Here is a 55,723-nt window from a genome sequence, read left to right as displayed (position 1 = left end):
AGATTTTCAGCTGGTAGCCGCTGCCACGCTGGTGGATCAGGTGAGCGCCGTGGGTGGCAATCAGTTCGTTGAGGGTCGCCACATCGGTGCGCACCGTGCGGGTGGAGACATTGAGGCGGCGAGCCAGCTCCTCCTGTGGCAGCGGTTCGGCGTGGAGCTGGATCAGCAGTTGATGGAGCCTGGGGTGTGGCAGCTTGATCATAGGGGGTATGCAAGACTCCTGTTGCGAGATAAAGGGTCGATGTTAACAAGTGGGTCATCAACAAGCCAGGCACCGGTCAGTGATTAAACCGGCGCCCGTGACTGCCATCAGTCCAACAGTCGTTTCACTATGGCCAGCAGAGTGCGAACATCCTCGGGGCGAGTGTGCCCGCTCGCGCTGTCGATGATGGAGCTGTAGACGTGGGGGATCACCTTCTCGACCCCGGCATCCAGCGCGATTCGTACAATCTCTTCAAAGTTGTCCAGATCGATACCGCCGGTGGGCTCCAGCCAGAAGCCGTGGCGGGCACAAGCCTCGGCCACCGCCTGATACTCGTCGCGGCAGGCCAGCCCGCCCATGGGGAAGAACTTGACCGAGCTGCCGCCCATGTCCTTGAGCAAGGCAATGGCGGTATCGATGGGGACGATGCCATCCGACTGCCCGGCGCTGAGTGGACCGGTGGAGATCTTCACCATGCCCGGCCTGCCGGTAGGGGAGATCAACCCATTCACCAGCGTTTGTGATTGGCCGAGCAGCGCCCGGCTGGCGCCGACACCGGTGAACACCTGATTGACGTGCTGGGGCTGCAGCTGGCAGGCCAGTTCGGCCACCATGGCGGATTGACGCGGATCACCGGCCCCCAGACCGACGGAGAGGGCGTTATCGATAAGCTTGGCGTATTCCTTCATATCGGCAACTGCGGAGGGAATATCCGGGTAGTTTTTGGAGAGCACGCCGACCAGCACGTGGCCTTCGGCTGCGTCGTACACCTCGACGGCATTCTCCTTGGAACCTGCCAGCACGTTGAGACAGACCCGATCACGGTAGTAGTTGGGGGTAAGGGACATCAGCGATTCTCCTGAACGAGGTTGGCAATGGCGGAGTGGATTTGGTCGAGCTGGGGCACGGTGACGCTGCGCACATCGATCTCGATGTGCCCCTCGTTGGCCTTGTAGCCGCGGCAGTAGATGGCAGGCGTGCCCTGTTGCAGACGGCTGACGACCTGCACTGTGGTCATGCAGATCTTTTGGTGGTCAAAAGCGATATCGGTGCGGGCGATGTCGCGTCCTGCGCTGTCCCATGCCACCTTGGCGGTGACGCCGGGCAGCTGGTTGAGGCGCTCGATGAAGGGGCCCATCTTGGCGACCATGGCGGCGCCGCTCTCTTTCTCTTTGGCCAGATAGCGCTCGATGGCGTGGGTCAGGCCTAGGATACCCTCCTTGCCCACCTTCATGGCGCGACCGATGCCATTGGCCTGCTGTTTGACCCACTCCACGTACTGACGCTTGCCGAGCACCAGCCCGCTGGTGGGCCCTTCAATGGCCTTGGCACCGCTGTAGATGACCAAGTCCGCACCCTGGTTGTAGTAGAGGCGCAGATCCTCTTCGGCAGCCGCATCGACGATGAGCGGGAGCCCGTGGGTCTTGGCGACCTCGGCGGCCTCTGCCACCGACAGAATGCTCTTCTGTACGCAGTGGTGGGATTTGATGTAGAGGATGGCAGCTGTGTTGGCATTGATGGCAGCGGCCAGCTGGGAAGGGGAGCACTCGTTGGCGTAACCGGCTTCCACTACTTTGCCGCCACCCAGATTGACCATGGTACCGACCGGGGCGCCGAAGTTGACGTTATGCCCCTTGGGCAGCACGATTTCACTCGGCACCTCATGGTGATTGGCATGCAGGTGCTCAAGACGATAGGGATCGCCACGCACTATCATGGCGGCGACTGACTGGGCGATGCCAGCGCTGGCACAGGAGACCACCACAGCATCTTCCACATCCAGTAAACCAGCCAGATAGGCGCCGGTCTTGTTGACCAGATCCTTGACCTCGAAGTAGTGGCCCAGGCCAAAATTGACCGCATCGACCACCTCCTGCTCGGGGGTGGAGACGCCGAGAATGGTCATGCGCCCGGAGGCGTTGATCACAGGTTTGAGCTGATATTTCTCATAAACAGAAGGCATGGTGTGATTTCCCATAGTGAGTCAGAACCAGTTCGCCACCGACCAGGGCGGCGAGAGGCTGCAGTTGTTGGTCACCGCTGCGGGACTGGGCTTCGGTATCCATAAACAGGGTCGGGCCGCTGGTGACCTCGAACAGGGTCAGATCGGCATCGGCTCCCACCTCGAGCCGCCCCTTGCCGGAAAGGCGCAGGGCATCAGCGGCCTGATGGGTGACGCAGGCGAGCACCTGTTCCAGCATCATGCCGATGGCGAGAAACTTCGACATCACGTGAGCCAGACTGTAGACCGGCCCCTTGATGCGGTTCTTGCAGTAGATGTCGGAGCTGATGGTGCGGGGCAGGATCCCCTGTCGGATAGCCAGCTCCGCCACCTCGAAGCTGAAGCTGGCGCCGCCGTGGCCGATGTCGAGCAACAGGCCCCGTTTCATCGCCTCGCGCACCGCGACCCGCAGCTCGCCAGCCGGAGTCAGGATGCGGTTCGGTTTGCCGTTGAAGCAGTGGGTCAGCAGATCGCCATCCCCCAGCAGGGCGACGATCTCGTCCAGATCCGGCGGTGTGTTACCCACGTGCACCATCAGCGGTAGCTGGCCGTGGGTCTGTTGCAGCGCCTTGGCCATGCGCAGCGGTTGTAGACCGTTTTCTCCGACCACGCTGCCGCTCATCCGCGCCTTGATGCCGACAATAAAGTCGGGGTGGCGGCGAATGGCTGCCGAGGCGAGATCCATATCGAGGTCCCGGCTATCCGCCAGCTCGTTCTGGCGCAGCAGACCGATGCGGGAGATGTTGAGCAGGGCATGCACCCGGGTCTTGCAGCCCGCAGCGATCTGCTGGAAGTCATCCACATCGTCGGCACCGGTACTGCCGGCGTCGATGACGGTGGTGACGCCGGACTCTACGCCCACCTTGTCCGGCTCATCGTGATAGATGGGGGAGGCGGGGTAGCAGTGGGTGTGGCCATCGATCCAGCCAGCGCTCACATGCACCCGGCCGCTGAGATCCAGTGTCTGCCGCGCCGTTGCCATCTCCGGCAGGGAGCCGATGGCGGCGATTTTGCCCTCCCTGATGGCGATATCGACGAGCTGGCCATCTCCCTGGCGCCCCGCTTTGATGATGATGTCGTACATGCAGATGACCTCTGGCGAGCCGCCCCGCAGGGCGGCTGGTACTTACACAAGGGCGACCGGGAAGAAGGTGCCCAGCAGCATGGCTCCCAGGATGGCACCGCCGGTGATGGGCTTGCCCCACACGTAGAAAAGCAGTGCACCCAGCAGGGAACCGATACCGATGGGGATGGAAGCGCCCATGGCGGAGAGGATGATGAGGGGGCCGAGGAAGCGGCCAGAGCTGTTGCCTGCGCCCATCATCACGTCAGCACCGTAAGTGGAGTTGCTCTGGTTGATGGTGAACTTGCGCGCCAGAATGATGACGTAGCCGATGGCCAGACCAATCCCCATGCCGGTTGCCAGCGAGGCGCCGAAGTTTTCCACCGGATAGACGATGCCGGCTCCCAGCAGCAGGGCTGGCACTCCGAGGCCGACCCCGGTCTGGATGGCACCGCCGATATCCAGGATCCCCACCAGGGATCCCTCAATGATGCGGGCGAACAGGAAGCTGGCACCGAAAGCGGCTACTGCACCGTAGGCACCCGTGTCCATTCCGGCTTTCAGCATGGCGACGAAGGCTACCTCGTTGAAGGCACCGACCCCGTACAGATAGAACATGTGGGTACCGGCAAAGACCCCGGCCGAGAGCAGACCGACGAAGATGGGGAATGACCAGTCGGCATACCAGAAGTTGTTTTTCAATTTCTCATCCATGGTGTGACCCCTTATTTGCCGCTCAGCAGGTTATGGACACTTTCCAGCCACAGGGGGACTCCCATATGGAAGGATTCAATCAGTTTCATGTCGAAGCCGCGGAAGAAGCCGCTCAGCACGAACAGCAGCACGATGGCCGCCATCATCACCTTGGTGACATGGTTCCAGCCGCTCTCTTCCACACCCTTGCCGATCAGGATGCCGAGTACCAGACCCGGTACCGCGTTGCCCATGATGAGCTGGGCCAGACCGCCGAAGATGGTGGCCCAGAAACCGGATTTCTTGCCCGCTTCGATGGCGGCCAGCCAGAAGATCACCGGCATGACGGTATTGACCAGCAGGTTGGCGGCCGGTACCAGCACCTTGACCGCAGTGACCTGCAGGGCGGCTGGGACGGCAGCTGCCGTGCTGTTGAGGAAGGCGACCACGATGGCACCTATGATGCCGCCAGCGATGGCCATCTTTTTCGGGTCGTGCAGAGTGGTGGCAAGATCCCGATTTTTGAACAGCAGTGCCGCCGTGGCCCAGTGCGGGATGATGCGGTGATCCACATCCTGGGTGAAGGCGCCTGCCGCCACGGTCGAGGCCCAGGCGTTGAAGAAGAAGCCCAGACCAAACGAGAAGTGAGAAGCGGGATCCCCCTCGCAGGAGTTAAGTTCGCCCAGGGTGCGGAAGGCACCCATGCCCTGTACGGTCGGGGCGTGGAACATCCGCGCCGCGCCGGCCCCCACCCCGACGCCAACCAGGCCGCCAATGATGAGTGACTTGATAAAAATGATTAGAAACATCCAACGTATCCTTCTTGTGGGGTTGTGCCTGCGCAGGCATCACACCTGGGTGAATGTCACCTTGGCGACATCCAGACAGGTGACCTGAACCTTGATCTCCAGCTGGACGCGGTATTCGCAGCGCTGGCGCGGCAGGAAGAAGAACAGGAACTTCTCCACCCGGACCGACTCCTCGGCTTTGAGCACCTGTACATCGACCGGCTCAATACGCAGCAGTACCTGCTGGTTGTCCTTGAGCAGTGTGGGTTGCACCTGGCTGAGGGCGGAGGCAAACGCCTGCTGGCGTGTCGTCCCCTTGCCGTTGACGATGACCTGGGTGGTGAAGTTCTCTTTCATCAGGCGCGTCCGTGCTTCTTGGCGAAGGCTTCGACCAGCTTCTGGCCCAGCTCTTCCTTGTCCATGAAACCGAAGCCCAGCACCACGCACCCTTCGTTGATGGCGGTGACGCCCTCTTCAACAGAGCGCATGCCGTAGCGGCACTTGTAGCCGTATTTGGTCTGGGCGGTGATCGCCCCGGCGCCGCCGCTGCCGCAGAAGGAGATGCCGAGATCCGCCTGCTCCTTGTTCATCACGTCGCCGAGCTTCATGTCAGCGGCCATGCCGGGGATGATGGTCACGTTGGCCCCGGCAGCTTCCGCGCCTGCGCCCACTTTCTGACCCTTGCCGAGACGGTCTCCAATCACGAGTTTGATGGCTGTCATATCGATTTCTCCTTGAGTTACGGGTTCTGCACCGAGCTGAGTTCGTTTTCTTTGGCGACTTCAAAATGGACGGACAAGAGGTGTGCCTCCTCATAAGCAAGCTGGTCCAGCCAGCTGACGACCTGTTCGGCGAGACGCAGTGAGAGGGGGGAGATCTCTTCAAACAGGCTGAGGTCAACCTCCGGCAGGGGCTCGCCACTGTGGGAGCGCCACACCATGGCTTTGACATGGGAGGCCAGCATCTGCCGTTGCACCTCGTTGGGGATGATGCCCTGTTCGGCCAGCAGGGGATAAATGCGCGCGAGGATATGATCGGTCTGGCGCAGCAACTCCGGGCTGTTCGGGGTCAGGGTCTGGTCGTGAGTCTCTGTTTGCAATGTCTGCTCTCCAAGGCTGGCAGAAGGTATGGCGTTACCCTAAGCCTGCGCGTCGATGTGGAGGAGGCAGTGTTTTTCCGATTCGAAGCGGAAATTCCTGAGGAAATGGCCCCGAAGTGAGCGTTTGGATACTAAAAAGACAAAAAGAGTGCTTATTGGGACCGGTTTTGTGTGATCGGTAGCGCACAAATCGGGGGGCGGGGGCAGGGCAAGCGTTGCGGGAAACTGTGAGTCATCTCACGGTAGAGACGTTGCCGAGAGGGCAGATATGGAAAAGGGCGGTTTCCCGCCCTTCTCATAACAAGGAGTGACGCTAGCTGGCCGATGCTGCGCTCGAGCTGGCCGTTCTCTGCTGATAGCGCAGGTCTTCCTCTATGGTGACCACCACTTCCAGCGGCTTGCCGGAGCGGAATACCGAGATGGTCAGCTTGGTGCCGGGGCGGCTCTCGACAATCTTGTCCATGGCGCTGCGTACGCCACTGATGGCCTCTCCGTTGATCTTGAGCAGCACATCCCCTCGCTGCAGGCCGCCTTTGGCCGCCGGTCCGTTGGGATCCAGACTCTCCACCACCAGACCACGCAGGTCGCCGAGGTTCATCATCCGCGCGACTATGGGGTTGATCTCGACACTGGAGATCCCGAGGTAGCCGCGGATCACCCGGCCGTTGGCGATCAGCTCATCCATGATCCGTTTGGCCAGCCGGTAGGGGATGGCGAAGCTGATGCCGTAGCTCTCCTGATTGCCGTTGAGGTGATAGGTGGCGGTGTTGATACCCACCAGATCGCCACGGCCGTTGACCAGCGCGCCGCCCGAGTTGCCCTCGTTGATGGCGGCATCGGTCTGCAGCAGATCCTGACGGCCATTGCTGTCGGGCCCCATGCTGGAGAGGCCGGTACGGCCGGTGGCACTGATGATGCCCTGGGTGATGGTCTGGCCGACGTTGTAGGGGTTGCCGATGGCTAGCACCACATCCCCCACTTCTGGCAGTCGCTCGGGATCCTGCGGGATCACCGGCAGGTTGTCTGACTCGATATAGAGCACGGCGAGGTCGGTGAGCTGATCGGTACCGACCAGCTCGGCACTGAAGACCCGGCCATCCTGCAACGCGACGATGATCTGGTCGGCATCGGCGATGACGTGGTAGTTGGTCAGTACATAGCCGCGCTGATTCATGATGACGCCAGAACCCAGCCCTTGCGGGCGAAGTTCCCCCTGATTGCCCTGATTGGGGGCAAAGCTGCGGGTGTAGATGTTGACGACGGCAGGGCCTGCCCGATGGGCGGCATAGGAGAAACTGAGTTCACGGGCATTGGTGATGATGCCGGGCAGTTGGGCACCACCGCGAAAATGGGGAAACAGCAGCAACAGCAGCGCCGCGACGGTCAATCCAAAACCGACAGACTTGCCCAAGTAACTGACTAAAGGGGGGATTTTCATGTCATTCTCATCCGTACAGGCTGCGCGCAGAGAATAACACTATCGATGGATAAAAATCACCCGCGGTGAAGGCCGCGGGTGATAGAGGGGTTGGCGAACAACTTGAGCGTTAGCGGATCACCAGATAGAGCGAGGAGTCGCCGCGCTGGATGTTGAGCGCCAGCACGTCAGGCTTGTTCTTGAGTGCCTTGGTCAGCTCGCCCAGGGTGTTGATGCGCAGGCGGTTGACCCCGATGATGATGTCACCCTTCTGCAGGCCGGAAGCGGCTGCCGGAGAGCGAGGATCAATATCGGCCACCGCGACACCGGAGACCGGGTCGGTAGTGGTGCTCAGCTTGGCCCCTTCCAGTGCCGGATGCAGCGCGCTGGCGCGTACTTCGCTGTCATCGGCCTGCTTCAGGGTCACTTTGGCAGTTTGTGACTTGCCATCGCGGATCAGCCCCAGTTCGACCTGCTTGCCAGCGCCCATGGTGGCAATCTTGGCGCGCAGCTCGCCGAAGGAGCGAACCGGTTTGCCATCGATGCTGACGATGATATCGCCGGCCTTGATGCCCGCCTTGTCGGCCGCCGAATCAGGCATGACCTGATTGACGAAGGCACCATCCTTCTTGTTGTAACCGAAGGTCTTGGCGATGTCGGAGGTGAGCTCGGTGCCGGTAATACCCAGCTGGCCGCGACGCACTTCACCGTACTTGACGATCTGCTCGGTCAGATCCCGCACCATGTTGGAGGGGATGGCAAAGCCGATGCCGATGTTGCCGCCGTTCGGGCCCAGAATCGCGGTGTTGATACCGATCAGCTCGCCACGTAGGTTGAGCAGGGCGCCGCCGGAGTTACCGGAGTTGATGGCCGCATCGGTCTGGATGAAGTTCTCCAGATTCTCGATGTTGAGGCCGCTGCGACCCAGCGCACTGACGATACCGGAGGTGACGGTCTGGCCCAGACCAAACGGGTTGCCGATGGCCAGCGCATAGTCACCCACCCGCAGCTCGTCGGAGTCGGCGAACTTGATCTGTACCAGATCCTCGGCCTTGATTTGCAGCAGGGCGATGTCGGACTGCTTGTCTTCACCAATCTTCTTGGCCGCGTACTCACGACCATCCTTCAGATTGACCTTGATCTCGTCCGCCTCGTGCACCACGTGGGCGTTGGTGATCACGTAACCCTTCTTGGCATCGACGATGACACCGGAGCCGAGCGCCTGGAACGGCTGCTCGCTCACCTGTTCATCGGGCATGTTGGGGCCGAAGAAGAACTTGAACTGTTCCGGCAGACGCTGACGGGTAATTTTTTTGCCAGAAACCGAGATATTGACCACCGCCGGTGTGACCTGTTCGAGAACAGGCGCCAGGCTTGGCATCTCCTGATTTGAACCTAACAGGGAAGGCAGTGCAGCCTGAGCAGGGGCCGCAGACATGGCGATACCGACACTGAGGGCTAGCACACTGAGCATGGAAAGAGGTTTACGCATATGAAAAACAGCTCCCAGAAAAAGTTGCATTGCAATCGTCAAGGTCAGACCACGGGACTGGCCAATTAGTTCCGCGAGGAACTAGTTTGGTTGCTTGAGCAGCCCGGAAGAGGCGCCAGCATAGTCGCGAGGCGGAACGCCCGGCTCTTCTGCCACATTGGCAGGGGCTTCTTCTACCAATGACTCGCGGAACAGCGGTTCCTGCGCCTTGGCCAGGAATTTGCTCTGCTCGGCCATGTGGCGATAGAGGGTCTGATACTGCTCGGCCAGTTGCTCCATCAGGGCGGCGCTGTCGGCGAAGTGGGTGTTGATCTGGCCCTGATAACTCTCGAGCTCCTTGTGGGCCTTCTTCAGTTCCTGTTCCAGACGGCCAGCATCGCGGCTACGTACCGAAAAACGGCCGAGAACGACACCGATAATCAAGGCCGCGACAGCCAGCAGGATCCCAGTTAACAGACTCATAGATGCTCCTTGTTACAGCTAAAACAGAGTGGGTTTATGCGGTCGTCATAACCGCTATGCCTTGATGGCACTATACCGTGCGTCCTGAGGCCGTGATACCATTTTGTCCTCGATTCAGGGACTTGGAGAGGCGCTCAAGGATGACACCGCAGCAAAAATACCAGCAGGATCTGCTGCGCCCCGGCTTTGTGGCCGACCCCGCACAGGGGATGGCCATTAGCAGGCTGGAGCGACTGTATCAGGATTTGCTACGGCGCCCGACTCCGACCAGATCTCGAGGGCTGCTGGGGTGGCTACAAAAGCCCAAGTCGCCGGAGCCCGTCCTCGGTATCTATATGTGGGGCGGAGTGGGCCGAGGCAAGACCTGGCTGATGGATACTTTTTTCGACAGCCTGCCGGGGACGCGCAAGATGCGCAGCCATTTCCACCGCTTCATGCACCGCATTCACGATGAACTGCAGGGGCTGAGCGGGCAATCCGATCCCCTCAAGCTGGTGGCCAGCAAGCTTGCCAGCGAGACAGACATCATCTGTTTCGACGAATTTTTTGTCTCCGACATCACCGATGCCATGTTGCTGGGCACGCTGTTTCAGGAGCTGTTTGGTCACGGTGTTGTGCTGGTCGCCACTTCAAATATTCCGCCGCAGGATCTTTATCGCAACGGGCTGCAGCGAGCCCGTTTTCTGCCAGCTATCGAGCTGATCGAGCGTCATTGCGAGGTACTTAACGTAGATGGCGGTATCGACTATCGCCTGCGTACGCTGGAACAAGCGGAGATTTATCACTGCCCGCTGGACTTGCAGGCAAAAGCCAATCTTGACCACTATTTTCAGCAATTAACCGGTGGGCACACGGCTTGCGAGGGGGCGTTCGAGGTCAATCATCGTCAGCTGAGGTCGCTCGGGATGGGGGAAGGGGTGCTCTATATGGAATTTGAGCAACTTTGTTGTACTCCCCGCTCCCAGAACGACTATATCGAGCTGGCCAGGCTGTTCCATACCGTTCTGCTGGCCAATGTGCAACCAATGGGCACAGGCACAGATGACGCGGCTCGCCGCTTCATTGCCATGGTTGATGAGTTCTACGAACGGCACGTCAAGCTCATCATGTCGGCAGCTGTTCCCATGGCAGAACTCTACGGCGAAGGGCTGCTGAATTTCGAATTCCAACGCTGTCTTTCACGGCTTCAGGAAATGCAATCGCACGAATACCTTGCCAGAGTGCACCTTCCTTAGTCACAATACCGCGCCTGCCAGTCGGATGGGCATCTGCGGCAGGTAGGGCCGGGCGACATTTGCTGGTTTCATGGCAGTGAAATTAGCAGGTGATATTTAAGGCAACTTCACTTATAATCGCCCGGCCCACGTTACAGCTGTCGATAAGACAGCAACACTTTAAGCTTTACTTGTATTCGAAGGGGTACAGGTAGGCCATCGTTTGTTGTTTGTGGGAGAGCCCCCATAAGCAATTGGGTCTGTAACAGGTAATTGGGTTTAACTTAATGAAAACTTTCGTTGCCAAGCCAGAAACCGTAAAACGTGACTGGTACATTGTGGACGCAGAAGGTAAAACTCTGGGTCGTATCGCAACCGAGATCGCTGCTCGTCTGCGTGGTAAGCACAAAGCTGAGTACACTCCGCACGTTGACACCGGTGATTACATCATCGTTGTAAACGCTGAGAAGGTACACGTAACCGGTAAGAAATTTACCGACAAAATGTACCACGCTCACTCCGGTTTCCCGGGTGGTATCAAGTCAATCAGCTTCGACAAGCTGATTCAGCGTAAACCGGAAATGGTAATCGAAGCAGCCGTCAAAGGCATGCTGCCGAAAGGTCCTCTGGGCCGTGCCATGTTCCGTAAACTGAAAGTTTACGCAGGCGCCGAGCATGCTCATGCTGCTCAGCAACCTCAAGTACTGGATATCTAATCGGGAACTGGCAACATGGCAGAAAATCAATACTACGGTACCGGCCGTCGCAAAAGCTCCACTGCTCGCGTATTTATCAAAGCGGGTAGCGGCAAGATCGTAATCAACCAGCGCTCCCTGGAGCAGTACTTCGGCCGTCCGACTGCCCGCATGGTAGTTCGTCAGCCGCTGGAACTGGTTGAGATGACCGAGAAACTGGACCTGTACATCACCGTTAACGGTGGTGGCATCTCCGGTCAAGCTGGTGCGATCCGCCACGGTATCACTCGTGCTCTGATGCAGTACGACGAAACCCTGCGTTCCGAACTGCGTAAAGCTGGCTTTGTTACTCGTGATGCCCGTAAGGTTGAGCGTAAGAAAGTTGGTCTGCACAAAGCTCGTAAGCGTCCGCAGTACTCCAAGCGTTAATTCGCTTTTGGTACTCACTCTTTCGAGTGTCAAAAAAGCCTGGCAACTGCCAGGCTTTTTTTATTGGTAATATTACCGACATCAATGCTAACCACGCGTCACAAAAGACAAAAAATTGTTTCTTTATTGTTTTCATTGCTCACCGCTCTTTCTTGTCAAGTTGTTATCTTTTCTTTAAAATTTCCCCTGTTTTCTGTGGCAATTGTAAATCCAGCTTCCGCCGCTGTTGTCACGGGAAAAATGGGGAACAGGGACACTATAAGAATGTGCGGAGTCCACATGGGAGAGTTTTTGGATGAGCAATGCGCCAGTTGATACCGGTCGCCGCAGATTTCTTACCTGGTCAACGGTTGCCGTTGGTGGGGTAGGAGCTGCGTTTACCGCAGTGCCGTTTATAAAGTCATGGAATCCGAGCGCCAAGGCCAAAGCAGCCGGTGCGCCGGTTGAAGTCGATATCAGCAAGTTGGAACCGGGTCAGCTCATCCGTGTCGAGTGGCGAGGCAAGCCTGTCTGGGTGGTGAAACGCACCAAACAGACGCTGGATGCCTTGGCCGCGCATGATGACAAGCTGCGGGATCCCTCATCTGAAGAGCCGCAGCAGCCTGACTATGCCCATAACGGGTACAGATCGATCAAGCCCGAAATTTTTGTCGCGGTCGGTATTTGCACCCACTTGGGGTGTTCACCTTCCTATCTGCCTGACAGCTTTGGCGAGCAGGTGCAGGGCGTTACGTCCGGCTTCTTCTGCCCGTGTCATGGCTCCAAGTTCGACATGGCCGGCCGTGTGTTCCAGGGGGTGCCTGCACCGCTGAACCTGGTCATTCCGCCCTATCAATTCATTAATGACACCACCATCCAGGTCGGTGCCGATGGCAAGGAGGCCTGACCATGTTGAGTAAACTGATGGGCTGGATCGATTATCGATTCCCGCTCACGGCCATGTACAACGACCACATGGCCAAGTATCCGGCACCGAAGAACCTGAACTTCTGGTACTTCTTCGGCTCGCTGGCCATGCTGGTGCTGGTTAACCAGATCATCACCGGTATCTGGCTGACCATGAACTACAACCCCTCCGCGGAAGGTGCGTTTGCCTCCGTGGAGTACATCATGCGCGATGTGGAGTACGGCTGGCTGCTGCGTTACATGCACTCAACCGGCGCGTCTGCATTCTTCATCGTGGTTTACATGCACATGTTCCGCGGCATGATCTATGGCTCTTATCAGAAGCCTCGTGAGCTGCTGTGGATCTTCGGCATGCTGATCTTCCTGGTGCTGATGGCGGAAGCCTTTATGGGCTACTTGCTGCCCTGGGGTCAGATGTCATTCTGGGGTGCCCAGGTCATCATCTCGCTGTTTGGCGCCATTCCGGTCATCGGTGACGATCTGACCCTGTGGATCCGTGGTGACTACGTGATCTCCGGTGCGACCCTGAACCGCTTCTTCGCGCTGCATGTCATCGCGTTGCCGCTGGTGCTGGTGATGCTGGTTGCCATGCACATTCTGGCGCTGCACGAAGTGGGCTCCAACAACCCGGACGGTATCGACATCAAGAAGCACAAGGACGAAAACGGCTGGCCGCTGGATGCGGTGGCGTTCCACCCTTACTTCACCGTCAAGGATATGATCGGTGTCGCTGGTTTCCTGTTCTTCTTCTGCGCCATCATCTTCTTCAAACCGGATATGTGGGGTTACTTCCTCGAGAAGCCGAACTTTGAAGTGGCCAACGGCCTGAAAACCCCGGAGCACATTGCGCCTGTGTGGTACTTCACGCCGTTTTACGCCATTTTGCGGGCGGTGCCTGACAAGCTGCTTGGCGTCATCATGATGGGTCTCTCCATCGTGGTACTGTTCCTGCTGCCGTGGCTGGATCGCTGCAAGGTGCGCTCGGTGCGTTATCGCAGCATGCTGCACAAGCTGAACATTGCCCAGTTTGTGGTCTGCTTTATCATCCTGGGGGTGTTGGGGGTGTTGCCATCGACGCCGACGTTGACGCTGGTTGCCCAGATCTGTTCACTGGGATATTTCGGGTTCTTCGTCCTGCTGTTCTTCTATAGCAAGAATGAAAGCACCAAGCCGCTGCCGGAGAGGGTGACATTTAAATGAAAAGAATAATATTTGCAGTGCTGACCCTGCTGCCATCTCTGGTATTTGCAAGTGGCGGAGCTGTTCATCTGGACAAAGCCAATTACGATCTGAGTGACAAGGCATCGCTGCAACGCGGCGCGGCCACCTTCATGAACTATTGCGCCGGATGCCACTCCACCCAGTATCAGCGCTATAACCGGGTCGCAGAAGATCTCGGGATCCCCGAAGATTTGATGAAAGAGAACCTGATTTTCACCGGCGCAAAGGTCGGTGATCTGATGAAGAGTGCCATGTCAGAGAAGGATGCCGCCAAGTGGTTTGGTGCGCCGCCCCCCGATCTGACTCTGGTTGCCCGGGTGCGCGGTGCAGACTGGATCTACACCTATCTGCGTTCCTTCTACGTGGATGAGACCCGTCCGTTCGGGGTGAACAACGCCGTGTTCCCGTCCGTGGGCATGCCCCATGTGCTGGAGCCGTTGCAGGGAACCCCCCGTGCCGAGTTCGCTACTCACACGGTCGACGGAGTGGAAACCCAACAGGTTGTCAGCATCAAATCTGACGGTAATGGTGAAATGGATGACGAAGAGTATGATCAGACGGTACTGGATCTGGTAAACTTCTTGGTCTACTCGGCTGAACCGGTACAACAGGAGCGTGAACGTATGGGCTTCTGGGTGCTTGGTTTCATCGTGATCTTCTTCATCTTCACTGTGCTGTTGAAGAAGGAATTCTGGCGCGACGTTCACTAAGCGACCAGATCCGGGTAATATAATGCACGGCAATGAAGACCAAGATGCTTCATTGCCGTTTCTGCTTTTTAATGACGGGAGGGTTCAATGGCTGTAGCTGCCAATAAGCGTTCGGTAATGACGCTGTTTTCCGGTGCCAACGATATGTTCAGCCATCAGGTGCGTATTGTCCTGGCGGAGAAGGGTGTTAGCGTAGATATCTGCCAGGTTGATCCAGCCAATCTGCCGGATGAGCTGGCCGAGCTGAACCCGTACAACTCTGTACCGACCCTGGTTGATCGTGAGCTGGCACTCTACACCTCGCGCATCATCATGGAGTATCTGGACGAGCGCTTCCCGCATCCGCCCCTGATGCCTGTTTACCCGGTTGCCCGTGGTAACAGCCGTCTGATGATGCACCGCATCGAGCTGGACTGGTACTCCCTGGCCGACAAGATCATGGCTGGTACCGATGCTGAAGCGGCACGCAACGAACTGCGTGACAACCTGCTGGCCATCGCGCCGATCTTCGGTGAAATGCCCTATTTCATGAGCGAAGAGTTCGGTCTGGTGGATTGCTACATGGCACCGCTGCTGTGGCGTCTGCCGAGTCTTGGTATCGACCTGACCGGTCGTGGTGCCAAAGAGCTGAAGGCCTACATGGTTCGTCTGTTCGAGCGTGAGTCCTTCCAGGCTTCCCTGACCGAAGCCGAACGCGAGATCCGTGCTGGCGTATGAGCATGGAACCGACAATGACACCGAGCCGCCCGTACTTGTTACGGGCGTTCTTTGACTGGTTGCTGGACAACGATCTGACCCCTCATTTGGTGGTCAACGTCAACATTCCCCATGTGATGGTGCCGATGCAGTTTGCTCAGGACGGGCAAATTGTACTGAATATCGCGCCCCGAGCCGTGATGCAATTTCACATGGATAACGAGGCTATCAGCTTCAGTGCCCGCTTTGGCGGGGTCTCCCAGCAGGTTTACATCCCGATGGCGGCCGTACTGGCTATTCATGCCCGGGAGAACGGCGTGGGCACCATGTTCCCGCCTGAGCCGGGTTACGATATCTGGCTGGAGCAGGCCGAAGCGCCGGTGGAGCCTGAGCCGGAACCGCCGCGTCCAAGCGGTCGTCCGACCCTGAAGGTGATCAAATAAAAAACGCAGCCGATTGGCTGCGTTTTTTTATGTGCGGTCGAGCTTAGTTCTGGGCGAACTCGAAGGCCTTGATCACGCGCTTCACGCCGGTGACATGGCGGGCGATGTTGACTGCCTGCTCTCCCTCTTGGCGAGTCACCAGACCAATCAGGAACACCTCGCCGTTCTCGGTGACCACCTTGACCTTGGTGCTGTCGAAATTCTTGGTGCCGAACATGTCGGCTTTCACCTTGGAGGTGATCCAGGAGTCATTGCTGCGAGTGGTGAAACTGGCAGGTTGGCCGATGCGCAATTCGTTGTAGACGTGGCGAACCCCTTCGATGCGACTGACAATTTTGCCCGCCTCAATCTTGTAAACGTCAGAAGGTGTCTGTCCGACCAGCAGGACGCGGCCATTGTTGCTGTAGACGCTGATCTTGCTGGCTGCGCTGAGTGGTTTGTTGTCGGCCAGCAGATTGGCCGCTTTCAGCTCGATGGTCTGGTCATCCCACTGCGCGCCCAGCGTCCGGCGATCGCCAGAGGCCTTGGCAGTCCCTGCGGCGCCGCCAACAACCAGGGCTGCGCAGCCTTGCAGCAGCAGGGTGCTAACCAGCAGACCGAGCAGGATAGTGTGCTTTTTCATGGTTTCAATCTTCCTGTTGCGGGAAAAGTGTCTGGTCGATGAGATCACACAGGCAGTGCAGGGTCAACAGGTTCACTTCCAGAATGCGAGGGCGACGGGCGGAGGGAACACGGATCTCCACATCGTTCGGGCCGAGCAGACCTGCCATTTCGCCACCGTCCCCCCCGCTCAGCACCACTATGGTCATGTCGCGGGAGAGGGCAGCCTCGGCGGCCTTGATCAGGCTGCGGCTGTGGCCAGAGGTGGTGATGACCACCAAAATGTCGCCAGGCTGGCCCAGCGCGCGGATCTGCTTGGCGTAGACCTCTTCAAAACCGTGGTCGGTGGCGATGGCGCTGATGGTCGCCATGTCCGGGGTCAGGGCCATGCCGGGCAGGGAGGGGCGCTGGGTCTCGTAGCAGTTGACCAGCTCGGAGATGAACAGTTGCGCCAGTGCGGCAGAAGGACCGTTACCGCATGCCAGCACCTTGTGGCCATTGAGCAGGCAGATGGTGATCATCTGGGCTGCAGTATGGATGGCATCCGGCAGCGCCTCGGCGGCGGCTATCTTGGTCTGGATGCTTTCGGTGTAGTTCTCTTTGATGCGGTCAGTCATAGGGTCCTCTTAAAATGCGTTCTGGATCCAGGCTGGCTGGTCGCCCTCGAACGCAATCACATCGAATCGGCAGGCCTGATTGGCCTCGTTGATGGCATGTTGCTTCAAATAGTGGCGCGCTGCCAGCATGATCTTGTGCTGTTTGCTGCGGGTGACCGAGCTGGCGGCCCCGCCATGGCTGCCGGTGGCCCGGTAGCGCACCTCAACAAACACCAGGGTCTGGCCCTGGTGCATGATGAGATCTATTTCACCGCCACGACAGCGGTAGTTGCGAGCTACCGGTTGCAGGCCCCGAGCCTGCAACCAGCGTTCAGCGACTTGTTCAAAGTGCTGTCCCTTGCTCGTTGGTGAGGGGAACAGGCTCGGCAACTGCTGGCGCATCCGTTTCCATAGTTCCTTCATTGGAGGGCTCCTCCAGTTGCTGAACGGCGTTCTCGTCGACCAGCTTGCCGTTCTGGTAAGTACCCCAGCTCAGCATCCGCACGATATTGCCCTGAGCATCCACGCTCAGCTGACCGCTCATGCCGGCCTGCTGCATGCCGCCTACCTTGCGCATCTGCTGTAGGTTCTCTGCCAGACTGACGGCATCGTAGCCCATGGCAAACAGACGCAGCAGGTCGCCATGGGTCTGCGGCCAGAGCAGGGCGATCTGCTCGCGCTGTTTCTCGTAGCCGCCCAGCAGCAGCGGCATATCGGCGATATGCATGCCGTTGAGCTCGGAGGCGACCTCGGTGGCTGCGCTGTCGTAGCCACGGGAGCTGGTGTAGATGGGCAGGCTGCCCATCGGATTGACCGAGACATCCACGTAGGGCTTGATCATCCGGGTTTCCAGGCTGTTGGCCACCACATAAACGGCATCGATGCTGCGCGGTGCGGCATCAGAGAGTTGCACTACCTCGCCAGCACGGGCGGTAGAGCGGCCGCTCAGGGCATTCTTGACCATCCCCTGCACTTCGTTGCGGGCACCGAAGGTGGCTACGACCGGCTTATCCTGGCTCAGGGTGGCCCAGCTCTGCTCGAACGCCTTGATACTGCTGTAACCGATCCGTCCCTGGGCGGCGATCAGCAGCGGTTTGCGGTAGCCTTGGGTGTAAAGGTACTGGGCTGCCTGGGCGGCATCTGCGGCGGCAGATAGGGAGAAGTAGTAGGTGGTGTCGTTGACGACCGGCTTGTCCAGCTCGTTGAGCGCCAGTACCGGCACGGTCGGATTGGCCTTGAGCAGCTCCTCGACCCTGTCTTTCAGCAGCGGGCCGATGATCATGTCTGCCCCTTCCTGAATCGCCTGCTTATAAAGGTCGCCGGTCGACTTGCTCTGGGTGTCGTAGAAGTTCAGGGTGAATTGCCCCTGATTTTCCTTATAAGACATCAGCATACCGTTACGGATGGCGGCGCCCTGCGGCTCCAGATTGCCGGAGAGGGGCAGCAGCACAGCGATCTGTTGCACCGAGGTGCTGGCAGTGGCAGCCAGATCGCCCAATCCTGCCGGCATATCCTTCTGGGCCGGATGGTTGGGGAAGTCGCGCTTCCAGCCTGCCAGTTGGCGGGCCAGCAGGTTCGGCTGGGCGCCAAACTCGTTGACCAGTGCCGCCAGTCGTAGCCAGCCGGTGGTCACATCAGGGGCCGGAGCCTCTTCCAGCGCTTGCAGGGTGGAAGGGGTCATACTTTTGAGCAACGACCAGATTTGCTGATGGTTGGTCGCCTGCTCGCTCTGATTGAGGTAGGGCTCCAGTGCAATCAACGACTTGGCTGCGCCAAACTTGTTGTTGATGTCGAGCTGTAGCACTACGCGCTGGCGATACCAATCCTTCTGGGTATCGGCATCCAGCACCACCTCGGGTTTGCCTTCCAGCAGGATCAGCGCCTGATTGGCGTGGCCTTGCGCCAGCAACAGATGGGCTTGCAGCAGTTGCAGCTGCGCCTTCTGAACGGGATCCTTGGCCTGCTTCTGCAATTGCTGGAACAGTGCCGAGGCCGGTTTGGCCTGGCCCAGCGCCAGATAGCTGCGTGCCGCCAGCATCTGCCAGGTAAAGGCCTCGGCCGGCTTGGCGGGGTCCACCTGCTCAAGATACCACTGGGCATTCTTGGTCAGATTGGAGAACGCAGAGGGCATGCCTGACGGCCCTGACGGTTGATTGGGCTCCGACGCACAGGCGGCGAGCAGTACTGCCGCGAGTATGATGCCGAAGAGTCGTGATACACTTAGCTGCTTTGTAACCCGGTTCAAGTTCATTCCCCGACCAGTGTTGAAGTTCCCCATAGTGTAAACGGGCCAATATGGCGACACAATTGTCGGGGCACTCGGAGATCCCATGAGTGACATCCCAACCCTGTATATAGTCCCCACTCCGATCGGTAATCTGGCGGACATCACCCAGCGTGCATTGGATATTTTACGCAGTGTCGATCTGGTGGCCGCCGAAGATACCCGTCATACCGGTATCCTGCTCAGCCACTACCAAATCTCGGTGCCGACCTTCGCCCTGCACGATCACAACGAGCAGCAGAAAGCCGATGTGCTGATCGGCCGGATCAAAGAGGGCAAGAGTGTTGCGCTGGTCTCCGATGCCGGCACCCCGCTCATCAGCGACCCCGGTTATCACTTGGTCACCCGCTGTCGTGAAGCCGGGGTCAAGGTGGTGCCGCTGCCCGGCCCCTGTGCCGCCATCACGGCGTTAAGCGCGGCCGGTCTGCCCACCGATCGATTTGCCTTTGAGGGCTTCCTGCCCGCCAAGAGCAAGGGACGTGACGATCGCCTGCAAGCCGTTATTGAAGACACCCGCTCGCTGGTGTTCTACGAATCCCCGCGCCGTGTGCAGGATACAGTGGAAGCGATTGCTCGCATTCTCGGTGAGCGTCAGGTGGTGGTGTGCCGCGAGCTGACCAAGACTTTTGAGTCGATCCACGGTTTGCCAGCTTCCGAAATGCTGGCCTGGCTTAGTGAAGATGACAACCGCTGCCGCGGCGAGATCGTGCTGGTCGTGGCTGGCGCCTCCAAAGATGAAGAGGATCTGCCAGCCGAGGCGATCCGTACTCTGGGTCTGCTGGTGACCGAACTGCCACTGAAAAAAGCGGCCGCCCTGACCGCCGAGATCCATGGCGTGAAGAAGAATGCCCTCTATAAATACGGTCTCGAGCACTATTGAGTCGGTTAATAGGTCGTCAGACTATTTTTTGACCTGAGCAATCCCTTGTATCGACAATCAGTCAGCCTGTAAACGGGGGCCAAAGCGCGATAAATGGCTGTAAACGGGAATTGCCGGTTTACCCCGTGCGTATCGCAAGGCTATAATCCGCGCCTCGGAGTTGGCTGGGCAATCGCTGCTTCGTCGTTGTGTCCCTCGGGACAGACGGGCGGAGGGGAGGAAAGTCCGGGCTTCACAGGGCAGGGTGCCAGGTAACGCCTGGGGGGCGCGAGCCTACGACCAGTGCAACAGAGAGCAGACCGCCGATGGCCCGCAAGGGATCAGGTAAGGGTGAAAGGGTGCGGTAAGAGCGCACCGCGCGACTGGCAACAGTTCGTGGCACGGTAAACTCCACCCGAAGCAAGACCAAATAGGCCCCTATTGGCGCGGCCCGCGTTGGGGGCGGGTAGGTTGCTTGAGCCAGCGAGCGATTGCTGGCCTAGAGGAATGATTGCTACCCGGGGCAACCCGGTACAGAACCCGGCTTACAGGCCGACTCCGACCTCATTCCGAAGAGCCCCGCGATTTATCGCGGGGCTCTTTTTTATGCATGAGAAAATATGGCTTCGTTGGCAGGATATTTTCGACCTTGTCATTTTGAATGAAATTATATGTTTTAAATCAATCGAATAGTTTCGTATTTGGCACGATGGCAGCGATAGATGGTGATAGAACCGAGGATGGTTGTTCGCACCCACATATTGTGTATGTTCTCAGTTCATTCACTTATTTCAATTAATCACCAGAGTTTAACGCCAAATAACTTGTGGAAAATCAACCTACTCAATCCGCAGCATGCAATTGCTGCGTCAATATGTTCCCTCTGTCCCATCTCCTTGCTTGAAAAGCCCCCTGCACGTCCTTAAACTTCAAGGTGGGGAAAAGTGGATCAAAGTGGTTTTTAGAGGGGCAATCTGCCTGCTCACTCACCTTCAGGGACTGCAATTTGTTGCGTGGCGCTCATGCCATCAGCCTGGACAGTAAAGGGCGGCTGGCAATTCCGACCAAATTCCGTGATTGGCTGCGCGATGAAAGCGACGGCCAGCTGGTCTGCACCATCGATATTGCCCATCCCTGTTTGCTGCTTTATCCCCTGAATGAATGGGAAGAGGTCGAGCGCAAGCTCAAGACTCTCTCCAGCATGAATCCGCAAGAGCGCCGTTTGCAGCGCCTGCTGCTGGGACATGCAACCGAATGCGAGCTGGATGGCAATGGCCGTCTGCTGCTCAGTCAGCCACTGCGCAGCCATGCGGGGCTGGACAAGAAAATCATGCTGGTGGGCCAGCTCAACAAGTTTGAGTTGTGGGATGAAGCCCGCTGGCAACAACAGGTCAATGACGACATCTTGGGTCTGCCCGGGGACGATTGGGCAAGCTCACCACGACTACAGGATTTCTCTTTATAAATGACCCAAGCCGCTGAACACATCACAGTGCTGCTGCACGAAGCCGTTGAAGGTCTGGCTATCAAGCCGGACGGTGTCTACGTCGACGGTACTTTTGGCCGTGGTGGTCATTCTCGTCTGATCCTGCAGCACCTTGGCCCCAATGGCCGCCTGATCGCCATCGACCGCGATCCCCAGGCTATCGCCGAAGCGGCCAAGATCCAGGATCCCCGTTTCGAAATCGTGCACGGCCCCTTCTCCGGCATCGCCTCCTATCTGGATGAGCGCGGTTTGCTGGGCAAGGTGGATGGCTTCCTGCTGGATCTGGGGGTCTCTTCACCCCAGTTGGATGATGCCGAACGCGGCTTCAGCTTTATGAAAGATGGTCCGCTCGATATGCGGATGGACCCCACCTCCGGCCAGAGCGCTGCCGAGTGGCTGGCCAAGGCCGATGTGGATGACATCGCTTGGGTGCTGAAGACCTTCGGTGAGGAGCGTTTTGCCAAGAAGATCGCCCGCGCCATCGTGCACGACCGAGTGACCGAGCCTTATGTGCGTACCCGCCAACTGGCGGAGATGATTGCCCGGGTCAATCCGAGCAAGGAGAAGGGTAAGCATGCGGCAACTCGCAGCTTCCAGGCCATCCGCATCTATATCAACAGCGAGCTGGACGAGATCGAAACCGCGCTCAACGGTGCACTGGAAGTGCTGGCACCATATGGCCGTCTGTCAGTGATCAGCTTCCATTCGCTGGAAGACCGATTGGTAAAGCATTTCATCCGCAAGCACGAGAAGGGGCCGGAAGTGCCTTACGGCATTCCGTTGACCGAGGCCCAGCTGGCTGGCGGTCGCAAATTGAAGTCGGTCGGCAAGGCACTCAAGCCTTCTGATCATGAAGTATCTGAAAACAGCCGGTCACGCAGCTCGGTGCTGCGGGTTGCCGAACGGCTGGCGGAGTAAGCGATGAGCGAAGTGCGTGTTCATCTGGCCAAGGAGATCGTTGCCGATCTCTGGCGGCACAAGCTGCAGATTTTTCTGTCGGTCGCCGTGCTGGTGACCGCGTTTGCCGTGATCCTGGTGACCAACATGACCCGTGGTCTGACGGCCAAGCAGAACGATCTGATGGCGGAAGAGGATCGCCTCAATATCGAATGGCGCCACCTGTTGCTGGAACAGGGCACCCTGGCTGAACACTCCCGGGTGGCGAGTCTGGCGATGGACAAGTTGCAGATGGGTCGTCCGCTGGTGACCACCGAGAAGGTAATTACCCAACCATGAAACGCAAGGCTACAGCCAAAGCTGCCAAAGCGAATGTCAAAGCGCCATCGATCTATCCGTGGCGCTTTCGCACGCTTGCGGTGTTTATCGGCATCGCGTTTGTGGGTCTGATCCTGCGTCTGGCCTGGATCCAGGTAATCAATCCGGATCGTCTGCGTCAGGAAGGGGACATGCGTTCCCTGCGTACCACCTCTACCCAGGCGGTGCGCGGCATGATCACCGATCGCAACGGTGAGCAACTGGCAGTATCGGTACCGGTCGAGGCGGTCTGGGCCGATCCCAAGACCGTGCACGAATCCGGCGCCATCAATAACGAGCGAGCCTGGCTGGCGCTCTCCGCCGTGCTCAAGCTCGACATCAATACCCTCAAACACCGCATCGCCAACCCCAGCAAGCGTTTCGTCTATCTGCAGCGTCAGGTTACTCCTGCAGTGGCGGAATATATCAAGGGGCTCAAGCTGGGTGGCGTCTACCTGCGCCCTGAAGCACGCCGCTTCTACCCGACCGGCGAGATCAGCGCCCATCTGGTGGGGGTGACCAACATCGATGGCAGCGGTATTGAAGGGATTGAGCGCAGCTACAACGAGTGGTTGACGGCGACACCCGGCGAAATGCGGGTGCGCAAGGATCGTCAGGGGCGCGTCATCGAGCGGCTTGGCATCGTCAAAGAGGGCAAGAACGCCAACGATCTGCAGCTCAGTATCGATCAGCGGGTGCAGGCTCTGGCCTACCGTGCCCTCAAGCGGGCAACTGACGAGAACAAGGCGACCTCCGGCTCCATGGTGATGCTGGATATCAAGACCGGTGAAGTGCTCGCCATGGTCAACACCCCCTCCTATAACCCGAACAACCGCGGCCAGTATCAGAGCTTCCGGGTACGCAACCGGGTGGTGACCGATACCTACGAGCCGGGTTCGACCGTCAAGCCATTGATTTTGCTCAGTGCCTTGCAGGCAGGTGTCACCAGCTGGAAAGATTTCATTCCCGGTGGTCCGCTCTTTATCGGTGCCAAGCAGATAAAGGACGTCAGTATCCACAAGGCGACCAACCTCTACGATATCCTGCGTTACTCCTCCAACATCGGTATGTCGCGCATTGCGCTGCGGATGCCGGCGCAGGAGATGATCAATACCCTCAGTATGTTCGGTTTCGGCATGGATACCGGCAGCGGGCTGATGGGTGAGAGCAGCGGCATGTTGCCCCAGCGTCGTCGCTGGTCCGATATCGAGCGGGCGACCCTCTCGTTCGGTTATGGCCTGCGGGTCACCCCGCTGCAGCTGGCCTCCGCCTACGCCACCCTGGCCAACAAGGGTAAACGGGTGCCACTCTCCATCGTCAAGGTGACTACGCCGCCCAAGGGTGAGCAAGTTATTGATCACAACAACGCCGCTGCCATGTTGCAGGCGCTGGAGTACGTGGTCGACAACGCCATTCCAAAAGCCAAGATCCCGGGCTATCGGGTTGGCGGCAAGAGTGGTACTGCCAAGGTCGCCGTCGCCGGTGGCTATGGCAAGGATTACATGGCCTGGTTTGCCGGTTTCGCACCCGCCAGTGATCCCCGTTTCGTCATGGTGGTGGTGATCAACGAGCCAAAAGGCAGCGCCTATTATGGCGGCGCCGTGGCGACCCCACCGTTTGCAGAGGCCATGGGCGGGGTGCTGCAGCTCTTCAATATTCGTCCCGATGCGGTGCCGCCAGCGGTGCCCACCAAACTTGCCCGTACGGAGGCTTCTCTTGTCCCGCGCACTTGATGTATTACTGCGCCCCTTCGGTATCCAGGCGCCGGCACTCACCCTGACCGATATCCAGCTGGATAGTCGGCGGGTTGTCCCCGGCTCGCTCTTCGTGGCCATTCGTGGTCATCAGATGGATGGCAGACGGTTTATCGAACAGGCGGTGGCTCAGGGAGCGACCGCTGTTGTGTTTGAGGAGGATGGTGAATTTATCGCGCCAGCGGTTTCCGTTCCCTGTATCGGGATGCGGGAGCTGCCCATTCACCTCTCTGCGCTCTCCGGCTATTTCTACGACCAGCCAGCGAAAAAACTGGCGCTGGTCGGGATCACCGGCACCAACGGCAAGAGCACTACCGCGTTGCTGGTCGCCAACTGGCGCACCCTGCTGGGTGGCAAAGCGGGTGTGATGGGCACCATCGGCAACGGCCTGTTTGGCAATTTGATCGAAGCGGAAAATACCACCGGCAGCGCCGTGCAGGTGCAAGCCAATCTGGCTGCGCTGCAAGCGCAGGGCGCGGATCTGGTGGCGATGGAGGTCTCCAGCCACGGTCTGGTACAGCACCGCGTGGCAGCTTTGCCCTTTGCCGCCGCTGTCTTCACCAACTTGAGCCGGGATCACCTCGACTACCACGGTACCATGGAAGCCTATGGCGCGGCCAAAGAGCAGCTGTTGCAGCTGGTCGATGAGTCGAATGCGGTGATCAACCGTGATGACGAGCTGGGTGCCAAGTGGATCGAAAAATACCCGACAGCGGTGGCCTTCAGTGTGGATGGCCCGATTGAACACCATTCTGGCCGTCAATTAACGGCGCAGCAGCTCGATTTTCACCAGCAAGGTTTTCGCGCGCAGATTAACTCCAGCTGGGGGAATGGTGTATTATCCGCCCCCTTGCTCGGGCGCTTCAACGTCAGCAATGTGCTGGCCGCGATGGGTGTGATGCTGGTGCTTGGTTACGACTTCAACGAGCTGCTGGCGACAGCGCCTCAATTGCAGCCGGTGACCGGCCGCATGGAGTGTTTTGGCGGTGGCGATACGCCGCTGGCGGTGGTCGATTACGCCCACACCCCGGATGCACTGGAGAAGGCATTGCAGGCCCTGCGGGTGCATTGCACAGGGCAGCTCTGGTGCTTGATTGGCTGTGGTGGCGACCGCGATCGCGGCAAGCGCCCCATGATGGCCGCCATGGCCGAGCAGTATGCGGATCGTGTGATCCTGACCGACGACAATCCCCGTACCGAGGAGCCGGCCCGGATCATGGCCGACATGGTGGCGGGTCTTCGCGATCCTGCTGCGGTGCAGGTGGAGCACGACCGGGTCAAGGCGATTGTGCTGGCCATTGGTCAGGCGAGTAAACAGGACATCATCCTGGTGGCCGGTAAGGGTCACGAGGATTATCAGATCATTGGAACCGACAAGCGGCACTACAGCGACCGGGAAACCGTCGCGGCCGCCTTGCACACATTATTGGAGTCATTCAAATGATGACCCTCAGGCTTGCCGAGCTGGCGCAGGTACTCGATGCCCGTCTGATTGGTGACGACGGCGAGATCACCGTCGTCAGTACCGACACCCGCACTCTGGGCTCGGGTGCCCTGTTCGTTGCCCTGCGCGGCGAGCGCTTCGATGCCCACGATTTTTGCGAGCAGGCTGTTCAGGCAGGGGCCTCTGCCCTGCTGGTCGAGCGTGAGCTGCCGCTGGCCATCCCCCAGCTGGTGGTGACCGACAGTCTGAAAGGACTGGGCCGACTCGGCAAACTGGTGCGCGAGCGCATCAACCCGAAAGTGCTGGCCATTACCGGCAGCTGCGGTAAGACCACGGTGAAGGAGATGGCAACCTCCATCTTGCGCAACGAAGGGGAAGTGCTGGCCACCGCTGGCAACTTCAACAACGAGGTGGGCGTGCCGCTCACCCTGCTGCGCCTCGAGCCGCAACACCGGTTTGCAGTGATGGAGCTGGGTGCCAACCATCCGGGCGAGATCGCCTGGACTACCTCGCTGGCCAAACCCGATGCCGCCATCATCAACAACGTGGCGGCGGCCCATCTGGAGGGCTTCGGCTCGCTGGAAGGTGTGTTCCACGCCAAGAGCGAAATTTTTGAGGGCTTGAGCGAGGGCGGCACCGCCATCGTCAATGCCGACAACGAATTCTGGCCGAAGTGGCGGGAACGCGACATTCAGTGCGCCTTCTCCATCGACGATCAGAGCCAGCCGTTCCACGCGCGCAACCTTGTGCTCAACGAACAAGGCTGCGCCGAGTTCGTGATGGTGACCCCGCAGGGTGAGCTGAGCCTGACTCTGGCTATCCCGGGTCGCCACAACGTGGCCAATGCGTTGGCTGCCGCCGCGGGCTGTCTGGCCCTCGGCGCATCCCTCGGCTCCGTCAAGGCGGGGGTGGAGCAGATGGCGCCGGTCAAGGGGCGCTTCTGCGTGCAGCGCTGGGGCGGTCTGACTCTAGTGGATGATACCTACAATGCCAGCGTGGAGTCCGTGCTGGCGGGCATCGATGCCCTGACCGCCATGAGCGGCTTCAAGGTGCTGGTGTTCGGTGATATGCGGGAACTGGGTGAGGAGTCTGCCGAGCAACACGCCCGGGTTGGCCGTCATGCCCGCGAGCGCGGTCTAGATGCCGTGCTGACAGTGGGGGAAGAGAGTCGCCACACCGCAGATGCCGCGGCTGGCCGACATTTCGATAACAAGGCGTCGTTGTTTGAAGTGCTTGCGCAAATGATAAATACACATCAGGAAATTTCGATTCTGGTCAAGGGGGCCCGTGGCTCCCGCATGGAAGATATCGTCGAGATGGTCAAAGGCCATCAGGAGTCAGCCACATGCTAGTCTGGCTGGCCGAACTGCTCACCCCGCACTTCACCTTCTTCAACGTCTTCTCCTACCTGACGTTTCGCGCCATCCTGTCGATCATCACCGGACTGGGGGTTGCCCTCTGGATGGGGCCGCGGCTGATACGTCGCCTGCAGATCCTGAAATTCGGTCAGGTGATCCGCAACGATGGTCCCGAGTCCCACCTCAGCAAGCGGGGCACCCCGACTATGGGTGGCCTGATGATCATTGCTGCGATTTTCACGTCTGTGCTGCTCTGGTGCCGCCTCGACAACCCTTATGTCTGGCTGGTGCTGTTTGTGCTGGGTGCCTACGGCGCCATCGGCTTTGCCGACGACTACCTCAAGGTGGTGCGCAAGAATACCGACGGCCTGATCGCACGCTGGAAGTATTTCTGGCAATCCGCGGTAGCGCTGGCGGTGGCGGTGTTCCTCTATGCGACTGCAACCCATGAGGGACAGACCCAGCTGGTGGTGCCTTTCCTCAAGGATGTGATGCCGCAGCTTGGCCTGATGTTTATCGTGCTGACCTACTTTGTCATCGTCGGTACCTCCAATGCGGTCAACCTGACCGACGGTCTCGATGGCCTGGCCATCATGCCGACCGTGATGGTGGCGGGGGGCTTTGCCCTGATCGCCTGGGCTACCGGTAACGTCAACTTTGCCAGCTACCTGCACATTCCCTACGTGCCCTATACCTCCGAGCTGGTGATCGTCTGTACCGCCATCGTCGGGGCGGGTCTGGGTTTCCTCTGGTTCAACACCTATCCGGCGCAGGTCTTTATGGGGGACGTTGGTTCCTTGGCGCTGGGCGGCGCGCTCGGCACCATCGCCGTGTTGGTCCGTCAGGAGTTCCTGCTGGTGATCATGGGCGGCGTCTTCGTGATGGAGACCGTCTCGGTGATCCTGCAGGTGGGTTCATACAAGCTGCGCGGCGTGCGGATCTTCCGCATGGCGCCGATCCATCACCACTACGAGAAGAAGGGCTGGCCGGAGCCGCGCGTCATCGTGCGCTTCTGGATCATCACCCTCGTGCTGGTGCTGCTGGGTCTTGCCACCCTGAAGGTGAGGTAAGGCCATGGTCATCATCATCGGATTGGGCAAAACCGGACTTTCCTGCGTCGATTATTTCCTCGGCCGTGGCGTGACGCCACTGGTGATGGATACCCGTGCCAACCCGCCCGGCAAGGATCAATTGCCGCCTGAGGTAGAGCTCATTCACGGTCTCGACGAGGCACTGCTAAAGCAGGCGCACATGATCGTCGCGAGCCCGGGTATCGCGCTGGCGACCCCTGAACTGAAAGCGGCTGCCGAGTGTGGCGTGCAGATCGTCGGTGACATCGAACTGTTTGTTCGCGAGACCCAGACTCCGGTCATCGCCATTACCGGCTCCAACGGCAAGAGCACCGTCACTACCCTGGTGGGCGAGATGATTGCCGAAGCCGGCCTCAATGTCGGCGTGGGTGGCAATATCGGCACGCCTGCGCTGGAGCTGCTCAAGCAGCCGATGGATCTCTGCGTTCTGGAGCTCTCCAGCTTCCAGCTGGAGACCACTCACAGTTTGCGTGCTGCCGCCTCCGTGGTGCTGAACCTCTCAGAAGATCACATGGATCGTTATCAGGGCATGGCCGACTATCGCGCCGCCAAGATGGAGATCCATCAGCACTCCAAACACATTCTGGTCAATCGCGACGATGCCCAGACCCTGCCCGATGTGGGTCAGGTGTGGCAGAGCTTTGGTCTCGACTGCAATGGTTATGGCCGTTGCCTGCTGGATGGTCGCTACTGGTTGACCCTGCACGGTGAACCGCTGCTGGCGGTGGACGAGATGAAGATCGTCGGTGCCCACAATCAGGCCAACGCCCTTGCGGCCATGGCGCTGTGCGATGCGGTCGGTATTCCCCGTGCGGCTCAGCTTACCGTGCTGCGTCGTTTCGAGGGCTTGCCCCATCGTGCCCGCTTCGTGCGAGAGGTGAACGGGGTGCGCTGGATCAACGACTCCAAGGCCACCAACGTGGGAGCCACGCTGGCTGCCGTTGCCGGTGTGCGCGAGTCGGTCAAGGGGCGCCTGCTGCTGCTGGCCGGTGGTCAGGGCAAGGGGCAGGATTTTGGTCCGATCCAGGCGCTGCTAGGCAACCAGATCGATCACATGTACTGCTTTGGTCAGGATGCCGAGGTGCTGCTGGCACTGGGCGAGCAGACCGAACGGGTGGCCGACTTGGCCGCTGCAGTTGCCAAAGCGGCTGCCGATGCCAAGCCCGGTGACTGGGTGCTGCTGGCGCCAGCCTGTGCCAGCCTCGATCAGTTCAAGTCGTTCGAGGTGCGCGGCGATCGCTTCACCGAGATGGTGCTGGCGCTATGAACGCCCTTCGCGCAGCAGCAGGTCTGTTCCAGCGCTGGTTGTTACCGGCGCGTCCTGCCGGTCTCTACGATCGGCAGCTGGTACTGCTGGCGCTCTCCCTGATGGCGGTCGGGGTGGTCATCGTGGCCTCGGCGTCGATCCCCGAGGGGATTGCGCTGGGGGATGACCCCTTCATGTTTGTGAAGCGTCACGCCCTGTTTCTGGTGATGGCGCTCGGTATCTCCTGGTTTGTGTTGCAGGTGCCGATGGCGCGCTGGCAACAGCACAACGGCCCCATGCTGCTGCTGGCGATCTTGATGCTGGTGCTGGTGCTGCTGGTGGGCCGCAACGTCAATGGTGCGGTGCGCTGGTTGCCGCTTGGCCCCTTCAACCTGCAGCCTGCCGAGTTTGGCAAGCTGGCGCTGTTTGTCTATCTGGCCGGTTATCTGGTGCGGCGCCAGAGCGAAGTGCGCGAAGCCTGGATCGGCTTCCTGAAACCGCTGGCGGTGTTTGGGGTGCTGGCGGTCTTGCTGCTGTTGCAGCCGGACCTGGGTTCCACCGTGGTGATGTTCGTGACCTCGTTCGGCATGCTGTTTCTGGCCGGTGCCCGATTGGGACAGTTTTTGACCCTGATCGGCGCGGGCCTCGGTTCGGTGGTGATGCTGATCATCGTCGAGCCCTACCGGATGCGGCGGGTGACCTCCTTTATGGATCCCTGGGCCGATCCGTTCGGCAGCGGCTACCAGTTGACCCAGTCGCTGATGGCGTTTGGCCGTGGCAGCTGGTTTGGCGAAGGGCTTGGCAACTCCATCCAGAAGATGGAGTACCTGCCGGAAGCGCACACCGACTTCGTGTTTGCGATCCTCGGTGAAGAGCTGGGTTACGTCGGGGTGCTGGGCGCCCTGTTCCTGATTTTTGCGCTGGCGGTCAAGGCGCTCAAGCTGGGGCATCGCGCGCTGGTGGCAGAGCGGCTCTATGACGGTTATCTGGCGATCGGCATTGGCATCTGGTTCAGCTTCCAGACCTTTGTTAACGTCGGCGCGGCCAGCGGCATGATGCCAACCAAGGGCTTGACCCTGCCGCTTGTCAGTTACGGTGGTTCCAGTCTCATCATCATGTCGGTGGCGGTGAGCATGTTGATTCGAATCGATTTTGAGTTGCGTCAGGCGACAGCCCAGGCGCGCGTGCGGGAGGTTTAGTGAGCAAGACTCTGTTGGTGATGGCAGGTGGTACCGGTGGGCATGTGTTCCCCGGTCTGGCCGTGGCCGATCGCCTGAAGGCCCAGGGCTGGACTGTCCACTGGCTCGGCACTGCCGACCGGATGGAGGCGGAGCTGGTGCCCGCCCACGGTTATCCCATCTCCTTCATCGATATTCAGGGGGTGCGTGGCAACGGCATCAAGCGACTGCTGGTGGCGCCCTATCGCATCGTCAAATCGATCCTGCAGGCGCGTCAGGTACTCAAGACCGTTCGCCCTGATGTGGTGCTCGGCATGGGCGGTTTTGCTTCCGGCCCGGGTGGCGTGGCGGCCTGGTTCTCCGGTATCCCGTTGCTGCTCCATGAGCAGAATGCTGCTGCAGGCATGACCAACAAGTTGCTGGCCCGTATCGCCAGGCGGGTGTTGATGGCATTTCCGGGCGCCTTCGCGCCGAGCCGTCGCACCGCCGTGGTCGGTAATCCGGTGCGTCCCGAAGTGGTCGCCCTGCCGGATCCGCAACTGCGTAGCGGAGATGAGCCACTGCATCTGCTGATCGTGGGTGGCAGTCTGGGAGCGCGGGTGCTCAACGAGCAGGTACCTGCTGCGGTGGCGGCATCCGGCGTGCCCATTGAAGTGCGTCACCAGTGTGGCAAGGGCAATGCTGAGGCCGTCTCTGCTGCCTATGCCCAGCACGGCATCAATGCCGAGGTGAGCGAATTTATCAAGGATATGGCCAGCGCCTACGCCTGGGCCGATCTGGTGGTCTGCCGTGCCGGTGCCTTGACTGTTTCCGAAGTGGCTGCCGCCGGTGTGGCCGCCATTTTTGTGCCACTGCCCCATGCGGTGGATGATCACCAGACTCGTAACGCCCTGACCCTGGTCGACGGCGGTGCGGCCGAGTTTCTGCCCCAGTCCGAGCTGAATACCGCATCGCTGGCGGCACGCCTGACCTGGCTGGCTGGTCGCAGGGAGACCCTGTTTAACATGGCGAAAGCGGCTCGCCGCGTCGCCATCACGGATGCGGCCGAGCGGGTTGCCGATGAGTGCAAACAGCTCGCAACCGGGCAGCGTGGTAAAGATTGATGAGCAAGGTTGCAGCGGTGACACCGTGCAGCCTTGTACCTGTATGTATTGATGCCGCCGTGCAGCCGTGCTTTGACGGCACATGGCCTGCGGCAGACTAAAGAGACGATTATGACCAAGGTTGAACTGGCAAAACTGCGTACTGTGATCCCCGAAATGCGCCGCGTGCGTCGCATCCACTTTATCGGCATCGGTGGTGCCGGTATGGGCGGGATCGCCGAAGTGCTTGCCAACGAAGGGTATCAGGTAACGGGTTCTGATCTGGCTCGCAACGCCGTGACCGAGCGGTTAGCCGGACTGGGCGCCCACATCTTCGTCGGCCACAGTGCCGAACACGTTGAGGGGGCCAGCGTGGTGGTGGTCTCTACCGCCATCAAGCAGGACAACCCGGAGCTGCTGGCTGCCCGCGAACTGCGGATCCCGGTCGTGCGCCGCGCCGAGATGCTGGCCGAGCTGATGCGTTTCCGTCACGGTATCGCCATCGCCGGTACCCACGGCAAAACCACCACCACCAGTCTGGTGGCGAGTATCTATGCCGAAGCCGACCGCGACCCGACCTTCGTCATCGGTGGCCTGCTCAACAGTGCCGGTACCAATGCCCGTCTGGGTAGCAGCCGCTACCTGATTGCCGAAGCGGACGAGAGCGACGCCTCTTTCCTGCATCTGCAGCCGATGGTCTCTATCGTGACCAACATCGAAGCGGATCACATGGATACCTACGGCGGTGATTTCTCCAAGCTGAAGGCCACCTTCATCGAGTTTCTGCACAACCTGCCCTTCTACGGACTGGCGGTGGTCTGCATCGATGATCCGGTGATCCGTGGCATGTTGCCCGAGATTGCCCGTCCGACCTTGACCTACGGTCTCTCTGACGATGCCGATGTACAGGTGCTGGATTTTGTTCAGACCACCAACCACAGCTGCTTCCGTGTTCGCCGCAAAGAGGCGGGTGAGCTGCAGGTGACCCTCAATTTGCCGGGTATTCACAACGCATTGAACGCCGCAGCGGCGATAGCTGTCGCGACAGAGGACGGGGTCAGCGACGAGGCCATCATCTCTGCACTGGCCAAATTTGAAGGGGTCGGTCGTCGCTTCCAGCAGTATGGCGAGTTTGAAACCGGTCGCGGTAAGGCGATGCTGGTGGACGATTACGGTCACCACCCGAGCGAAGTGAAGGTCACCATCAACGCCGCCCGTGCCGGTTGGCCCGAGAAGCGTCTGGTGATGGTGTTCCAGCCGCACCGTTATACCCGCACCCGCGACCTCTACGAGGACTTCGCCGATGTGCTCTCCAAGGTAGACGTGCTGGTGATGCTGGAGGTTTATGCTGCCGGTGAGGAGCCAATTCCGGGCGCTGATGGACGGGCACTGTGCCGCTCCATTCGCTCCCGCGGCAACCTGGAACCCATCTTCGTCGCTACGCCAGATGACGTGCCAGCCGTGCTGGCCGACCTGATCGGCGAGGGGGATTTGGTGTTGACTCAAGGCGCCGGGAACGTCGGGGCGCTGGCCCGTCGTCTCGGAGAGATGAAATTGAGCATAGATAGCATGAAATCTGGCGCCTGAGGGCCCAATGAGTATTTTGACCGCCAAGCCGGGGCCTATATAATGGCGAACCGGTCTGTCAAAGGCCGGTTTAGCGCGTTACACGGGGATCGATCGGGTGGAGGCAAGGGCACAGGGGCGCACCAAGGGTGGCTTCATCGCAGGAGTAGCATTTTTCCTGCTGGTGATATGGGGCTGCTACCGGACGGCGCTGGATGTTAAAGGTTGGCTGACAGATGCCAACCGGTTGCCCATGAGCGAGCTGTTGCTGCAGGGGCAACACCAGTATTTGCAAACCGAAGAGCTGCGGATGGCCGTGCTGGATGGCGCCGAGCTGCGCAACTTCTTCGAATTGGACGTCAACGAATTGCAGGCACGGCTCAATGCCTTGCCATGGGTGGCCTCGGTCTCGGTACGAAAGAAGTGGCCGAACAAGATCAAGATCTACCTCACGGAACAAGATGTGGCTGCGCGCTGGAATGGCAACCGCTTCGTCAACACCAAGGGCAAGGTATTCAGTGCCCCGGATCGGGTCAAGACGCCGCTGTTGCAGCTGTCAGGGCCGGATGACCAGGCCGCCCGGGTGTTGAAAGAGAGTCGGCAGTACGAGTCGCAACTGGCTGCCAAGGGATACAAGTTGCTGGGGGTGAATCTGACCCCCCGCCATGCCTGGGAACTGACCCTGGATGGCAATATCAAGCTGTTCCTGGGACGCAATGACATTGCGCTCCGGCTGCAGCGGTTTATCGATGCCTTCCCGGTTATCGAACCCCGTGCGCAAGTCGCCTACGTGGATCTTCGATACGACACCGGAATGGCAGTTGGCTGGAAGAAGAGCGAAGAGAAAGTGCATGACCAACACCGCAGATAGGAATTTGATTGTCGGACTGGATATCGGCACAACCAAGGTGGCGGTTCTGGTCGGGGAAGTATTGCCGGACGGTGAACTGAATGTCATCGGTATGGGCAGTCACGCTTCTCGCGGAATGGAGAAGGGCGGGGTCAATGACCTCGACTCCGTGGTCAAGTCACTGCGCCGCGCGGTGGAAGAGGCCGAGATGATGGCAGATTGCCAGATCAGCTCGGTCTATCTGGGGTTGTCCGGCAAGCATATTGATTGCCGCAACGAGACCGGTATGGTGCCCATCTCCGATGAAGAGGTGACCCAGGAGGATGTGGACAACGTGATCCACACCGCCAAGTCGGTTCGCCTCTCCGACGAGCTGCGCGTGCTGCATGTGCTGCCTCAGGAGTTTGCCATCGATTATCAGGAAGGGATCAAGAATCCGGTCGGCCTCTCCGGTGTGCGGATGGCAGCCAAGGTTCACCTGATCACCTGCCATAACGACATGGCCCGCAACATTGAGAAATGTGTGGAGAAGGTCGGTTTGCGTGTGGATCAACTGATCTTCTCCGCGCTGGCCTCCAGCTATGCCGTGTTGACCGAAGACGAGAAAGAGCTGGGTGTCTGCGTGGTGGACATCGGTGGCGGCACCATGGACATGTCGCTGTTTACCGGCGGTGCCCTGCGCCACACCAAGGTGATCCCGTACGCTGGCAGCACTGTGACCAGCGACATCGCCTACGCCTTCGGCACGCCGCCGCTCGACGCGGAAGCGATCAAGGTGCGCTACGGTTGCGCCCTCGGCCGTCTGGTCAGCAAGGAAGACAATATTGAAGTACCCAGTGTCGGCGGTCGCCCGGCGCGCAGCCTGCAACGGCAGACACTGGCTGAAGTGATTGAGCCCCGTTACACCGAGTTGCTCTCCATGGTGAATGATGAGCTGGTGCGGGTACAAAGCGAGTTGAAAGCGCAGGGGGTCAAGCATCAGCTGGCAGCCGGTGTGGTCTTGACCGGCGGCGCTGCCCAGATTGAAGGCATTGTGGAGTGTGCAGAGCAGATCTTCCAGAGCCAGGTCCGGGTGGGAGAGCCCATGAACATACGTGGTTTGAGTGATTACGTGCAGGCACCGGTGTACTCGACTGCGGTCGGGTTGCTGCAATATGGCCGCACCCATCAAGCCACAGGTAGCAACAAAGAATATGCCGCCAAGGCAAGCGTCGGTGGCCTGGTCAAACGGGTTAGCAACTGGCTGCGTGGCGAGTTCTAAGAATTTTGCTGAGTCAGGCAAATAAAGCGGAGAGACAACATGTTTGAATTTATGGATAGCCACACTGACGAAGCCGTCATTAAAGTGATCGGTGTAGGTGGCGGCGGCGGTAACGCTGTCGAGCACATGGTTCGTCAAAATATTGAGGGTGTTGAGTTCATTACTGTCAACACCGATGCCCAGGCACTGCGTAACTCCAGCGCCAACACTACCCTGCAGATCGGCGGTGGCATCACCAAGGGTCTGGGTGCCGGAGCCAATCCGGAAGTGGGTCGTGATGCGGCCATGGAAGATCGTGAAGCACTGCGTGAGCTGCTGACCGGTTCCGACATGGTGTTCATCGCCGCCGGTATGGGTGGTGGTACCGGTACCGGTGCTGCGCCGATCGTGGCCGAAGTGGCGCGCGAGATGGGCATCCTGACCGTTGCTGTGGTGACCAAGCCGTTCTCCTTCGAAGGGAAGAAGCGGATGGGCTTCGCCGCGCACGGTATCGAAGAGCTCTCCAAGAATGTCGACTCCCTAATCACCATCCCCAACGACAAGTTGCTGAAGGTGCTGGGTCGCGGTATCTCCCTGCTGGATGCCTTCAAGGCGGCCAACGATGTACTGCTTGGCGCGGTACAGGGCATTGCCGAGCTGATCACCCGCCCGGGCTTGATCAACGTCGACTTCGCGGACGTACGTACCGTAATGCGTGAAATGGGTACTGCCATGATGGGTACCGGTTCCGCCTCCGGTGATGACCGCGCCGAAGAAGCGGCCGAGAAAGCCATCTCCAGCCCGCTGCTGGAAGATGTGGATCTGGCTGGTGCCCGTGGCATCCTGGTCAACATCACCGCCGGTATGGACATGACCATCGAAGAGTTCGAAACCGTGGGTAACGCGGTCAAGGCCTTCGCTTCCGAGAACGCCACTGTAGTAGTGGGTACCGTAATCGATCCGGAAATGCACGACGAACTGCGTGTGACCGTGGTTGCTACCGGTATCGGTGCCGAGCGCAAGCCGGACATCACTCTGGTCAAGAGCAGCCAGGTGCAAGAGCGCCCGGTGCGTCAGCCGCTGGTCAGCGACATGATGCAAGGCCGCGTGATGGACGAAGCCCCGGCCAAGGTGGTCAACGCCGAGCCGCAAGCTCGTCGCGAACCGGATTATCTGGATATTCCGGCGTTCTTGCGCAAGCAAGCTGACTAAGCCTCTTATGGCTCTTGTTTGTTTGTTGTTCAAGGAATGTGCTAAGATGGCCTGCCAACGACCATCTGGTCCGGATTTTAAGCTGTTTAGGGTACACCCATGATTAGACAAAGAACCTTGAAAACGAGTGTACAGGCGACTGGTGTCGGCCTGCATTCGGGCCGGAAAGTCACCATGACGTTCCGTCCGGCGCCTGTGAACACAGGAATCGTTTACTTGCGTACCGACCTGAATCCTGTGGTGGAGCTGCCAGCCAATGCCGATCAGGTGCGCGATACCGTGCTCTGTACCGCTCTGGTCAACGAAGCCGGTGTCCGTGTCTCTACCATTGAGCACCTCTCTGCCGCGCTGGCCGGGATGGGGATCGACAACCTCTACGTTGAGGTGGACGCGCCCGAGATCCCGGTGATGGATGGCAGTGCGCATCCCTTTATCTACCTGCTGCAGGAAGTCGGGATCCGTGAGCAGAATGCTGCCAAGCAGTTTGTGCGGATCAAGAAGAGCATCCGGGTTGAAGACGGCGACAAGTGGGCGGAATTCCACCCTTATCGCAACGGCTTCAAGATGGATCTCGAGATCGATTTCCAGCATCCGGTCTTTGAAGGGCGCAATCAGCGTTGCGTACTGGACTTCTCCGGTGCCTCCTTCGTGAAAGAGATCAGCCGTGCCCGTACCTTCGGGTTCATGCGCGATATCGAGTACCTGCGTTCCCAGAACCTGGCGCTGGGCGGAAGCCTGGAAAACGCCGTGGTCCTGGACGACTATCGGGTACTAAACGAAGACGGTTTGCGTTATGAGGACGAGTTCGTCAAGCACAAGATGCTGGACGCGATCGGTGACCTCTATATGTGTAACCGCAGCATCATCGGTGAGTTCCGTGCCTACAAGACCGGACATGCCCTGAACAACAAGCTGCTGCGTGCCTTGCTGGCCGAGCAGGAGGCTTGGGAACTGGTGACCTTCGAGGGTGAGGGCGACAAAGCGCCTATCGCTTACTACGATAACGGTCTGGTTCTGGCCTGATAGCTGTGCAACGGAACGTCGGTCCTCTCTCCGCACCGACGTTCCGTCATTTGTTTACTCCATCCTTTAATACCGATTATCTCCCGGTTTTATTTCCCGTGCAGGCTCCTGGCCGCACCTGACCGAGCAGACTGATTTCTATGAGCATTACCCTGATCCTCCACGGCAAGCAGCGACGCAAGTTGCACCTGCCCAAACAACGTCTGGCCTGGGTCGGCGGTATTCTCTTCTCCCTGTTGGCCCTTGGTGGTGGTTGGCTCTGGCAGAGCTGGCACCAGAAAATGGAGGCGCTGGAAGTGGCGCTTGCCGTTGCCGAGCAACAGTCCGTTGACCAGAGTGGCGACGAAGCCCGTGAACAGTTGGCAATGCTGGCAGCTCAGGTGGGCACCATGCAAGGCCAGCTTGGCCGTCTCAATGCCCTCGGCGAACGATTGACCGAGCAGGCCGATCTCGATCCCGACGAGTTCAATTTCAAAGAGCTGCCCCCCATGGGCGGCCCTTCTTATGATGAAGAGCTGGAAGTGAGCCTCAACGAGCTGCAAGCCTCGATGAAACACCTCAGCCAGCAGCTCAGCAGCCGCGAAGAGCAGCTGTCGGTACTTGAATCTTTCATCATGAATCACCATATCACCGATGCCGGTTTTATTTCCGGCACGCCAGTCAAACAGGAGCGAGTTTGGGTCTCGTCCGGGTTTGGTGGACGGGTCGACCCGTTCAACGGGCGTGCCAAGATGCACAAAGGGGTCGATTTCCGTGGCAAACCCGGAACCCCGATTCTGGCTACCGGGCCCGGCATTGTCAGCTGGGCGGGCCGTCATCCGGAATTTGGCAATATGGTGGAGATTAATCACGGCAATGGCCTGGTCACCCGCTATGCCCACAACTCCAAGTTGCTGGTCGAGGTGGGCACCCTGGTTGATCAGGGTCAGAAGATTGCCTTGATGGGACGCACCGGTCGCGCGACCGGGGTCCATCTGCATTACGAAGTGTTGAAAGATGGTCGTCAGGTCAACCCCGCACGCTTTCTCAGTGCCAGACGGGGTTAGGTTTTTTTCTTCAGGTTCCAGTGACGGAACGCTTTTATAACCAGAAATAGTTGGTACCCATGATTAGCACACTGCTTACCAAGATTATCGGCAGCCGGAACGACAGAACGCTCAAGGCTTTGCGCAAAATTGTAAAACAGATCAATGCCATGGAGCCGCAGTTCGAGGCTCTCTCCGATGCCGAGTTGCAGGCCAAAACGGCTGAATATCGTCAGCGTATCGAGCAGGGTGAGACCCTGGAGCAGTTGCTCCCGGAAGCGTTCGCGACCGTGCGTGAAGCCTCCAAGCGGGTGTTCGGCATGCGTCACTTCGACGTGCAGCTGATCGGCGGCATGGTGCTGAACTCCAACCGCATCGCGGAAATGAAAACCGGTGAAGGTAAAACCCTGACCGCAACCCTGCCAGCTTACCTGAACGCCCTGAGTGGCCGCGGTGTGCACGTGGTGACGGTGAACGACTATCTGGCCAAACGTGACGCTGAGGCAAACCGCCCGCTGTTTGCCTTCCTCGGCATGACCGTCGATTGCAACGTGCCCGGTATGGATGCGTCCCAGAAGCGTGACGCCTACGCCGCCGACATCACCTACGGTACCAACAACGAATTCGGTTTTGACTACCTGCGCGACAACATGGCGTTCTCGCCGGAGCAGCGGGTACAGCGTCCGCTCAACTACGCGCTGGTGGATGAGGTGGACTCGGTGCTTATCGATGAAGCCCGTACTCCGCTGATCATCTCCGGTCCGGCCGAAGATAGCTCCGAGCTCTATATTCGCGTCAACAAGCTGATCCCGCTGCTGGTCAAGCAGGACAAGGAAGACACCGAAGAGTACACCGGCGACGGTCACTACACAGTAGACGAGAAGAACCGTCAGGCCCTGCTGACCGAAAACGGCCAGATCTTCGTGGAAGAGCTGCTCAAGAAAGAGGGGCTGCTGGACGAGAACGACTCCCTGTTCTCCGCCTCCAACATCAGCCTGCTGCACCACGTCAATGCCGGTCTGCGCGCTCACACCCTGTTCGAGCGCAACGTCGACTATATCGTCCAGAAAGACGAGATCGTCATCGTCGACGAGCACACCGGCCGTACCATGCCGGGTCGTCGCTGGTCTGATGGTCTGCATCAGGCCGTTGAAGCGAAGGAAGGGGTGAAGATCCAGAACGAGAACCAGACGCTGGCATCCATCACCTTCCAGAACTACTTCCGTCTCTACAACAAGCTGGCGGGCATGACCGGTACAGCTGATACCGAAGCCTTTGAATTCCAGCAAATTTATGGCCTGGATACCGTAGTTATCCCGACCAACAAGCCGATGGTGCGCAAAGACATGGGCGATCTGGTCTACCTGACCGCCAATGAGAAGTATGCCGCCATCATCGAAGATATCCGTCAGTGCGTGGCGAAGGGCCAGCCTGTACTGGTTGGTACCGTCTCTATCGAGAACTCCGAGCTGCTCTCCGGCATCCTGACCAAGGAGAAGATCCCGCACAAGGTGCTGAACGCCAAGTTCCACGCCATGGAAGCGGAGATCGTTGCCCAGGCAGGTCAGACTGGTGCGGTCACCATCGCGACCAACATGGCCGGTCGTGGTACCGACATCGTGTTGGGCGGCAACTGGCAGGCAGAGATTGCCAAGCTGGAGAACCCGACCAGCGAGCAGATTGCCGAACTGAAAGCCGCCTGGCAGGTGCGTCACGATGCGGTGCTGGCCGCCGGTGGTCTGCACATTATCGGCACCGAGCGTCACGAATCCCGTCGTATCGACAACCAGCTGCGCGGCCGTTCCGGTCGTCAGGGTGACCCGGGCTCCTCCCGTTTCTACCTCTCCATGGAAGATACCCTGATGCGGATCTTCGCCTCCGATCGCGTGACCGGCATGATGAAGAAGCTGGGCATGGAAGAGGGCGAAGCCATCGAGCACCCGTGGGTCACCAAGGCGATCGAAAACGCTCAGCGCAAGGTGGAAGGTCGTAACTTCGACATCCGCAAGAGCTTGCTGGAGTTTGATGACGTTGCCAACGACCAGCGCAAGGTGGTCTACGAGCAGCGCAATGAGCTGCTGGATACCAACGACATCTCCGAGACCATCCACGTTATCCGTGACGACGTCTACGGCGCGGTGATCGACGAATACATCCCGCCCCAGTCTCTGGAAGAGATGTGGGACGTGCCGGCTCTGGAAGCGCGCCTGAAGGCGGACTTCGCGCTGGATCTGCCGCTGCAACAGTGGCTGGCGGAAGATGACAAGCTGTATGAAGAGAAGCTGCGCGAGCGCATTCTGGACGAAGCCTCCAAGCTCTATGCCCACAAGGAAGAGCTGGTCGGCAAAGAGGTACTGCGCAACTTCGAGAAGGCAGTGATGCTGCAAACCCTGGATGGCCTCTGGAAAGAGCATCTGGCGGCCATGGATCACCTGCGTCAGGGCATCCATCTGCGCGGTTACGCCCAGAAGAACCCCAAGCAGGAGTACAAGCGCGAATCCTTCGATCTGTTCACCCAGATGCTGGAAACCCTCAAGCGCGACGTGGTCAGCATCCTGAGCCGTGTTCAGGTGCAGGAGCGCGATGTGGAAGCGATGGAAGAGCAGCAACGCCAGCAGGCGGAAGCCGCTCCCCGCACCTATACCCACGCCGCCGCTGAGAGCCAGCTGGCCGATGAACAGGCTGCAGGCGAAGAGGGTCACACCACCTTCGTACGCGACGAGCAGAAGGTCGGTCGAAACGATCCCTGCCCGTGTGGTTCGGGTAAAAAATACAAGCACTGTCACGGTCAGCTGACCTGACACCCTGCCATGATGAATACACCGCCTCCGGGCGGTGTATTCATTTTCGGACCAAGGAGGGGACGATGAGCAGATTGCCGGCGGGATGGGATGGGGAGGCACATGGGCACTGGCTGCAGGAGAGACGCCAGGAGGCGATCCGTTGTGTGCTGAGCAGGCTGAACGCAGAGACGAACAAATCCGTTCCCCTGCAACTGCAGTTTGCCTATTACCTCTTTTTGTCCGGCGATCCCGCTTCGGCGGCACAGGTGCTGACGCTGGCGTACCGGTCTGCGCCCGATAACACTGAGGTGCTGCGCAATCTCTGTGTCTGCCTCTCGCGCTCCGATCAGCATGAGCGGGCTGTGACGCACCTGGTCGAACTGGTGCGGCGCGAGCCGGGTGATTATCTGGTCCATGACGGGCTTTGCACTTCCCTTGCCAAGCTAGGACGCCATGAAGAAGCGGCACAAGCGGGAACCCGTGCCCTGACTCTCAAGGATGAGGCCGTCTCGCAGCCTGTCGCGGGGTGGGTACTGCCGGCAGAGGGGCCGGATGAATGGCTCGCGGAGCAGGGGGAGAAGCAGGCAGTCATCGCATTCTCCCTGTGGGGAGCACAGCCCCGCTATTTACGGGGAGCGCTCGACAATGTGCTGGCCGCAGCCTACCTCTATCCGGGCTGGCGGGTGCGCTTCTATGTGGATGGCAGTGTCCCTCAGGGGTTTCTGGCCTGCCTGCAGGAACATGGCGCCGAGATAAAGGTGCAGCCCGATGGTCAATCCCAGCGTCAGCGCCTATGCTGGCGCTTCCAGGTCGCCAATGATCCCGGAGTGGGGCGCTTCCTTGTGCGCGATGCGGACTCCGTGCTGAATCTGCGGGAGCGGCTGGCGGTCGATGACTGGCTTGCATCGGGGCGCTGGTTCCATATCATGCGTGACTGGTGGAGCCACACCGATCTGGTGCTGGCCGGCATGTGGGGCGGTGTGGCCGGTGTGCTGCCTCCCCTTGCGCCGCTGATGGCGAGCTATCAGCCCAGTACGATGGAAACACCGAACATCGACCAGTGGTTCTTGCGAGACTGTTTATGGCGCTATCTGCGCCAGAGCGCGCGGGTACACGATCGTTGTTTCACTCCGCCCGGTGCTCTGCCCTGGCCGCAGGTTGCGCCGCCGGGCAATGAGCATGTCGGGCAGGATCTCTTCAGGGCCCGGGGGGATCAGCAGGCCATTCGGCTTGCCCCCTGGATCGCCCGTTTGCCGTGTTTACGCTGAGGACAATGATGGAACAGAAGAAACGGATCTGGGTGGCGGTGGGCGTCATCGAGAACGAACGGGGCGATATCTTCATCGCCCGACGCTCCTCCGATCGCCATCAGGGGGATCGCTGGGAGTTTCCCGGAGGCAAGGTGGAGTCGGGTGAGGATCTGCTCACCGCACTGGATCGGGAGCTGTGGGAAGAGATCGGCATCCGGGTATTGGATTGTGCCCCCTTTATGGAACTGCAGCACGACTACCCCGAGAAGCAGGTATTGCTGGATATCTGGAAGGTGACCCGTTTCAGCGGCGAGCCGTTCGGAAAAGAGGGGCAGGAGTGTCTGTGGGTGCCGGTGGCAGAGCTGCATAACTACCACTTCCCCGATGCCAACGGTCCGATTGTCGCGCGGCTTCAAGGCCTGCTGGCGTGAGCCGGTAGTAATCAACAAGCATGAAAAAAGGGCCAATCGGCCCTTTTTTCATATTGCAGAGGTGCGTGACCAGGGGCTTATAGCCACTGATCGCCCTCTTCCGGCTCCGGCAGCAGATCCGGGTTGATCTCCCCCGGGATCCGCTTCTCTTCATCGGCCCATTCGCCGAGATCGATCAGCTGGCAGCGCTTGCTGCAGAAGGGGCGGAACGGACTCTGCGGGCCCCACTCCACTTCGCTCTGACAGGTCGGGCACTTTACCTTGGTGACCATAAGCGCTCCTTAGCAGCAGGCGAGCTGGAACGGCACATCGCCAATCGGCTGTTCTGCGGTGGGCAGAAAGCGCAGGGCGAAGCGGTTCTTGTGGCCGCTCAGGGTCGGGTAGCAGAACAGATTGCCCGGCAGCTTGATGCGGATCAGCTCGGCGCTCTCGGCGGTGTCCTGGAAGAAACCGTTGCTGGCAACCTGCTCACTGAAGCTGCCTGATTCACGCCACAGGCGCAGCAGCAGGGTGATGGCATTCATCAGCAGGTTAATGTCGCTCAGCCAGCCTTGCATCTGCTGGTGACGGGTGATGGCCGGGGTACCGAGCCAGTGGTGCAGCTGCGGCACATCGAAGGCACACAGGCCACCGGGGATGGAGAAACGCTGGCGAATGGAGCCGAGCAGACGATCCTCTTTCAGGCGGGCACCCGGGCGTGGCGAATTGAGCAGGTTGCGGGAGAGCTGGCTGCTCTCTTGCTGCATCAGTTTGATCTGCTCCAGATCGACGTCGGGCAGGCTGGCCCAGTGGCTCAGACGCTGGCCGAGACGCTCCAGATCCTTGATGAGGTCGGCGCGCAGGTCACCACGCTCCAGCAACTCCTGCAGATCGAACAGCCCCTTGAAGAAGGCGATATGTGCCCAGGATTGTTCACTCTCCAGATTGTCGCGGATCTGGGAAAACAGGGACTCCAGACGAAGATAGGTCCGGCTTTTTTCATTGAGGGGGAAATCGTAAATCATGCCTAATCCTGGCCAGCCATAAACCGGCCTAGTGTACTCACACTTGGCGGCCTTGTTGAGAGGCAATTGCCAGATATGTCTCGTGCAGCGCCAAAATCCGCGTTTTAATCGCCATTTCGCTGCCATTGTGGTTTTCGATGACATCATCCGCCGCCGCGAGACGTTCCGACCGGCTCGCCTGAGCGGCGATGATGGCTCGGGCCTGCTCGGCCGATACACCATCCCGGCGGCAGGTGCGCTCAACCTGGGTGGCTTCGTCTACATCGATCACCAGCACCCGGTTGGCGAGGCCGGTGAGTTTGTTCTCCACCAGCAGTGGCACCACCAGCAGGCAGTAAGGTGAACTGGCTGCGGCACACTGGCGCAGCATTTCGCTGTGAATCAGCGGGTGAAGCAGGGCATTGAGCCACTCCTTGGCCTGTGGGTCGCTGAAGACCCGCTCGCGCAGGGCGCGACGGTCGAGTTGACCGCTCGGATCAATCACATCCGGGCCAAAATGGTCGGCGATGGCGGCAAGGGCCGGGGTGCCCGGCTCGACCACTTCGCGGGCGATCACATCGGCATCCACCACCTCGATACCCAGCGCGGCAAACTGATTGGCGATAGTTGTCTTGCCGCTGCCGATACCACCTGTGATAGCAACTACATACATGGGGGCCTCTTGCTCAAAGCAGGGTAGAGAGATACCAGCGGGTGATGGTATCGCCCCACAGCAGGGCGATCCAGCCCGCAATGGCGAGGTAGGGGCCGAAGGGGATGGGCTTGCCCTGATGATGTTTGTGCAAGGCGATCAGGCTGATGCCGATCACGGCACCGACCAGAGATGAGAGCAGCAGAATTATGGGCAGCGCCTGCCAACCGAGCCAGGCGCCCAGCGCCGCCAGCAGCTTGAAGTCGCCATAGCCCATCCCCTCCTTGCCAGTGAGCAGCTTGAAAGCCCAGTAGAGGCTCCAGAGCACCAGATAGCCCGCCATGGCGCCGATCACGGCATCTGCCAGCGGCACGAAACCACCAGCCAGATTGAACAGCAGCCCGCCCCACAGCAGTGGCAGGGTGAGCTGGTCGGGCAGCAACATCTTGTCGAGATCGATGAAGGTGAGGGCGACCAGCACCCAGGTCAGCAACAGGGCGGCCAGTGTGCCCCAGCCCGGTGTTATGACCATGGCTACGGCCACTGAGAGCAGGGCGGTCAGTAGCTCTACCAGCGGATAGCGGGCCGAGATGGGGGCCTGACAGTCGCGACAACGCCCTTTGAGCCAGAGCCAGCTCAACAGCGGGATGTTCTCCAGCGCAGTGATGGCGTGGCCACAGTGAGGGCATGCGGAGCGCGGCACCATCAGGTTGTAGCGCTCTGGCGCAGTGGCCTCCTCATCGGGGGCGAAGTAGCTGCGGTACTCGGCCTGCCACTCCCGCTCCAGCATGATGGGCAAGCGGTGGATAACCACATTGAGGAAACTGCCGATCATCAGGGAGAAGAGAAAAACCAGCGAGAAGTAGAGCCAGGGCAAGCTGTGAGCCAGCTCGAGAAGAAGTGTCATAACCAACCGTCAGTTATTGAATGAGGGGGAGGGCATGGTTGTGGTGCCATGCCCTGATAAATCAGCCTACCACGTCGCCAAGCTTGAAGATGGGCAGGTACATGGCGATAACCATGCCGCCGACCAGCACCCCGAGTACCACCATGATGAGGGGTTCCAGCAGGCTGGTGAGGCCATCGACCAGATCATCCACCTCCTGTTCGAAGATGGTGGCGACCTTGGAGAGCATATCATCGATGGCACCGGACTCCTCACCGATCATCACCATCTGGATCACCATGTCGGGGAAGAGATCGACGGTGCGCATTGCAACGTTGATCTGCATACCGGCCACCACCTCGTTGCGGATGGCCATGACCGCGGTGCGATAGACATAGTTGCCGGAGGCGCCAGCCGCCGAAATCAGCGCATCTACCAGCGGAATACCGGCGGAGAAGGTGGTCGACAGGGTGCGGGCAAAGCGGGCCATCGCCGCCTTGTGCAAGATCATCCCGACCACCGGAATGGTGAGGACGAACTTGTCGGTATTGTCTTTCACCTTCTGGGAGGCCCGCCAAGCCCGCACGTAAAGGAAGATGCCAAGGGCCGTGCCACCAAAGAAGACATACCACCAGTTCTGCATAAAGCGCGAGATGCCGATAACAAACTGGGTGAACACCGGCAGCTCGGCACCGAAGCTCTTGAAGATATCCTCGAACTGCGGAATGACGAACAACAGCAGGATGGAGGTGACCACGATGGCGACCAGAATGACCATGGTGGGGTAGAACATCGCCTTCTTGATCTTCGACTTGAGCGCTTCCGACTTTTCCCGATAGGTGGCGATACGGTCGTAGATGGTCTCCAGCGCACCGGATTGCTCACCGGCTTCAACCAGATCGCAGTAGAGATCGTCAAAGTAGAGGGGATGGCGGCGCAGCGCCTCCGACATGGGGGTACCGGTCTCCACATCGGCGGCAATCTGCCCCATCAACTCGCGCATCGAGGCTTTCTCGTGACTGCGGGCGATGATCTGCAGGCTCTGCACCAGTGGTACGCCGGCGGAGAGCATGGTGGTGATCTGGCGTGAGACGATGGCGATATCCATCGGCTTGATCTTGGCGCCGCCCTTGGAGAAGAGCCCCTGGGATTTCTTGGCTACCTTGGTGACGTTGACCCCCTGCTTGCGCAGTTCGGTCTTGACGGTGTTGATGCTGTCGGCCTGCAGCTCGCCGGAGACCTTCTGCCCCTTGCGATTAACCCCGTGCCAGCGGAAGGCGAAGACTTTCTTGGGGGCATTGTTCTTTTTCGTTAGGGTTGCCATCTTTGCATCCTGCAATGGGGTTGGTTGTCAGAGCCTGGCTCTGCACGTCATCAACCTGGTCAAGGTGCCCGACTGGCTTGATGCCTGCGGGGTACTGATAGGGTGGGCGGTGCCTTCTTGGCGCCATACCGGTTATTTGAATATCTGATTACTCTGTTGTTCGGGCTGTCATCAATTCCGTGTTCGTGAACGACGAATTCGCTCTGCCAACCAAACCGGCGGGTCGTTCCGCACACGGATCAGTTGGTGGTGACCCGGTTGACCTCGGCCAGACTGGTGACCCCGAGCCGGGCCTTCTCCAGTCCCGAGGTGCGCAGGGTACGCATCCCCTCTTTTTGGGCGATAGCGGCGATTTGCAGGGAGTTTGCCCCTTGCATGATCAATTTGGCGATGTTCTCTGACATCAGCATGATTTCGTAGATGCCGACCCGCCCCTTGTAGCCGCCGGAACACTCCTTGCAACCGACCGGTTTGAACAGTCGCAGTCCGGCAGCCAGCTGCTGCGGCGTAAAGCCCAGCTCCAGCAGTTCGGCTTCCGGCACCACTTCCGGCGCTTTGCAGTGGTCGCACAGTTTACGGGCCAACCGCTGGGCCATGATCAGGGTGACCGAGGAGGCGATGTTGAAGGCCGGAACCCCCATGTTCATCATCCGGGTCAGGGTCTCGGCGGCGGAGTTGGTATGCAGGGTGGAGAGCACCAGGTGACCGGTCTGCGCCGCCTTGATAGCGATCTCGGCGGTTTCGAGATCGCGAATTTCACCCACCATCACCACATCCGGGTCTTGCCGCAGGAAGGAGCGCAGGGCGCTGGCAAAGGTGAGCCCCGCCTTGGGGTTGACCTGCACCTGGTTGACGCCGGGCAGGTTGATCTCCACCGGGTCTTCGGCGGTGGAGATGTTTACCTCGGTGGTGTTGAGAATATTGAGGCCGGTATAGAGCGAGACCGTTTTGCCCGAGCCGGTGGGGCCGGTCACCAGGATCATCCCCTGTGGCTTGGAGAGGGCGCGCAGGTACTGCGCCTTCTGCCGGTCATCAAAGCCGAGTTGCTCGATATTGAGGCGTGCCGCCGAGGAGTCGAGCAGACGGATAACGATCTTCTCCCCCCACATGGTGGGCAGGGTGTTGACCCGCATATCCATCGACTTGTTGCGCGACAGCTTCAACTTGATGCGGCCATCCTGTGGCAGCCGCCGCTCGGCGATATCGAGCCGCGCCATCACCTTGAGGCGGGCGGAGAAGCGGTTGGAGAGGTTGACCGGCGGTGTGGCAATTTCATGCAGAATGCCGTCGATGCGAAAGCGCACCCGATACTTGAACTCATAGGGCTCGAAGTGCAGGTCGGAGGCACCGCGCTTGATGGCATCCATCAGGATCTTGTTGATGTACTTGACGATGGGAGCATCGTCATCGGCTGTATTGACGCTTTCGTCGAGCCGACTGTTTTCGTCGGAGACTTCGAGATCCGAAATCTCGGACTCGTCGATATCCTCCATGCCGAGGGCGTCGTTTTCACTCTCCAGCAGTTTGCCTATGGCGGCGGTGAGTTTGTTCTCCTCCACCAGCAGCGCTTCGGTATGAAGGCCGAAGCTGAAGCCAAAGTCCTCCAACGCCGAGACATTGGTCGGATCCGACATGGCGATGTATAGGGTGTGGCCCTGGGTGTAGATGGGCAGGACGTGGTGCTTCTCAATCAGCTTCTGATTGAGGTACTTCTGCGGGATCTCGGCCAAGTCGAAGGCGGCAAGATCCAGCAGAGGTACCCCATACTCCAGCTCGCAAAAATCGGCGAGCGCTTTGCTGTCGAGGATCTCGTTCTCTATCAGAAATGTCACAAAGGGTTTGCGCTGGGCCTTGGCCTGGCTCAGATAGCGCTGGGAGTCTTCTTCACTGATCAGTGAAGAGGCGGCCAGGCTTAACGCCAGGCCGCTATTAGGGCTAGAGGTCATGCCTTAGCATTTGCCATCAGTCTTACATGAACCGGAGACTGTCCACCTAACTTGCTGACCAGCTGCTGTAAGAGCATTAGATATGAGAACATAGGTTGAGTTACCAACATCAGAGCCACCACTACCAGTAACGGTTATGGTATTAGCAGTTGTACCGGTTGCAACGGAAACACCAGTTAAGACGTTTGAGGTTGTAAAAGCTCCAGACGTTGCATTGTTTCCAGCAGTGACGCAATCAGCAAGTGTCAGTGTGCTGGCTCCTTGAACGCAAACTTCAACGGCAGTTTTTGCTGGACCTGTGGCAGCGATTACTTCAGTAAACTTTGCTCTCTGTGTGTAGCTTTGATAAGCAGGCAGCGCTACCGCCGCCAGAATGGCTACGATCGCGACCACGATCATCAGTTCAATAAGGGTAAAACCCGATTGTTTCTTCATTTCGCTCTTCATGGAAAATGTCCTTTTATCCTTGGTTCCTGGGAAGTGTCGGTGGAAAATCATCCGCACGTCAGTATCTTATCCGAGCTGTCAGGGGTGGCAACAGAGATTGCTGCCTTTGTTAACTACTTTCATGTCATTTACCAAAAACTTGATGCGAGTCATAAAATAAGTGGCTTCTTATGACTCTTTGTTACGGGTGAAAGCGGGTCCGTCATTACACTCCTTTGCTGAGGGATCCTGCATAAAGAAAAGGCGCCCATGGCGCCTTTTGCAAGTTGTTTATCCTGTTATATCGAGTGTTTGCTCAAGCCTGTGGGGGGAATCTCACTGCTGGATAAAACGCATGGAGAGATCGAGCGCCCGCACATGCTTGGTCAGCGCCCCGACAGAGATAAAATCGACGCCGGTGGCGGCAAACTCGGCCAGAGTATCCAGCGTCACATTACCGGAGACTTCGAGCTTGGCGCGGCCCTGATTGATGGCGACGGCTTCGCGCATCATGGTCACGTCGAAGTTGTCGAGCATCACGATATCGGCGTGTGCCGCCAGCGCCTGTTCCAGCTCTGCCAGCGTTTCGACTTCTACCTCTACCGGTTTGCCCGGATTGAGATGACGAGCCTCATTAATCGCCTCGGCAATACCGCCACAGGCGAGGATATGGTTCTCTTTGATGAGATAGGCATCGTAGAGGCCGATGCGGTGATTCTTGCCGCCGCCACAGGTAACCGCGTACTTCTGGGCGGTGCGCAGCCCGGGGATGGTCTTGCGGGTGTCGAGCAGACGGCAGTCGGTGCCCTCCAGCTCTGCCACATAGCGGGCGGTGAGGGTGGCAACGCCGGAGAGGGTCTGGACAAAGTTCAGCGCATTGCGCTCGCCGGTTAGCAGCAGGCGGGCAGGGCCGTGGAGGCGAAACAGCTCCTGATTGGGGGAGAGCACTTCGCCATCCTGCACCAGCCACTCCACCTTCACTTCGCCACCGAGCTGGGCCTTCAGTTGCAGGAAGACTTCATCCACCCAGGGCTGGCCGCAGAACACACCGGCCTCGCGGGTGATGACCCGGGCGCTGGCCATCCGATCCGCCGGGATCAGCTGGGCGGTGATATCGGCGCTGGCGTCCGGTTGGTCCAGCGTGGTGAGGGCATCGCCCAGATCTTCGAGTAGTGCGGCGCGCACGGCGCGGCTGACATCCTGTTGAAACATGCCTTATTCCTGCAAGGGTCTGAGCAGCAGTTGCCGCTCCTTTTGAACCAGCTCCAGCCGACCGAGGGCGTTCATGCCAACCAGCACTTCGTCACCGTCTGCCACCGGATTGATAAAGATGGCCAGATCGTACAAGGTCAATGGCCCCATCGCCAGCGTTTCGATGGTGCCGTTGCCGACCCGGATCTGCCCCGCGGCGGTATTGACCTGGCTGCTGCCATGAGCGGTCAGGCCGAGCCGCTCGGCAACCTGCTGCGGGATGGTGATGCGGGTTGCGCCGGTATCGAGCAGCAGTTGCACCGGCTGACCGTTGATGGCACCCTCCAGACGATAGTGGCCGCTCTGGTCGGCCCGCAGCAACAACTCGCCGCTGGCGGTGACGCTTGGTTGGTTGCGGGAGTGAAAATAGAGGGTCAGCAGGCCCATCAAAGAGAGCCAGGCCAGTAACCACATCCAGCGTGCCGTGTGCTGCATACCCCATCCATATCGAGCGGAAGATGACTCAGCCTAACATACCATTTCCCGTTGATTCAGTGAGTTGGTGCCGGGTTGCCTATCAGGTATCTTCGTTTTTTCGCCATTTATCAGCCAACTCGAGTAGCCGATGACTCAACTCGCTTCGCAACCTTTTTTCTCTATCGATGCCGCTGGCTGGTGCCAGCAGGCGCGCCGGGTGCCTTCTCCCCATCACAACGAACGGGCCGCCCCGGATGATATCTCCCTGCTGGTGGTTCATGGCATCAGCCTGCCGCCAGGGGAGTTCGGCGGCCCCTTTATCGACGATCTCTTTATGGGACGACTCGACCCTGAGGCTCATCCCTATTTTGCCGGTATCCATCAGCTGCGGGTTTCGGCACACTGCCTGATCCGCCGTGATGGCGAGCTGGTGCAGTATGTGCCGTTTGGCGCGCGCGCCTGGCACGCTGGTGTCTCGAGCTGGCAGGGGAGGGAGGCATGTAATGACTTCTCCATTGGCATCGAGCTGGAAGGGACTGACGAAATCCCCTACAACGAGGCTCAATACCGGGCGCTGGCGGGGCTCACCCGAGCTATTTCGGAGCGCTATCCGGCGATTACCCACGAAAAAATTGTCGGCCATTGCGACATCGCGCCAGGGCGCAAGACGGATCCCGGAGCCAGTTTCCAGTGGGATTACTACCGGCAACTACTAAACAGCTAAAGTAAATGTTCAAATTTAGTTTGGATTTTAAAATCAATGGCTTGCCTATCTGGCAGGCCATTTTTGTCTCTGGTTGCGCAAATGTTATTTGTGAGCGTGGTCAAGAATATTGGTCAGACCATTTTCTATGAGCTAAATCATGTTTCCCCTGCTTTACCCCTTAAGTGGTGGGGGTGATTCTTGACTCAGATCATCTTTTGAGTGGACTTTTCAAAAGGCCTCTGCTAATTTTCGCCCCATCCATAAAATTGGTAATACCAATTTAACAAAGTAGCCTCATGCCCTATCGCAAGATTACGCAACCCAAGTTGGCCGACTCCATTGTCGCCGAGCTGGAACAGATGATTCTGGAAGGCAGCCTGCAACCGGGGCAGAAATTGCCTCCCGAGCGGGAACTCGCCATCCAGTTTCAGGTATCGCGCCCCTCCTTGCGCGAAGCCATCCAGCGACTGGAAGCGCGCGGATTGCTTTATCGCCGTCAGGGCGGCGGCACTTATGTGCAGAATGCCCTGAGCAAGGGGATCGCCGATCCTCTGTTCGAACTGCTCAGTACCCACCCGGAAGCCCAGTATGACCTGCTGGAGTTTCGCCATGCGCTGGAAGGCATCTGTGCCTACTACGCGGCCTTGCGGGGAACCGGGTCTGATTTCGAGCGCATTCGTCAGGTGCAAACCACCATCGAAGAGGCGGGCCAGCTGGGCTCGCTGGTGGCCGAGTCGGCAGCCGTCACCCAGTTCTATCTGGCGGTGGCCGAGGCGTCCCACAACGTGGTGCTGCTGCACCTGCTGCGGGCAATGAGCCCGATGCTCGAGCAGAACATTCTGCAGAATAACGAGATTTTGAATCGCCGCCCGGGAGTGGTAGCCAAGATACGTCGCCATCGCGCGAATCTGATCGAGGCTATTCTTTCGGGGGCTCCGGAGCGGGCCAGAACAGCTTGTCATGAGCATCTGGCCTTTATCGAGGACACCTTGTTGGATATGCAGAGGGAAGACAGCCGGATCCAGCGATCCATGCGTCGGATCCGTCAGCAGGAAAACTAATCCCACAAGGCTCTATTGTCGAATGCTTGCGCCCTTCGCCGTGCAATGCCGTGCAATCACAACAACATAGGAACCAGCCATGTCTGATATCCTGAAGAACGATGTGGACCCGATAGAAACGCTGGAGTGGCTTGCCTCTCTGGAATCCCTGCTGCGTGAAGAGGGTCCGCAACGCGCTCAGTTCATCCTTGAACAGTTGGCCGAGAAAGCCCGCGTAAGCGGTGTGGACGTGGCTGCCAAGGCAAATCGCGATTACATCAACACCATCCCGTCCAGCGATGAGCCGGACTACCCGGGTGACCTGGAGATGGAACGCCGCATTCGCGCCATCATCCGCTGGAACGCCATGATGATCGTGCTGCGCGCGTCCAAGAAAGACTTGGACCTGGGTGGTCACATGTCTTCCTTCGCTTCTTCTGCGACCATCTATGATGTCTGCTTCAACCACTTCTTCCGTGCTCGCAACGAGAAGGATGGTGGCGATCTGGTTTACTTCCAGGGTCATATCTCCCCGGGCATCTATGCTCGCGCCTTTGCTGAAGGTCGTCTGACCGAAGAGCAGCTGGACAACTTCCGTCAGGAAGTGGACGGCAAGGGTATCCCTTCCTATCCGCACCCGAAACTGATGCCGGACTTCTGGCAGTTCCCGACCGTCTCCATGGGTCTGGGCCCCATCGCCGCCATCTATCAGGCTCGCTTCCTGAAGTACCTGACCGACCGTGGTATCAAGGATTGCTCCGAGCAGACCGTTTACGCCTTCCTGGGTGATGGCGAGATGGACGAGCCGGAAGCCAAGGGTGCCCTGACCGTTGCCGTGCGTGAAAAGCTCGACAACCTGGTATTCGTGGTCAACTGCAACCTGCAGCGTCTGGATGGTCCGGTTGTCGGTAACGGCAAGGTCATCAACGAGCTGGAAGGCCTGTTTGCTGGCGCCGGTTGGGACGTGACCAAGGTGATCTGGGGTCGCAAGTGGGATGAGCTGCTGAAGAAAGACACGTCCGGCAAGCTGATCCAGCTGATGAACGAGACCGTGGACGGTGACTACCAGACCATGAAGTCCCGCGACGGTGGCTACATCCGCGAGCACTTCTTCAACCGTTATCCGGAAACTGCCGCGCTGGTCAAAGACATGACCGACGAGGAGATCTTCGCGCTGAACCGCGGTGGTCACGATCCTCGCAAACTGTTCGCCGCGTTCAACAAGGCGACCCAGACCAAGGGCAAGCCGACCGTTATTCTGGCCAAGACCATCAAGGGTTACGGCATGGGTGAAGCGGCCGAAGGCAAGAACATCGCTCACCAGGTCAAGAAGATGGAGCTGGACTCCGTGCGTCACCTGCGTGACCGCTTCAACCTGCCGGTGGCCGACGAGCAACTGGCCGATCTGCCTTACCTGAAGATCGAAGCCGGTTCTGCCGAGCACAAATACCTGCACGACCGTCGCACTGCCCTGAAAGGCTATGTGCCGACCCGTCTGCGCGAAAGCACCACCAAGCTGGAAATCCCGGCACTGGATGCCTTCGGCCCGCTGCTGGGTGAGCAGGCGCGCGAAATCTCCACCACCATGGCGTTCGTGCGTTCCCTGAACGTGATGCTGAAAGACAAGTCCATCGGCAAGCGCATCGTTCCGATCCTGGCTGACGAAGCCCGTACCTTCGGTATGGAAGGTCTGTTCCGCCAGATCGGTATCTACAGCCCGCACGGTCAGCAGTACACCCCGCAAGACCGCGACATCGTCTCCTACTACAAGGAAGACAAGCAGGGTCAGGTTCTGCAAGACGGTATCAACGAGCTGGGCGCCATGTCCTCCTGGCTGGCTGCTGCGACCTCTTACAGCACCAACGACTGCCCGATGATCCCGTTCTACATCTACTACTCCATGTTCGGCTTCCAGCGGATCGGCGACATGGCGTGGGCAGCCGGTGACCAGCAAGCCCGTGGCTTCCTGCTGGGTGCAACCTCCGGTCGTACTACCCTGAACGGCGAAGGTCTGCAGCACGAAGATGGTCACAGCCACATCCTGGCGAACACCATCCCGAACTGCATCTCCTACGACCCGTCCTACGCCTATGAAGTGGCAGTGATCGTACAGGACGGCCTGCGCCGCATGTACGGTGAGAACCCGGAGAACGTGTTCTACTACATCACCACCCTGAACGAGAACTACGCCATGCCGGCCATGCCGGAAGGCGCCGAGGAAGGCATCCGCAAGGGTATCTACAAGCTGGAATCCGTCGCCGGTGCCAAGGCGAAAGTTCAGCTGCTGGGTTGTGGTTCCATCCTGGGTCACGTGCGCAAGGCTGCCCAGATCCTGGCCAGCGAGTACGGCATCGGTTCCGATGTGTTCAGCGTCACCTCCTTCAACGAGCTGGCTCGTGACGGTCAGGACGCGGATCGCTGGAACATGCTGCACCCGACTGCCGAAGCTCGCGTACCGTACATCGCTCAGGTACTGGGTTCCGAAGCCACCATCGCTGCGACCGACTACATGAAGTCCTTCGCCGATCAGGTTCGCGCCTTCGTTCCGACCGAGAACTACCGCGTGCTGGGCACCGACGGTTACGGCCGTTCCGACAGCCGTGCCAACCTGCGTCGTCACTTCGAAGTGAACGAGTTCTACGTGGTGGTTGCTGCTCTGACCGAACTGGCCAAGCGCGGCGAGGTAGACAAGCAGGTTGTGGCCGACGCCATCGCCAAGTACGGCATCGATGCCGACAAGGTCAACCCGCTGTACGCGTAAGTGGATCAAGGGGCGCGCCGTCATACGGCGCGACCCTGCCAGGATTTAAAACGGTTAACGCGAGATGTGCGTGGCGGCATCAGCCAGCCACGCGGATCGACGCAAGAGGATAAAGCACAATGTCCAAACAGATTATGGTGCCGGATATCGGCGCCGATGAGGTTGAAGTCACCGAGATCATGGTGGC

Annotated in this window: 57 protein-coding genes and 1 other RNA gene (2 of these 58 only partly in view); 33 read left to right on the top strand and 25 right to left on the bottom strand. The window is 59.2% G+C overall.

Translation table 11 applies throughout. The features are described from left to right. The 12 genes from OKC42_RS08060 to OKC42_RS08005 all read right to left on the bottom strand — a co-directional run. Positions 1-202, bottom strand: partial view of a BglG family transcription antiterminator gene (locus OKC42_RS08060; protein WP_270819426.1) — the start only. It extends 1,703 nt beyond the left edge of the window; the window shows 202 of its 1,905 coding nt (coding positions 1-202); it begins with the start codon at positions 200-202; its stop codon lies beyond the left edge, outside the window. Between the two features lie 107 nt (positions 203-309). Continuing rightward, entirely contained in the window at positions 310-1,050 is a 741-nt protein-coding gene (gene dagF / locus OKC42_RS08055; RefSeq protein ID WP_270819425.1) for a 2-dehydro-3-deoxy-phosphogluconate aldolase, read from the bottom strand. Beyond that, positions 1,050-2,165: a DgaE family pyridoxal phosphate-dependent ammonia lyase gene (locus OKC42_RS08050; RefSeq protein ID WP_270819424.1), complete on the bottom strand. Its 1,116-nt coding sequence runs from the start codon at positions 2,163-2,165 to the stop codon at positions 1,050-1,052. The genes dagF and OKC42_RS08050 overlap by 1 nt, the downstream gene beginning before the upstream one ends. After that, entirely contained in the window at positions 2,149-3,288 is a 1,140-nt protein-coding gene (locus tag OKC42_RS08045; protein ID WP_270819423.1) for an amidohydrolase/deacetylase family metallohydrolase, read from the bottom strand. Before OKC42_RS08045 ends, OKC42_RS08050 begins: the two co-directional genes overlap by 17 nt. 42 nt (positions 3,289-3,330) lie before the next feature. Further along, a complete protein-coding gene (locus OKC42_RS08040; RefSeq protein ID WP_005355144.1) occupies positions 3,331-3,981 on the bottom strand; it encodes a DUF4310 family protein in 651 nt (216 codons plus the stop codon). Between the two features lie 11 nt (positions 3,982-3,992). Further along, positions 3,993-4,769: a DUF4311 domain-containing protein gene (locus OKC42_RS08035; RefSeq protein WP_005355143.1), complete on the bottom strand. Its 777-nt coding sequence runs from the start codon at positions 4,767-4,769 to the stop codon at positions 3,993-3,995. Between the two features lie 39 nt (positions 4,770-4,808). Next, positions 4,809-5,105: a DUF4312 family protein gene (locus OKC42_RS08030; RefSeq protein WP_270819422.1), complete on the bottom strand. Its 297-nt coding sequence runs from the start codon at positions 5,103-5,105 to the stop codon at positions 4,809-4,811. After that, entirely contained in the window at positions 5,105-5,470 is a 366-nt protein-coding gene (locus tag OKC42_RS08025) for an SFCGS family glycine-rich protein (RefSeq protein WP_005355141.1), read from the bottom strand. The genes OKC42_RS08030 and OKC42_RS08025 overlap by 1 nt, the downstream gene beginning before the upstream one ends. Positions 5,471-5,487: 17 nt before the next feature. Next, entirely contained in the window at positions 5,488-5,847 is a 360-nt protein-coding gene (locus OKC42_RS08020) for a transcriptional regulator (RefSeq protein WP_005355140.1), read from the bottom strand. Positions 5,848-6,160: 313 nt separating this feature from the next. Next, a complete protein-coding gene (gene degS, locus OKC42_RS08015; RefSeq protein ID WP_005336297.1) occupies positions 6,161-7,285 on the bottom strand; it encodes an outer membrane-stress sensor serine endopeptidase DegS in 1,125 nt (374 codons plus the stop codon). Between the two features lie 109 nt (positions 7,286-7,394). Further along, the gene (locus OKC42_RS08010) at positions 7,395-8,756 is read right to left on the bottom strand and encodes a Do family serine endopeptidase (RefSeq protein WP_005336295.1); all 1,362 of its coding nucleotides are present in this window, start codon (positions 8,754-8,756) and stop codon (positions 7,395-7,397) included. 81 nt (positions 8,757-8,837) lie between these two features. Then, a complete protein-coding gene (locus OKC42_RS08005; protein ID WP_005355138.1) occupies positions 8,838-9,218 on the bottom strand; it encodes a YhcB family protein in 381 nt (126 codons plus the stop codon). A gap of 140 nt (positions 9,219-9,358) precedes the next feature. Here OKC42_RS08005 and zapE point away from each other — a divergent pair, with 140 nt between their 5' ends. The 8 genes from zapE (at position 9,359) to OKC42_RS07965 (ending at position 15,532) form a co-directional block, all read left to right on the top strand. Continuing rightward, complete coding sequence (gene zapE, locus OKC42_RS08000; RefSeq protein WP_270819421.1) at positions 9,359-10,453, top strand: cell division protein ZapE; 1,095 nt, start codon at positions 9,359-9,361, stop codon at positions 10,451-10,453. 266 nt (positions 10,454-10,719) lie between these two features. Beyond that, positions 10,720-11,148 (top strand): 50S ribosomal protein L13, encoded by a 429-nt coding sequence (gene rplM / locus OKC42_RS07995; RefSeq protein ID WP_005336289.1) that lies wholly within the window; start codon positions 10,720-10,722, stop codon positions 11,146-11,148. A gap of 15 nt (positions 11,149-11,163) precedes the next feature. Beyond that, on the top strand, positions 11,164-11,556 hold the full coding sequence (rpsI, locus tag OKC42_RS07990; RefSeq protein ID WP_005336286.1) for a 30S ribosomal protein S9: 393 nt from the start codon (positions 11,164-11,166) through the stop codon (positions 11,554-11,556). A gap of 295 nt (positions 11,557-11,851) precedes the next feature. After that, positions 11,852-12,442, top strand: coding sequence for a ubiquinol-cytochrome c reductase iron-sulfur subunit (gene petA / locus OKC42_RS07985; RefSeq protein WP_005336284.1), 591 nt, complete (start codon positions 11,852-11,854; stop codon positions 12,440-12,442). A gap of 2 nt (positions 12,443-12,444) precedes the next feature. Continuing rightward, positions 12,445-13,662 carry a cytochrome b gene (locus tag OKC42_RS07980; RefSeq protein WP_005336282.1) on the top strand — a complete coding sequence of 406 codons (1,218 nt, stop codon included), beginning with the start codon at positions 12,445-12,447 and terminating at the stop codon, positions 13,660-13,662. Next, positions 13,659-14,393, top strand: a complete 735-nt coding sequence (locus tag OKC42_RS07975; RefSeq protein WP_005336280.1) for a cytochrome c1 — start codon at positions 13,659-13,661, stop codon at positions 14,391-14,393. The genes OKC42_RS07980 and OKC42_RS07975 overlap by 4 nt, the downstream gene beginning before the upstream one ends. Positions 14,394-14,480: 87 nt before the next feature. After that, on the top strand, positions 14,481-15,110 hold the full coding sequence (gene sspA, locus OKC42_RS07970) for a stringent starvation protein SspA (protein ID WP_005336279.1): 630 nt from the start codon (positions 14,481-14,483) through the stop codon (positions 15,108-15,110). Beyond that, entirely contained in the window at positions 15,107-15,532 is a 426-nt protein-coding gene (locus OKC42_RS07965) for a ClpXP protease specificity-enhancing factor (RefSeq protein ID WP_005336278.1), read from the top strand. The genes sspA and OKC42_RS07965 overlap by 4 nt, the downstream gene beginning before the upstream one ends. A 43-nt stretch (positions 15,533-15,575) precedes the next feature. Here the strand turns inward: OKC42_RS07965 and dolP are convergent, their stop codons facing one another. The 4 genes from dolP to OKC42_RS07945 are packed head-to-tail and all read right to left on the bottom strand — an operon-like array spanning position 15,576 to position 18,859. Continuing rightward, complete coding sequence (dolP, locus tag OKC42_RS07960; protein WP_005336277.1) at positions 15,576-16,154, bottom strand: division/outer membrane stress-associated lipid-binding lipoprotein; 579 nt, start codon at positions 16,152-16,154, stop codon at positions 15,576-15,578. A gap of 4 nt (positions 16,155-16,158) precedes the next feature. Further along, on the bottom strand, positions 16,159-16,749 hold the full coding sequence (locus OKC42_RS07955; protein WP_005336275.1) for a D-sedoheptulose-7-phosphate isomerase: 591 nt from the start codon (positions 16,747-16,749) through the stop codon (positions 16,159-16,161). A gap of 9 nt (positions 16,750-16,758) precedes the next feature. Next, entirely contained in the window at positions 16,759-17,130 is a 372-nt protein-coding gene (locus OKC42_RS07950; protein ID WP_005355127.1) for a YraN family protein, read from the bottom strand. Beyond that, the gene (locus OKC42_RS07945) at positions 17,072-18,859 is read right to left on the bottom strand and encodes a penicillin-binding protein activator (protein WP_270819420.1); all 1,788 of its coding nucleotides are present in this window, start codon (positions 18,857-18,859) and stop codon (positions 17,072-17,074) included. Before OKC42_RS07945 ends, OKC42_RS07950 begins: the two co-directional genes overlap by 59 nt. Before the next feature lie 199 nt (positions 18,860-19,058). On the opposite strand from OKC42_RS07945, the gene rsmI reads away from it, so the two are divergent. The 21 genes from rsmI to mutT all read left to right on the top strand — a co-directional run bounded on the left by rsmI (position 19,059) and on the right by mutT (position 43,144). Continuing rightward, complete coding sequence (rsmI, locus tag OKC42_RS07940; protein WP_270819419.1) at positions 19,059-19,892, top strand: 16S rRNA (cytidine(1402)-2'-O)-methyltransferase; 834 nt, start codon at positions 19,059-19,061, stop codon at positions 19,890-19,892. Positions 19,893-20,048: 156 nt separating this feature from the next. Beyond that, positions 20,049-20,435, top strand: an RNA gene (gene rnpB, locus OKC42_RS07935) — RNase P RNA component class A. A gap of 442 nt (positions 20,436-20,877) precedes the next feature. Next, positions 20,878-21,336, top strand: coding sequence for a division/cell wall cluster transcriptional repressor MraZ (gene mraZ / locus OKC42_RS07930; RefSeq protein WP_076493172.1), 459 nt, complete (start codon positions 20,878-20,880; stop codon positions 21,334-21,336). Beyond that, complete coding sequence (rsmH, locus tag OKC42_RS07925; RefSeq protein WP_270819418.1) at positions 21,337-22,275, top strand: 16S rRNA (cytosine(1402)-N(4))-methyltransferase RsmH; 939 nt, start codon at positions 21,337-21,339, stop codon at positions 22,273-22,275. 3 nt (positions 22,276-22,278) lie between these two features. Beyond that, entirely contained in the window at positions 22,279-22,593 is a 315-nt protein-coding gene (ftsL, locus tag OKC42_RS07920) for a cell division protein FtsL (RefSeq protein ID WP_005336166.1), read from the top strand. After that, positions 22,590-24,344 carry a peptidoglycan glycosyltransferase FtsI gene (locus OKC42_RS07915; protein ID WP_005336163.1) on the top strand — a complete coding sequence of 585 codons (1,755 nt, stop codon included), beginning with the start codon at positions 22,590-22,592 and terminating at the stop codon, positions 24,342-24,344. Before ftsL ends, OKC42_RS07915 begins: the two co-directional genes overlap by 4 nt. Beyond that, positions 24,277-25,809, top strand: coding sequence for a UDP-N-acetylmuramoyl-L-alanyl-D-glutamate--2,6-diaminopimelate ligase (gene murE, locus OKC42_RS07910; protein WP_270819416.1), 1,533 nt, complete (start codon positions 24,277-24,279; stop codon positions 25,807-25,809). Before OKC42_RS07915 ends, murE begins: the two co-directional genes overlap by 68 nt. Further along, positions 25,806-27,161: a UDP-N-acetylmuramoyl-tripeptide--D-alanyl-D-alanine ligase gene (locus OKC42_RS07905; protein ID WP_100646874.1), complete on the top strand. Its 1,356-nt coding sequence runs from the start codon at positions 25,806-25,808 to the stop codon at positions 27,159-27,161. Before murE ends, OKC42_RS07905 begins: the two co-directional genes overlap by 4 nt. Continuing rightward, on the top strand, positions 27,155-28,237 hold the full coding sequence (mraY, locus tag OKC42_RS07900) for a phospho-N-acetylmuramoyl-pentapeptide-transferase (RefSeq protein ID WP_005356635.1): 1,083 nt from the start codon (positions 27,155-27,157) through the stop codon (positions 28,235-28,237). The genes OKC42_RS07905 and mraY overlap by 7 nt, the downstream gene beginning before the upstream one ends. Before the next feature lie 4 nt (positions 28,238-28,241). After that, positions 28,242-29,525 carry a UDP-N-acetylmuramoyl-L-alanine--D-glutamate ligase gene (gene murD / locus OKC42_RS07895; protein ID WP_005336156.1) on the top strand — a complete coding sequence of 428 codons (1,284 nt, stop codon included), beginning with the start codon at positions 28,242-28,244 and terminating at the stop codon, positions 29,523-29,525. Then, positions 29,522-30,703 carry a cell division protein FtsW gene (gene ftsW / locus OKC42_RS07890; protein ID WP_005336154.1) on the top strand — a complete coding sequence of 394 codons (1,182 nt, stop codon included), beginning with the start codon at positions 29,522-29,524 and terminating at the stop codon, positions 30,701-30,703. The genes murD and ftsW overlap by 4 nt, the downstream gene beginning before the upstream one ends. After that, entirely contained in the window at positions 30,703-31,785 is a 1,083-nt protein-coding gene (gene murG, locus OKC42_RS07885) for an undecaprenyldiphospho-muramoylpentapeptide beta-N-acetylglucosaminyltransferase (protein ID WP_005355117.1), read from the top strand. The genes ftsW and murG overlap by 1 nt, the downstream gene beginning before the upstream one ends. A 111-nt stretch (positions 31,786-31,896) precedes the next feature. After that, positions 31,897-33,351: a UDP-N-acetylmuramate--L-alanine ligase gene (gene murC / locus OKC42_RS07880; RefSeq protein WP_005336150.1), complete on the top strand. Its 1,455-nt coding sequence runs from the start codon at positions 31,897-31,899 to the stop codon at positions 33,349-33,351. A gap of 97 nt (positions 33,352-33,448) precedes the next feature. Beyond that, the gene (locus tag OKC42_RS07875; protein WP_005336149.1) at positions 33,449-34,201 is read left to right on the top strand and encodes a cell division protein FtsQ/DivIB; all 753 of its coding nucleotides are present in this window, start codon (positions 33,449-33,451) and stop codon (positions 34,199-34,201) included. Next, positions 34,182-35,441, top strand: coding sequence for a cell division protein FtsA (gene ftsA / locus OKC42_RS07870; RefSeq protein ID WP_005336148.1), 1,260 nt, complete (start codon positions 34,182-34,184; stop codon positions 35,439-35,441). The genes OKC42_RS07875 and ftsA overlap by 20 nt, the downstream gene beginning before the upstream one ends. A 39-nt stretch (positions 35,442-35,480) precedes the next feature. Further along, a complete protein-coding gene (ftsZ, locus tag OKC42_RS07865) occupies positions 35,481-36,632 on the top strand; it encodes a cell division protein FtsZ (protein WP_005336147.1) in 1,152 nt (383 codons plus the stop codon). Positions 36,633-36,731: 99 nt separating this feature from the next. Further along, on the top strand, positions 36,732-37,655 hold the full coding sequence (gene lpxC / locus OKC42_RS07860; protein ID WP_005336146.1) for a UDP-3-O-acyl-N-acetylglucosamine deacetylase: 924 nt from the start codon (positions 36,732-36,734) through the stop codon (positions 37,653-37,655). Positions 37,656-37,795: 140 nt separating this feature from the next. Beyond that, positions 37,796-38,701: a M23 family metallopeptidase gene (locus OKC42_RS07855; RefSeq protein ID WP_005355107.1), complete on the top strand. Its 906-nt coding sequence runs from the start codon at positions 37,796-37,798 to the stop codon at positions 38,699-38,701. Positions 38,702-38,760: 59 nt separating this feature from the next. After that, positions 38,761-41,481, top strand: a complete 2,721-nt coding sequence (gene secA / locus OKC42_RS07850) for a preprotein translocase subunit SecA (RefSeq protein WP_270819415.1) — start codon at positions 38,761-38,763, stop codon at positions 41,479-41,481. 65 nt (positions 41,482-41,546) lie between these two features. Beyond that, entirely contained in the window at positions 41,547-42,731 is a 1,185-nt protein-coding gene (locus tag OKC42_RS07845) for a tetratricopeptide repeat protein (protein WP_270819414.1), read from the top strand. Between the two features lie 8 nt (positions 42,732-42,739). Next, complete coding sequence (mutT, locus tag OKC42_RS07840; RefSeq protein WP_019444787.1) at positions 42,740-43,144, top strand: 8-oxo-dGTP diphosphatase MutT; 405 nt, start codon at positions 42,740-42,742, stop codon at positions 43,142-43,144. Between the two features lie 77 nt (positions 43,145-43,221). Here mutT and yacG read toward each other — a convergent pair whose 3' ends face one another. The 9 genes from yacG to OKC42_RS07795 all read right to left on the bottom strand — a co-directional run bounded on the left by yacG (position 43,222) and on the right by OKC42_RS07795 (position 51,047). After that, positions 43,222-43,416, bottom strand: a complete 195-nt coding sequence (gene yacG / locus OKC42_RS07835) for a DNA gyrase inhibitor YacG (RefSeq protein ID WP_005336142.1) — start codon at positions 43,414-43,416, stop codon at positions 43,222-43,224. A 9-nt stretch (positions 43,417-43,425) separates the two neighbouring features. After that, positions 43,426-44,148: a cell division protein ZapD gene (zapD, locus tag OKC42_RS07830; RefSeq protein WP_005336141.1), complete on the bottom strand. Its 723-nt coding sequence runs from the start codon at positions 44,146-44,148 to the stop codon at positions 43,426-43,428. Positions 44,149-44,185: 37 nt separating this feature from the next. After that, positions 44,186-44,800, bottom strand: coding sequence for a dephospho-CoA kinase (gene coaE / locus OKC42_RS07825; protein WP_270819412.1), 615 nt, complete (start codon positions 44,798-44,800; stop codon positions 44,186-44,188). 13 nt (positions 44,801-44,813) lie between these two features. Then, on the bottom strand, positions 44,814-45,686 hold the full coding sequence (locus tag OKC42_RS07820; RefSeq protein ID WP_088868329.1) for a prepilin peptidase: 873 nt from the start codon (positions 45,684-45,686) through the stop codon (positions 44,814-44,816). A gap of 61 nt (positions 45,687-45,747) precedes the next feature. Further along, positions 45,748-46,989: a type II secretion system F family protein gene (locus OKC42_RS07815; RefSeq protein ID WP_005336136.1), complete on the bottom strand. Its 1,242-nt coding sequence runs from the start codon at positions 46,987-46,989 to the stop codon at positions 45,748-45,750. A gap of 239 nt (positions 46,990-47,228) precedes the next feature. Further along, entirely contained in the window at positions 47,229-48,935 is a 1,707-nt protein-coding gene (gene tapB / locus OKC42_RS07810) for a PilB family type IVa pilus assembly ATPase TapB (protein WP_005336134.1), read from the bottom strand. 3 nt (positions 48,936-48,938) lie between these two features. Next, a complete protein-coding gene (locus OKC42_RS07805; RefSeq protein ID WP_139411607.1) occupies positions 48,939-49,370 on the bottom strand; it encodes a pilin in 432 nt (143 codons plus the stop codon). 327 nt (positions 49,371-49,697) lie between these two features. Continuing rightward, a complete protein-coding gene (gene nadC, locus OKC42_RS07800) occupies positions 49,698-50,573 on the bottom strand; it encodes a carboxylating nicotinate-nucleotide diphosphorylase (protein ID WP_216947458.1) in 876 nt (291 codons plus the stop codon). 3 nt (positions 50,574-50,576) lie between these two features. After that, positions 50,577-51,047 carry a retropepsin-like aspartic protease family protein gene (locus OKC42_RS07795; protein WP_158113353.1) on the bottom strand — a complete coding sequence of 157 codons (471 nt, stop codon included), beginning with the start codon at positions 51,045-51,047 and terminating at the stop codon, positions 50,577-50,579. 130 nt (positions 51,048-51,177) lie between these two features. Between OKC42_RS07795 and ampD the strand changes: the two genes are divergently transcribed. The 4 genes from ampD to aceF all read left to right on the top strand — a co-directional run. Beyond that, positions 51,178-51,753 (top strand): 1,6-anhydro-N-acetylmuramyl-L-alanine amidase AmpD, encoded by a 576-nt coding sequence (gene ampD / locus OKC42_RS07790; RefSeq protein WP_270819410.1) that lies wholly within the window; start codon positions 51,178-51,180, stop codon positions 51,751-51,753. A gap of 278 nt (positions 51,754-52,031) precedes the next feature. Further along, entirely contained in the window at positions 52,032-52,796 is a 765-nt protein-coding gene (gene pdhR / locus OKC42_RS07785; RefSeq protein ID WP_005336127.1) for a pyruvate dehydrogenase complex transcriptional repressor PdhR, read from the top strand. Positions 52,797-52,875: 79 nt separating this feature from the next. After that, positions 52,876-55,536 (top strand): pyruvate dehydrogenase (acetyl-transferring), homodimeric type, encoded by a 2,661-nt coding sequence (gene aceE / locus OKC42_RS07780; protein WP_005355086.1) that lies wholly within the window; start codon positions 52,876-52,878, stop codon positions 55,534-55,536. Between the two features lie 119 nt (positions 55,537-55,655). Further along, positions 55,656-55,723 carry the 5' portion of a pyruvate dehydrogenase complex dihydrolipoyllysine-residue acetyltransferase gene (aceF, locus tag OKC42_RS07775; protein ID WP_270819409.1) on the top strand. The gene runs 1,822 nt beyond the window's last position, so only the first 68 of its 1,890 coding nucleotides appear in the window; it begins with the start codon at positions 55,656-55,658; its stop codon lies beyond the right edge, outside the window.

Source organism: Aeromonas sp. Y311-2 (assembly GCF_027706025.1).
GTDB lineage: Bacteria > Pseudomonadota > Gammaproteobacteria > Enterobacterales > Aeromonadaceae > Aeromonas > Aeromonas veronii.
Note: the sequence above shows the minus strand (reverse complement) of the source record. Positions and strands in the feature narration are given on the sequence as shown.

Excerpts from the sequence above, each read along its gene's own strand:
- OKC42_RS07845 (WP_270819414.1), top strand. The coding sequence starts at position 41,547 with ATGAGCAGATTGCCGGCGGGATGGGATGGGGAGGCACATGGGCACTGG.
- OKC42_RS08035 (WP_005355143.1), bottom strand. The coding sequence starts at position 4,769 with ATGTTTCTAATCATTTTTATCAAGTCACTCATCATTGGCGGCCTGGTT.
- ftsW (WP_005336154.1), top strand. The coding sequence starts at position 29,522 with ATGAACGCCCTTCGCGCAGCAGCAGGTCTGTTCCAGCGCTGGTTGTTA.
- rpsI (WP_005336286.1), top strand. The coding sequence starts at position 11,164 with ATGGCAGAAAATCAATACTACGGTACCGGCCGTCGCAAAAGCTCCACT.
- aceE (WP_005355086.1), top strand. The coding sequence starts at position 52,876 with ATGTCTGATATCCTGAAGAACGATGTGGACCCGATAGAAACGCTGGAG.
- coaE (WP_270819412.1), bottom strand. The coding sequence starts at position 44,800 with ATGTATGTAGTTGCTATCACAGGTGGTATCGGCAGCGGCAAGACAACT.
- rsmH (WP_270819418.1), top strand. The coding sequence starts at position 21,337 with ATGACCCAAGCCGCTGAACACATCACAGTGCTGCTGCACGAAGCCGTT.
- OKC42_RS07820 (WP_088868329.1), bottom strand. The coding sequence starts at position 45,686 with ATGACACTTCTTCTCGAGCTGGCTCACAGCTTGCCCTGGCTCTACTTC.
- tapB (WP_005336134.1), bottom strand. The coding sequence starts at position 48,935 with ATGACCTCTAGCCCTAATAGCGGCCTGGCGTTAAGCCTGGCCGCCTCT.
- OKC42_RS08025 (WP_005355141.1), bottom strand. The coding sequence starts at position 5,470 with ATGACAGCCATCAAACTCGTGATTGGAGACCGTCTCGGCAAGGGTCAG.
- OKC42_RS07945 (WP_270819420.1), bottom strand. The coding sequence starts at position 18,859 with ATGCCCTCTGCGTTCTCCAATCTGACCAAGAATGCCCAGTGGTATCTT.
- OKC42_RS07965 (WP_005336278.1), top strand. The coding sequence starts at position 15,107 with ATGAGCATGGAACCGACAATGACACCGAGCCGCCCGTACTTGTTACGG.
- sspA (WP_005336279.1), top strand. The coding sequence starts at position 14,481 with ATGGCTGTAGCTGCCAATAAGCGTTCGGTAATGACGCTGTTTTCCGGT.
- OKC42_RS07950 (WP_005355127.1), bottom strand. The coding sequence starts at position 17,130 with ATGCGCCAGCAGTTGCCGAGCCTGTTCCCCTCACCAACGAGCAAGGGA.
- OKC42_RS08010 (WP_005336295.1), bottom strand. The coding sequence starts at position 8,756 with ATGCGTAAACCTCTTTCCATGCTCAGTGTGCTAGCCCTCAGTGTCGGT.
- ftsA (WP_005336148.1), top strand. The coding sequence starts at position 34,182 with ATGACCAACACCGCAGATAGGAATTTGATTGTCGGACTGGATATCGGC.
- petA (WP_005336284.1), top strand. The coding sequence starts at position 11,852 with ATGAGCAATGCGCCAGTTGATACCGGTCGCCGCAGATTTCTTACCTGG.
- OKC42_RS07815 (WP_005336136.1), bottom strand. The coding sequence starts at position 46,989 with ATGGCAACCCTAACGAAAAAGAACAATGCCCCCAAGAAAGTCTTCGCC.
- OKC42_RS08050 (WP_270819424.1), bottom strand. The coding sequence starts at position 2,165 with ATGCCTTCTGTTTATGAGAAATATCAGCTCAAACCTGTGATCAACGCC.
- OKC42_RS07805 (WP_139411607.1), bottom strand. The coding sequence starts at position 49,370 with ATGAAGAAACAATCGGGTTTTACCCTTATTGAACTGATGATCGTGGTC.
- OKC42_RS07855 (WP_005355107.1), top strand. The coding sequence starts at position 37,796 with ATGAGCATTACCCTGATCCTCCACGGCAAGCAGCGACGCAAGTTGCAC.
- OKC42_RS08005 (WP_005355138.1), bottom strand. The coding sequence starts at position 9,218 with ATGAGTCTGTTAACTGGGATCCTGCTGGCTGTCGCGGCCTTGATTATC.
- degS (WP_005336297.1), bottom strand. The coding sequence starts at position 7,285 with ATGAAAATCCCCCCTTTAGTCAGTTACTTGGGCAAGTCTGTCGGTTTT.
- zapD (WP_005336141.1), bottom strand. The coding sequence starts at position 44,148 with ATGATTTACGATTTCCCCCTCAATGAAAAAAGCCGGACCTATCTTCGT.
- nadC (WP_216947458.1), bottom strand. The coding sequence starts at position 50,573 with ATGTTTCAACAGGATGTCAGCCGCGCCGTGCGCGCCGCACTACTCGAA.
- ftsZ (WP_005336147.1), top strand. The coding sequence starts at position 35,481 with ATGTTTGAATTTATGGATAGCCACACTGACGAAGCCGTCATTAAAGTG.
- OKC42_RS08045 (WP_270819423.1), bottom strand. The coding sequence starts at position 3,288 with ATGTACGACATCATCATCAAAGCGGGGCGCCAGGGAGATGGCCAGCTC.
- OKC42_RS07915 (WP_005336163.1), top strand. The coding sequence starts at position 22,590 with ATGAAACGCAAGGCTACAGCCAAAGCTGCCAAAGCGAATGTCAAAGCG.
- OKC42_RS08040 (WP_005355144.1), bottom strand. The coding sequence starts at position 3,981 with ATGGATGAGAAATTGAAAAACAACTTCTGGTATGCCGACTGGTCATTC.
- OKC42_RS07980 (WP_005336282.1), top strand. The coding sequence starts at position 12,445 with ATGTTGAGTAAACTGATGGGCTGGATCGATTATCGATTCCCGCTCACG.
- secA (WP_270819415.1), top strand. The coding sequence starts at position 38,761 with ATGATTAGCACACTGCTTACCAAGATTATCGGCAGCCGGAACGACAGA.
- murC (WP_005336150.1), top strand. The coding sequence starts at position 31,897 with ATGACCAAGGTTGAACTGGCAAAACTGCGTACTGTGATCCCCGAAATG.
- mraY (WP_005356635.1), top strand. The coding sequence starts at position 27,155 with ATGCTAGTCTGGCTGGCCGAACTGCTCACCCCGCACTTCACCTTCTTC.
- mutT (WP_019444787.1), top strand. The coding sequence starts at position 42,740 with ATGGAACAGAAGAAACGGATCTGGGTGGCGGTGGGCGTCATCGAGAAC.
- rplM (WP_005336289.1), top strand. The coding sequence starts at position 10,720 with ATGAAAACTTTCGTTGCCAAGCCAGAAACCGTAAAACGTGACTGGTAC.
- murE (WP_270819416.1), top strand. The coding sequence starts at position 24,277 with ATGCGGTGCCGCCAGCGGTGCCCACCAAACTTGCCCGTACGGAGGCTT.
- OKC42_RS07905 (WP_100646874.1), top strand. The coding sequence starts at position 25,806 with ATGATGACCCTCAGGCTTGCCGAGCTGGCGCAGGTACTCGATGCCCGT.
- yacG (WP_005336142.1), bottom strand. The coding sequence starts at position 43,416 with ATGGTCACCAAGGTAAAGTGCCCGACCTGTCAGAGCGAAGTGGAGTGG.
- dagF (WP_270819425.1), bottom strand. The coding sequence starts at position 1,050 with ATGTCCCTTACCCCCAACTACTACCGTGATCGGGTCTGTCTCAACGTG.
- rsmI (WP_270819419.1), top strand. The coding sequence starts at position 19,059 with ATGAGTGACATCCCAACCCTGTATATAGTCCCCACTCCGATCGGTAAT.
- OKC42_RS07795 (WP_158113353.1), bottom strand. The coding sequence starts at position 51,047 with ATGCAGCACACGGCACGCTGGATGTGGTTACTGGCCTGGCTCTCTTTG.
- zapE (WP_270819421.1), top strand. The coding sequence starts at position 9,359 with ATGACACCGCAGCAAAAATACCAGCAGGATCTGCTGCGCCCCGGCTTT.
- dolP (WP_005336277.1), bottom strand. The coding sequence starts at position 16,154 with ATGAAAAAGCACACTATCCTGCTCGGTCTGCTGGTTAGCACCCTGCTG.
- pdhR (WP_005336127.1), top strand. The coding sequence starts at position 52,032 with ATGCCCTATCGCAAGATTACGCAACCCAAGTTGGCCGACTCCATTGTC.
- ftsL (WP_005336166.1), top strand. The coding sequence starts at position 22,279 with ATGAGCGAAGTGCGTGTTCATCTGGCCAAGGAGATCGTTGCCGATCTC.
- OKC42_RS07975 (WP_005336280.1), top strand. The coding sequence starts at position 13,659 with ATGAAAAGAATAATATTTGCAGTGCTGACCCTGCTGCCATCTCTGGTA.
- murD (WP_005336156.1), top strand. The coding sequence starts at position 28,242 with ATGGTCATCATCATCGGATTGGGCAAAACCGGACTTTCCTGCGTCGAT.
- OKC42_RS08030 (WP_270819422.1), bottom strand. The coding sequence starts at position 5,105 with ATGAAAGAGAACTTCACCACCCAGGTCATCGTCAACGGCAAGGGGACG.
- lpxC (WP_005336146.1), top strand. The coding sequence starts at position 36,732 with ATGATTAGACAAAGAACCTTGAAAACGAGTGTACAGGCGACTGGTGTC.
- ampD (WP_270819410.1), top strand. The coding sequence starts at position 51,178 with ATGACTCAACTCGCTTCGCAACCTTTTTTCTCTATCGATGCCGCTGGC.
- OKC42_RS07955 (WP_005336275.1), bottom strand. The coding sequence starts at position 16,749 with ATGACTGACCGCATCAAAGAGAACTACACCGAAAGCATCCAGACCAAG.